Annotated in this window: 54 protein-coding genes and 5 pseudogenes; 32 read left to right on the forward strand and 27 right to left on the reverse strand. The window is 55.2% G+C overall.

The annotated features are described in order from the left end of the window. Complete coding sequence (locus tag C4J92_RS14020; RefSeq protein ID WP_124404271.1) at positions 1-1,116, forward strand: hypothetical protein; 1,116 nt, start codon at positions 1-3, stop codon at positions 1,114-1,116. A gap of 112 nt (positions 1,117-1,228) precedes the next feature. On the opposite strand, the gene C4J92_RS14025 is transcribed toward C4J92_RS14020, so the two are convergent. Together C4J92_RS14025 and C4J92_RS14030 are read right to left on the reverse strand one after the other, a co-directional pair. Continuing rightward, positions 1,229-2,164, reverse strand: coding sequence for a hypothetical protein (locus C4J92_RS14025; RefSeq protein ID WP_124404272.1), 936 nt, complete (start codon positions 2,162-2,164; stop codon positions 1,229-1,231). A 266-nt stretch (positions 2,165-2,430) separates the two neighbouring features. Continuing rightward, the gene (locus C4J92_RS14030) at positions 2,431-3,327 is read right to left on the reverse strand and encodes a LysR family transcriptional regulator (protein ID WP_124404273.1); all 897 of its coding nucleotides are present in this window, start codon (positions 3,325-3,327) and stop codon (positions 2,431-2,433) included. Positions 3,328-3,460: 133 nt separating this feature from the next. On the opposite strand from C4J92_RS14030, the gene C4J92_RS14035 reads away from it, so the two are divergent. From C4J92_RS14035 to C4J92_RS27515, 4 genes are all read left to right on the forward strand, one after another. After that, on the forward strand, positions 3,461-4,576 hold the full coding sequence (locus C4J92_RS14035; RefSeq protein ID WP_124404274.1) for a muconate/chloromuconate family cycloisomerase: 1,116 nt from the start codon (positions 3,461-3,463) through the stop codon (positions 4,574-4,576). Positions 4,577-4,626: 50 nt separating this feature from the next. Continuing rightward, positions 4,627-4,917, forward strand: a complete 291-nt coding sequence (catC, locus tag C4J92_RS14040; RefSeq protein ID WP_124404275.1) for a muconolactone Delta-isomerase — start codon at positions 4,627-4,629, stop codon at positions 4,915-4,917. 48 nt (positions 4,918-4,965) lie between these two features. Then, the gene (gene catA, locus C4J92_RS14045) at positions 4,966-5,895 is read left to right on the forward strand and encodes a catechol 1,2-dioxygenase (protein WP_124404276.1); all 930 of its coding nucleotides are present in this window, start codon (positions 4,966-4,968) and stop codon (positions 5,893-5,895) included. A gap of 248 nt (positions 5,896-6,143) precedes the next feature. Then, positions 6,144-6,308, forward strand: coding sequence for a 2-dehydropantoate 2-reductase N-terminal domain-containing protein (locus C4J92_RS27515; protein ID WP_372238394.1), 165 nt, complete (start codon positions 6,144-6,146; stop codon positions 6,306-6,308). Between the two features lie 224 nt (positions 6,309-6,532). Here C4J92_RS27515 and C4J92_RS14055 read toward each other — a convergent pair whose 3' ends face one another. From C4J92_RS14055 to C4J92_RS14080, 6 genes are all read right to left on the reverse strand, one after another. Next, positions 6,533-7,843, reverse strand: a complete 1,311-nt coding sequence (locus tag C4J92_RS14055) for an alginate export family protein (RefSeq protein ID WP_256657501.1) — start codon at positions 7,841-7,843, stop codon at positions 6,533-6,535. 444 nt (positions 7,844-8,287) lie between these two features. Further along, entirely contained in the window at positions 8,288-8,764 is a 477-nt protein-coding gene (locus C4J92_RS14060; protein WP_124404279.1) for an aromatic-ring-hydroxylating dioxygenase subunit beta, read from the reverse strand. Further along, positions 8,765-10,015, reverse strand: a complete 1,251-nt coding sequence (locus C4J92_RS14065; protein ID WP_372238395.1) for a Rieske 2Fe-2S domain-containing protein — start codon at positions 10,013-10,015, stop codon at positions 8,765-8,767. A gap of 198 nt (positions 10,016-10,213) precedes the next feature. Beyond that, positions 10,214-11,638 carry an APC family permease gene (locus C4J92_RS14070; RefSeq protein ID WP_124404281.1) on the reverse strand — a complete coding sequence of 475 codons (1,425 nt, stop codon included), beginning with the start codon at positions 11,636-11,638 and terminating at the stop codon, positions 10,214-10,216. A gap of 586 nt (positions 11,639-12,224) precedes the next feature. Beyond that, on the reverse strand, positions 12,225-13,325 hold the full coding sequence (locus C4J92_RS14075; RefSeq protein ID WP_124404282.1) for an amidase: 1,101 nt from the start codon (positions 13,323-13,325) through the stop codon (positions 12,225-12,227). Continuing rightward, positions 13,322-13,828: a nuclear transport factor 2 family protein gene (locus C4J92_RS14080; protein WP_124404283.1), complete on the reverse strand. Its 507-nt coding sequence runs from the start codon at positions 13,826-13,828 to the stop codon at positions 13,322-13,324. Before C4J92_RS14080 ends, C4J92_RS14075 begins: the two co-directional genes overlap by 4 nt. Positions 13,829-14,307: 479 nt before the next feature. Between C4J92_RS14080 and C4J92_RS14085 the strand changes: the two genes are divergently transcribed. The 4 genes from C4J92_RS14085 (at position 14,308) to C4J92_RS14100 (ending at position 18,553) form a co-directional block, all read left to right on the forward strand. Further along, complete coding sequence (locus C4J92_RS14085) at positions 14,308-15,447, forward strand: tyramine oxidase subunit B (RefSeq protein WP_124404284.1); 1,140 nt, start codon at positions 14,308-14,310, stop codon at positions 15,445-15,447. 53 nt (positions 15,448-15,500) lie between these two features. Continuing rightward, complete coding sequence (locus C4J92_RS14090; protein ID WP_003232737.1) at positions 15,501-15,941, forward strand: Rid family hydrolase; 441 nt, start codon at positions 15,501-15,503, stop codon at positions 15,939-15,941. Positions 15,942-16,012: 71 nt separating this feature from the next. Next, positions 16,013-17,317 carry an FAD-binding oxidoreductase gene (locus tag C4J92_RS14095; RefSeq protein WP_124404285.1) on the forward strand — a complete coding sequence of 435 codons (1,305 nt, stop codon included), beginning with the start codon at positions 16,013-16,015 and terminating at the stop codon, positions 17,315-17,317. Between the two features lie 237 nt (positions 17,318-17,554). Next, entirely contained in the window at positions 17,555-18,553 is a 999-nt protein-coding gene (locus tag C4J92_RS14100; protein ID WP_256657410.1) for a LysR family transcriptional regulator, read from the forward strand. On the opposite strand, the gene C4J92_RS14105 is transcribed toward C4J92_RS14100, so the two are convergent. Next, complete coding sequence (locus C4J92_RS14105) at positions 18,537-19,169, reverse strand: TetR/AcrR family transcriptional regulator (protein ID WP_015372130.1); 633 nt, start codon at positions 19,167-19,169, stop codon at positions 18,537-18,539. The two genes, C4J92_RS14100 and C4J92_RS14105, sit on opposite strands and share 17 nt — an antisense overlap. Positions 19,170-19,553: 384 nt before the next feature. On the opposite strand from C4J92_RS14105, the gene C4J92_RS14110 reads away from it, so the two are divergent. The 5 genes from C4J92_RS14110 (at position 19,554) to C4J92_RS14130 (ending at position 24,929) form a co-directional block, all read left to right on the forward strand. Further along, complete coding sequence (locus tag C4J92_RS14110; protein ID WP_065876911.1) at positions 19,554-21,074, forward strand: aldehyde dehydrogenase; 1,521 nt, start codon at positions 19,554-19,556, stop codon at positions 21,072-21,074. 66 nt (positions 21,075-21,140) lie between these two features. Further along, complete coding sequence (locus C4J92_RS14115; protein WP_124404286.1) at positions 21,141-22,094, forward strand: PDR/VanB family oxidoreductase; 954 nt, start codon at positions 21,141-21,143, stop codon at positions 22,092-22,094. Positions 22,095-22,353: 259 nt separating this feature from the next. Further along, entirely contained in the window at positions 22,354-23,430 is a 1,077-nt protein-coding gene (locus C4J92_RS14120; protein WP_124404287.1) for a catalase family peroxidase, read from the forward strand. After that, a complete protein-coding gene (locus C4J92_RS14125; protein ID WP_124404288.1) occupies positions 23,430-23,987 on the forward strand; it encodes a cytochrome b in 558 nt (185 codons plus the stop codon). Before C4J92_RS14120 ends, C4J92_RS14125 begins: the two co-directional genes overlap by 1 nt. Continuing rightward, entirely contained in the window at positions 23,988-24,929 is a 942-nt protein-coding gene (locus C4J92_RS14130) for a LysR family transcriptional regulator (protein WP_124404289.1), read from the forward strand. A gap of 56 nt (positions 24,930-24,985) precedes the next feature. Here the strand turns inward: C4J92_RS14130 and C4J92_RS14135 are convergent, their stop codons facing one another. Next, positions 24,986-25,513 (reverse strand): flavin reductase, encoded by a 528-nt coding sequence (locus C4J92_RS14135; RefSeq protein WP_124404290.1) that lies wholly within the window; start codon positions 25,511-25,513, stop codon positions 24,986-24,988. Between the two features lie 259 nt (positions 25,514-25,772). Between C4J92_RS14135 and C4J92_RS14140 the strand changes: the two genes are divergently transcribed. Further along, positions 25,773-26,963 (forward strand): acyl-CoA dehydrogenase family protein, encoded by a 1,191-nt coding sequence (locus tag C4J92_RS14140; RefSeq protein ID WP_124404291.1) that lies wholly within the window; start codon positions 25,773-25,775, stop codon positions 26,961-26,963. A 324-nt stretch (positions 26,964-27,287) separates the two neighbouring features. Then, positions 27,288-28,913: a methyl-accepting chemotaxis protein gene (locus C4J92_RS14145; protein ID WP_124404292.1), complete on the forward strand. Its 1,626-nt coding sequence runs from the start codon at positions 27,288-27,290 to the stop codon at positions 28,911-28,913. A 530-nt stretch (positions 28,914-29,443) separates the two neighbouring features. Here the strand turns inward: C4J92_RS14145 and C4J92_RS14150 are convergent. From C4J92_RS14150 to C4J92_RS14165, 4 genes are all read right to left on the reverse strand, one after another. Further along, positions 29,444-29,725 carry a hypothetical protein gene (locus C4J92_RS14150; RefSeq protein ID WP_124404293.1) on the reverse strand — a complete coding sequence of 94 codons (282 nt, stop codon included), beginning with the start codon at positions 29,723-29,725 and terminating at the stop codon, positions 29,444-29,446. Between the two features lie 62 nt (positions 29,726-29,787). Further along, positions 29,788-30,423 carry a glutathione transferase GstA gene (gene gstA / locus C4J92_RS14155; protein WP_124404294.1) on the reverse strand — a complete coding sequence of 212 codons (636 nt, stop codon included), beginning with the start codon at positions 30,421-30,423 and terminating at the stop codon, positions 29,788-29,790. An 88-nt stretch (positions 30,424-30,511) separates the two neighbouring features. Continuing rightward, on the reverse strand, positions 30,512-31,117 hold the full coding sequence (locus C4J92_RS14160) for a TetR/AcrR family transcriptional regulator (RefSeq protein WP_124404295.1): 606 nt from the start codon (positions 31,115-31,117) through the stop codon (positions 30,512-30,514). Between the two features lie 16 nt (positions 31,118-31,133). Further along, positions 31,134-32,354, reverse strand: a complete 1,221-nt coding sequence (locus C4J92_RS14165) for a multidrug effflux MFS transporter (protein ID WP_124404296.1) — start codon at positions 32,352-32,354, stop codon at positions 31,134-31,136. A 147-nt stretch (positions 32,355-32,501) separates the two neighbouring features. Here C4J92_RS14165 and C4J92_RS14170 point away from each other — a divergent pair, with 147 nt between their 5' ends. From C4J92_RS14170 to C4J92_RS14190, 5 genes are all read left to right on the forward strand, one after another. Beyond that, on the forward strand, positions 32,502-33,044 hold the full coding sequence (locus C4J92_RS14170) for a DUF3732 domain-containing protein (RefSeq protein WP_372238397.1): 543 nt from the start codon (positions 32,502-32,504) through the stop codon (positions 33,042-33,044). 139 nt (positions 33,045-33,183) lie between these two features. After that, positions 33,184-33,645, forward strand: coding sequence for a hypothetical protein (locus tag C4J92_RS14175; RefSeq protein ID WP_124404298.1), 462 nt, complete (start codon positions 33,184-33,186; stop codon positions 33,643-33,645). 91 nt (positions 33,646-33,736) lie between these two features. Then, positions 33,737-34,255 (forward strand): hypothetical protein, encoded by a 519-nt coding sequence (locus C4J92_RS14180; RefSeq protein ID WP_124404299.1) that lies wholly within the window; start codon positions 33,737-33,739, stop codon positions 34,253-34,255. Positions 34,256-34,544: 289 nt separating this feature from the next. Next, complete coding sequence (locus tag C4J92_RS14185) at positions 34,545-36,275, forward strand: ATP-dependent endonuclease (RefSeq protein ID WP_124404300.1); 1,731 nt, start codon at positions 34,545-34,547, stop codon at positions 36,273-36,275. Next, positions 36,265-37,683, forward strand: coding sequence for a UvrD-helicase domain-containing protein (locus C4J92_RS14190; protein ID WP_124404301.1), 1,419 nt, complete (start codon positions 36,265-36,267; stop codon positions 37,681-37,683). Before C4J92_RS14185 ends, C4J92_RS14190 begins: the two co-directional genes overlap by 11 nt. Positions 37,684-37,872: 189 nt before the next feature. Here C4J92_RS14190 and C4J92_RS14195 read toward each other — a convergent pair. Beyond that, a pseudogene (locus tag C4J92_RS14195) lies at positions 37,873-38,061 on the reverse strand (transposase); the annotation flags it as partial. A gap of 337 nt (positions 38,062-38,398) precedes the next feature. Here C4J92_RS14195 and C4J92_RS14200 point away from each other — a divergent pair. From C4J92_RS14200 to C4J92_RS14210, 3 genes are all read left to right on the forward strand, one after another. Further along, the gene (locus C4J92_RS14200) at positions 38,399-38,689 is read left to right on the forward strand and encodes a type II toxin-antitoxin system ParD family antitoxin (protein ID WP_124404302.1); all 291 of its coding nucleotides are present in this window, start codon (positions 38,399-38,401) and stop codon (positions 38,687-38,689) included. 2 nt (positions 38,690-38,691) lie between these two features. After that, the gene (locus C4J92_RS14205; RefSeq protein WP_044421421.1) at positions 38,692-39,048 is read left to right on the forward strand and encodes a type II toxin-antitoxin system RelE/ParE family toxin; all 357 of its coding nucleotides are present in this window, start codon (positions 38,692-38,694) and stop codon (positions 39,046-39,048) included. Positions 39,049-39,792: 744 nt separating this feature from the next. Further along, positions 39,793-39,969 carry a DUF3606 domain-containing protein gene (locus tag C4J92_RS14210; protein WP_124404303.1) on the forward strand — a complete coding sequence of 59 codons (177 nt, stop codon included), beginning with the start codon at positions 39,793-39,795 and terminating at the stop codon, positions 39,967-39,969. A 97-nt stretch (positions 39,970-40,066) separates the two neighbouring features. On the opposite strand, the gene C4J92_RS14215 is transcribed toward C4J92_RS14210, so the two are convergent. Next, the gene (locus tag C4J92_RS14215; RefSeq protein ID WP_124404304.1) at positions 40,067-41,119 is read right to left on the reverse strand and encodes a D-isomer specific 2-hydroxyacid dehydrogenase family protein; all 1,053 of its coding nucleotides are present in this window, start codon (positions 41,117-41,119) and stop codon (positions 40,067-40,069) included. 151 nt (positions 41,120-41,270) lie between these two features. After that, positions 41,271-41,519 (reverse strand): annotated as a pseudogene (locus tag C4J92_RS14220) (winged helix-turn-helix transcriptional regulator); the annotation flags it as partial. A 95-nt stretch (positions 41,520-41,614) separates the two neighbouring features. Here C4J92_RS14220 and C4J92_RS14225 point away from each other — a divergent pair. Then, positions 41,615-41,988, forward strand: a pseudogene (locus C4J92_RS14225) (NmrA family NAD(P)-binding protein); the annotation flags it as partial. Positions 41,989-42,056: 68 nt separating this feature from the next. Here the strand turns inward: C4J92_RS14225 and C4J92_RS14230 are convergent. From C4J92_RS14230 to C4J92_RS14265, 8 genes and pseudogenes are all read right to left on the reverse strand, one after another. Continuing rightward, positions 42,057-42,713: a hypothetical protein gene (locus tag C4J92_RS14230; protein WP_124404305.1), complete on the reverse strand. Its 657-nt coding sequence runs from the start codon at positions 42,711-42,713 to the stop codon at positions 42,057-42,059. 186 nt (positions 42,714-42,899) lie between these two features. Further along, the gene (locus tag C4J92_RS14235) at positions 42,900-43,256 is read right to left on the reverse strand and encodes a hypothetical protein (RefSeq protein ID WP_124404306.1); all 357 of its coding nucleotides are present in this window, start codon (positions 43,254-43,256) and stop codon (positions 42,900-42,902) included. A gap of 317 nt (positions 43,257-43,573) precedes the next feature. Continuing rightward, positions 43,574-43,999, reverse strand: a complete 426-nt coding sequence (locus C4J92_RS14240; protein WP_124404307.1) for a hypothetical protein — start codon at positions 43,997-43,999, stop codon at positions 43,574-43,576. A 468-nt stretch (positions 44,000-44,467) separates the two neighbouring features. Then, positions 44,468-44,935: a hypothetical protein gene (locus C4J92_RS14245; RefSeq protein WP_164487536.1), complete on the reverse strand. Its 468-nt coding sequence runs from the start codon at positions 44,933-44,935 to the stop codon at positions 44,468-44,470. Further along, positions 44,935-45,099 carry a polymorphic toxin type 24 domain-containing protein gene (locus C4J92_RS27520; protein ID WP_124404308.1) on the reverse strand — a complete coding sequence of 55 codons (165 nt, stop codon included), beginning with the start codon at positions 45,097-45,099 and terminating at the stop codon, positions 44,935-44,937. The genes C4J92_RS14245 and C4J92_RS27520 overlap by 1 nt, the downstream gene beginning before the upstream one ends. 16 nt (positions 45,100-45,115) lie before the next feature. Next, positions 45,116-45,313, reverse strand: coding sequence for a hypothetical protein (locus C4J92_RS14255; protein WP_124404309.1), 198 nt, complete (start codon positions 45,311-45,313; stop codon positions 45,116-45,118). A gap of 132 nt (positions 45,314-45,445) precedes the next feature. Beyond that, a pseudogene (locus C4J92_RS14260) lies at positions 45,446-45,754 on the reverse strand (ShlB/FhaC/HecB family hemolysin secretion/activation protein); the annotation flags it as partial. A gap of 146 nt (positions 45,755-45,900) precedes the next feature. Continuing rightward, a complete protein-coding gene (locus tag C4J92_RS14265) occupies positions 45,901-46,359 on the reverse strand; it encodes an Hsp20 family protein (RefSeq protein ID WP_124363001.1) in 459 nt (152 codons plus the stop codon). A gap of 230 nt (positions 46,360-46,589) precedes the next feature. On the opposite strand from C4J92_RS14265, the gene C4J92_RS14270 reads away from it, so the two are divergent. Then, positions 46,590-47,018 carry a hypothetical protein gene (locus C4J92_RS14270; RefSeq protein ID WP_124363002.1) on the forward strand — a complete coding sequence of 143 codons (429 nt, stop codon included), beginning with the start codon at positions 46,590-46,592 and terminating at the stop codon, positions 47,016-47,018. A gap of 59 nt (positions 47,019-47,077) precedes the next feature. Here C4J92_RS14270 and treS read toward each other — a convergent pair whose 3' ends face one another. Then, a complete protein-coding gene (treS, locus tag C4J92_RS14275) occupies positions 47,078-49,141 on the reverse strand; it encodes a maltose alpha-D-glucosyltransferase (protein WP_124404310.1) in 2,064 nt (687 codons plus the stop codon). A 151-nt stretch (positions 49,142-49,292) separates the two neighbouring features. Between treS and C4J92_RS27525 the strand changes: the two are divergent. Beyond that, a pseudogene (locus tag C4J92_RS27525) lies at positions 49,293-49,388 on the forward strand (N-acetyltransferase); the annotation flags it as partial. Positions 49,389-49,447: 59 nt separating this feature from the next. Here the strand turns inward: C4J92_RS27525 and C4J92_RS14280 are convergent. After that, complete coding sequence (locus C4J92_RS14280) at positions 49,448-50,218, reverse strand: AraC family transcriptional regulator (protein ID WP_124405808.1); 771 nt, start codon at positions 50,216-50,218, stop codon at positions 49,448-49,450. Between the two features lie 187 nt (positions 50,219-50,405). Here C4J92_RS14280 and C4J92_RS14285 point away from each other — a divergent pair, with 187 nt between their 5' ends. The 5 genes from C4J92_RS14285 (at position 50,406) to C4J92_RS14305 (ending at position 56,856) form a co-directional block, all read left to right on the forward strand. Further along, positions 50,406-52,031 carry an APC family permease gene (locus tag C4J92_RS14285; protein WP_124404311.1) on the forward strand — a complete coding sequence of 542 codons (1,626 nt, stop codon included), beginning with the start codon at positions 50,406-50,408 and terminating at the stop codon, positions 52,029-52,031. A gap of 11 nt (positions 52,032-52,042) precedes the next feature. After that, a complete protein-coding gene (locus C4J92_RS14290) occupies positions 52,043-52,969 on the forward strand; it encodes a 4-hydroxyproline epimerase (protein WP_124404312.1) in 927 nt (308 codons plus the stop codon). Between the two features lie 37 nt (positions 52,970-53,006). Then, entirely contained in the window at positions 53,007-53,954 is a 948-nt protein-coding gene (locus C4J92_RS14295) for a dihydrodipicolinate synthase family protein (RefSeq protein WP_124404313.1), read from the forward strand. Positions 53,955-54,033: 79 nt separating this feature from the next. After that, positions 54,034-55,605, forward strand: a complete 1,572-nt coding sequence (locus C4J92_RS14300; RefSeq protein ID WP_124404314.1) for an aldehyde dehydrogenase (NADP(+)) — start codon at positions 54,034-54,036, stop codon at positions 55,603-55,605. Between the two features lie 3 nt (positions 55,606-55,608). Further along, positions 55,609-56,856, forward strand: coding sequence for an FAD-binding oxidoreductase (locus tag C4J92_RS14305; protein WP_124404315.1), 1,248 nt, complete (start codon positions 55,609-55,611; stop codon positions 56,854-56,856). Positions 56,857-56,870: the final 14 nt, after the last annotated feature.

Consider the following 56,870-nt stretch of genomic DNA (forward strand, 5'->3'; position numbering starts at 1 on the left):
ATGGAGAACGGCGAACTGCATCTCTGCGAGGCCCGCGAAGGTGCAGTTAAATCATGTCTTCGGTCAGTCCTTACCCGGTTAGACTCGAAGCTCTCGGCCCAGGATAGCCTTGCGGATAAGGCGCAGGTTCTACTGAAAACTATTCTTAACCAACCGCAATTTGTTGCGTACTTATCTGTGTGTCATCCTTATTTTTGCCTCAAAATCTTGTCGATTCCTGAGGTGGTCCGCGAGGAATTTACAGAACTTTTTGTGTCGGCACTCATCGCTGACAGCAACAGCTTGCTGTACAGCGAGTTAAAAAATAATCGAAACTTGAATGGCAGGTACAGGCTTTCCCTGCCGCGCTCGAACCGTATTCTTCACTTCTTGTTTAAAGATATAACCACCGTAGACCACCTAGCCTTGTATCAGCCTATTGGCGAAAATGTTTGTAGATTTATCGATGAAGATCAGAAGCTTATCGAAGCTTATAATCGTTCGTTAGGGTATTACGAACAGACGGGTAAGTACCGGTGCCCCATCTATGCGGGCATCAAACTGTTCGAAATCATGATTCATGAAGGAATACACCAAGGGACACAAGACCACCTCTGGCTATTCTATTTCACGCATTTCACTGACAAGATACTTAAGCAGCTACGAGATCAGCAGCCTGACGACTCAACCCATGAGTGGCCTACACCTTTTCATTTCTTGCTTTATGAGATTGTCAGCATTACCTCAAATTGGATTGATGATTGCTTTGAAGTGGATGTATCTCTCGTAACAGGCCAGATTATTAATGAGCCTGGCTTTGATGGTCAGTATATATCTAAACAGGCCGGTGAGGCGCTGGGGACCATTATCCAATGCATTTTACTCTCAAACAAAATCGATGATCGATTCAAGGGTTATGTTCTTGAAATCAGCTTGGGGAGATTAAAGCGATTTCAGGATCGAAAGGAAGCAGCCTCGGTGAAGCATACGTTCATCGACTCAATAATTTTTGTCAACGGGTATGCTAAAGAAGGTTATCACCAAGAGCTTTATCGAATTTACAAAAGACTTGATCACGTTCTGAGGCACAACGTGAAAAGCTTTGATCAGGCGATAGAAAAACGCATGCAAGAATGACGTTTTTTGAGGTGAGATCACACTTGGCCCTATTCTCATGTCACAGATCATGATGGAGGTGCTCTCCGGAATTGAAAAACTCAGAGAGCGCTGTGAGGGTGATAGGCCAACCTCATCGGTGGAATAAGCCTGTCTCTTTTTCCATGTCGCGGCCACCCGACCTAGTCAACACTATGGCCCGAGGAAGTGATAGGGACTGTGGACGTTTTTTTGTAGTGTCCTGCCCCTCATCTTGGCCCAACTGGAGGCCGTTCAAGAGTTCTTCCGGCAGCGTAGAGTCTGGGTGTTCCCGCTGAAGCGACAATAAAACCTCGTGAAGCCAAGCCCGCATTTGAGCAGCCCCGTGCCCAGATGAACCCGATATGAGGGTTGAGATAGGTGTACCAATGAGGTTTTGCTCCAATGCGTCCCCGAACTGCCGGAGGCAGCACGCTCCTGTTATCTCGCCATGGGTCCCAACGACACGAAGTTGCAGCAGTGGAGTTTCCCACAGAAGGGTTCCAGATCGGCTAGCGTTGTTATTACGCGCAGCGAGACCATCTGCCACCAGATACGCAAAGTCGAAACTTGTGCCTACTGGGTAGAACACACCAAATGTACCTACAGACGGAAGAAGCGCGTCAGAAAGCAAGTTCGACGGGGGGTAAAAAAATCTCGACGCAGAGCTTATATAAGGACGATTAGAAAGCAGGTCCCACTGTTCTAAGTTTGCACGAAAGCTATAAGGCGCCATCTTTGAAAATACCTGATGACACCGCAGAGCGGTGTCAGTAACTTTTGCCTGATTGAAAGTAATTCGAGCGGCACTAGGATCACCAACCGGATAATTTATGATCATTACGTCACATAACTCGCAGCGAGGGAACGTTCGTCCGGCACCGCGACCGTTGCTGAACGTAACTTGATATCGGTTACCATGGTACTCCTTCGCTAGCGCGTCAGTTCCGAGCGCATTAAAGGCACTAATAAATGCTCGAAAAAGATCTACTTCTTTTTTCAAACCCAATGATGTTGTGAGAAAAGCCTGTTGTAATTTTGAGCCAATCATAACTGATTTCTCGCCTCTACCGTCAGTCCTTGAAAAGTACCATGCTGCCATTTTTTCAGTTCTGGGGTAAACCGTCCTGAGGGTATTTACTCCGGATTGGCTCAGCTAGGATGATTATGGGTAGGCAGATAAGCTGCGCCTTGGGAACCTAATTTTATATCGCTGCGGAGACCACAGTTTGAATGGAAGTCGTTCCGACTCCCACGTCGCTCTTACTGGTCCGATGTTTGTTGCGCGACAGCGCTGTGCCTCAACGATGGCTCCTTCTAAACTTCAGCGGCGAGCGACGTCGATGCAGCTAATTTGGTGATCCACGTCAGGCACTGCTGCAGCAACGCCGACTCATCCCCTGCCCGGTAACTGACGATAATCGGCGAAGTCGCCAAAGGGTCCAACAAGGGCGAGTAGCCAATATCGTCGCGGTGCAAACGCTGCACCGAAGCCGGCACTAGGGTAATGCCAATACCCGCCGCAACCAGCCCGATGGCGGTCTGCAGTTCATTGGTGATTTGCGCCACGCGCACCTTCAAGTCATGCCGAGCGAATAGCTGCAGCACATGGTCGGCATAGCTGGGGCGAATATTGCCGGGATAAAGCACAAAGGGTTCGAGGGCCAATTGCTCCATGCTTACCGCCGCGCCCAGCAAGTGGTGCCCGGCGGGCAGCGCCACGACCAGCGGATCCTGATGTATAACTTTTTGCACCACGGCGGCGTCGTCGATGTGGATGCGCCCGAAACCGATATCGATACGCCCGTTTTTCAGGGCTTCGACCTGCTGCAACGTGACCATTTCCGACAGACCCAGCTCGATACCGGCATCGCTGCGCAGGCGTCGGATAAGCTCAGGTAGCACGCCGTACAGCGTCGACGGCGCGAATCCGATCCCCAACCAGCGCCGTTGCCCCTGAGCAATACGCCGAGTGTCATCGCAGACCCGCTCCAGCTGCTCTAGCAATTGCACCGAGTGCTCATAGAAAAACCGGCCCGCGTCCGTTAGGCGCAACGGCCGGCTGCGCTCAAGCAGCGCAACGTCCAGCTCTTCCTCCAACTGTTGGATCTGCCGACTCAACGGCGGCTGGGCCAGGTGCAACTGCTGCGCTGCACGCGTGAAATTGAGGGTCTGCGCGACGGCGCGAAAATAGCGTAAATGACGCAGTTCCACGATACCTCCCAGGTATAAAACCAGACTCTTTCAATATTGGACCCCAAGGCTGTGGCGATGCAATCTCTCAGTACTATAAATACAAACCCAAGGGATATTGGCTTACGCAGCCGCTCCCGATCAGGATCCGCCTATGATCAGCATCATCAGCCTCGATACCTACATCGTTGACTTGCCCACCATCCGCCCTCACAAGCTGGCGATGCACACCATGCAAAACCAGACGCTGATGATTCTGCGTCTGTGCTGCAGCGATGGCATCGAAGGGCACGGTGAGGCCACAACCATTGGCGGCCTGTCCTACGGCACTGAAAGCCCGGAAAGCATCAAAACCAATATTGACAGGCACATTGCACCGCTGCTGATCGGCCAGGATGCCACCAATCTTAACGCGATCATGTTGCGCATCGAGAAAGTGGTACGTGGCAACACCTTTGCCAAATCGGCAGTGGAAACTGCCTTGTTGGACGCGCAAGGCAAACGTCTGGGCTTACCGATTGCCGAATTGCTCGGCGGTCGAGTCCGCGATGGCCTGGAGGTCGCCTGGACCCTGGCCAGCGGTAACACCGAAAAAGACATTGAGGAAGCCGAGCGGATGCTTGATATCCGCCGCCACCGCATTTTCAAACTGAAAATCGGTGCTGGCGAACCGGCAAAGGATATTGCCCATGTGGCCGCTATCAAGCGCGCACTGGGTGACCGGGCCAGCGTGCGGGTCGATCTGAATCAGGCCTGGAGCGAAGCCACGGCAATTCGCGGCTGTCAGATGCTCGGCGATGCCGGCGTTGATCTGATTGAACAACCGATTCCACGCCAGGATCGCGAGGCTCAAGCGCGGGTCAGCGCACGCAGCCCGGTGCCGATCATGGCTGACGAAGCCATTGAAAGCGTCGAAGACAGCTTTGCTTTGGCCAAGGCAGCTGCCGCGCCAGTGTTTGCGCTTAAAATCGCCAAAAATGGCGGGCCGCGTGCGGTGTTGCGCACAGCCGCCATCGCCGAGGCGGCCGGGATCGCACTGTACGGCGGGACCATGCTCGAGGGCGGTATCGGCACTCTGGCATCGGCCCATGCCTTTGCCACACTGGGCTGCATTGAATGGCACACAGAGTTGTTCGGTCCTTTGCTACTGACCCACGACATTCTGGTCGAGCCGCTGATCTATCGAGATTTTCAGTTGATGATTCCTACCGCGCCAGGCCTTGGGATTGCTCTGGATGAAGAGCGCCTGAAACGCTTCCAGCGCGGCTGAACATCTGATAGCCGCACCGGCCCACGGATCAAAAAAGAGAGAGTTGAACCATGCTGTTTCAAGTATGCATGACCGTAAAACTGCCCCATGACATGCCCGCTGATCAGGCGGCCCGACTCAAGGCCGACGAAAAGGAACTGGCTCAACGCCTGCAACGCGAAGGTACTTGGCGGCATCTGTGGCGCATCGCCGGACTGTATGCCAACGTCAGCATCTTCGACGTGGCCGACAACCAGGCGCTGCACGACACCCTGATGCAACTGCCGCTTTACCCGTACATGGACATCGAAGTCACGGCGCTGTGCCGTCACCCGTCTTCGATACATAACGACGACCGCTGAGGCTACGCGGTACAACTGCCATAAAAACAAGATGATGAGGAAACAACCATGAGTGTCCGTATTGCGCAAACTGCCCAGGTGCAGAAGTTCTTTGAACAAGCCAGTGGTATCGATAACAACCAAGGCAACCAGAGGATGAAAGCCGTGGTGCATCGGGTGTTGACCGACTCGATCAAAATCATTGAAGACCTGCAGATCAGCACTGAAGAGTTCTGGAAGGCGGTCAACTACTTCAATGAACTGGGCAGCCGTCAGGAAGCCGGTTTGCTGGTGGCAGGCCTGGGTCTGGAACACTATCTGGACCTGCTGATGGACGCCGAAGATCAGGCAGCGGGCTTGGTCGGCGGCACACCCCGGACCATCGAAGGCCCGCTGTATGTGGCCGGCGCACCGTTGAGCAAGCATGAGGCGCGCCTGGATGATGGTCTGGACAACGGCACGGTGCTGTTCATGCAAGGACGGGTGCTGGACACCGATGGCCAGCCGCTGAGTGGGGCCATTGTCGATGTCTGGCATGCCAATACAGGCGGCACCTATTCGTACTTCGACGCCTCGCAATCTGAGTTCAACCTGCGTCGTCGGATCGAGACTGATGCCGGAGGCCGCTACCGTTTCCGCAGTATCGTGCCGTCAGGCTACGGCTGCCCACCGGACGGTCCGACCCAGCAATTGCTCGATCAACTGGGCCGGCATGGCCAACGTCCCGCGCATGTGCATTTCTTCATCTCTGCGCCTGGCTATCGGCACCTGACGACCCAGATCAACCTCGCGGGGGACAAGTACCTGCACGATGACTTCGCCTACGCAACGCGCGACGAACTGATTGCCGAAATCAATTTCTTCGACGATGAGACCAAGGCCCAAGCGCAGGGTATCAGCAGCCGCTTCGCTGAAATCGAATTCGACTTCACCCTGCAAACCGCCACAGAACCCAAGGCGCAACATCGCCAGGAACGGGTCCGCGCACTGGAAGACTAAGCTGCCCAACGCACTGCATCTGACCCTCCATCACAGCAAACCGCATTCACGCGGGCGCTGCCGAAGGCTGCGAAAAGCGCTGACTGTCCTGCGCTTTCGCAGCCTTCGTATTCTCCATTTTTCGCGTTATGACACTCGCGGGCACGGTCGTTCACATTGCTGCCGGCGGCTGACAGGCGTTGCGCCTGATCAATAGCAGCCATCATCCCCTCGCTTCAGGCTATGAGTTTTGCGCAGAGAGAGGTCTTGTGGGAATCGCCATTGTCGGTACGCGTGCGATGGGATGCCTGTTTTCAGCGCGACTGAATAACGCAGGTTGCAGCGTCACCCTAATCGCTCAGGTGCGTTCCCAGGATGCTGGAGCGGTACACTTTTCCACAACAGCGCCCCCCTGCACAACGATCTGGACCTGATTGCCAGTGCGTTTCAAAAACGGGATTTTCCTGCGATATCGACCCACACGTGCATGTCGCTATCTAGCAAAAAGCAGCCTTTTGCGCCCGGTGCGCATGGGCGAATCGAAATGGCGCTTAAAGGTCAGAAGGGCAGTCGATGCGGTGGCCAATAGCGTACATGGACACCATCTTTCGCGAAGGGTCAGGAACGAAAACGGGTGACATTAGTCACCCGCCGGATATCAAAATGTCGTAGCAAACACCAACTGGGTGTAGATATTTCTATCGTTGTTACCCAACTGCGTCCCGCCCTGTTCTGCGCTCTTGACTGGCTGGTAGAAGCCTACCAACGGCAAAACAGTCAGGTGCTGATTAACGCGCCATTCGGCATACAAGTCGATTTCATGGCCATCGGTGTTACGCACGTTACGGTCGATGGTGTCGTAATTGAAGTACATTGCCCCAATGGTCAGACTTTCCAAAGGGGAGACCTTCAACGTGACGTTCTGGATACGAGAATTATTGTTGAAGGGGCCAGCATAGTTACTTGCCACTTCACCCTGGAACCATGTGCCGTAGCCACGGCCCGTTCCATAAAACAAGGTGTCATAACCTTCTGAAAAGCGGCTGTAGCGATAGCTGGCGTTCGGCTTCCACATAGCATCAGCAAAGGTCCACCCTGCTTCCAGATACCAGGCGTCCTCATTCGCCGCATTCGGTTTGTTTTGCGTGGCGTATTCACCCGACAAAAACAGGTTTTGCACGCCCGCATTACCCGCTGCGCGCACGCTGTAGGTCTTCATGCCGTCACGCTCAAGCTGCAAGGGGGAAGCGTACTGTTTAGCGACATTCTTGGTGTTGACGTATGTCAGACCGACGGTACCCGCTGCCGCCACATGTTCCAGCGTGCCAACGTACATCTCAGTATTGGCCTGAGCGGGGTTATCGGATTTAAGCCACATCAGATCGCTACGCCAGCCCTCCTTACCGCCAATGCGCAACACTACTGTCTTATCGAATGCTTTACGGGCAGCAACGTAGAAAGCGCCCCCGCGGTTGTATTGGCCGTCCGCGAGACCGCGACCCGCACTGAAGGCGTCACCCTGAATAAGGAAGCCGTCGCCCACTGCAATATTTTGTCGACCGAATGAAACGTCGATACCGTCTTTGCCAATGACCTCAAACAAGTTGCCCGAACGCCATCCCAGATAAGCATCCTCGATCTTGGTGGTGCGTTCAGAGCCATCAGTGTAGCCCGCAGCGTCCCCATCCCCCCAGGTTGCCGAACTGACTAGCGAGAAGGCTCCATAGGCAGTGCCTGCGTTTCCTATCCCCTGGTCGGCACTCACGCCATACTTGATGTAACCCTCCCGCCACAAGGACGATCCCTGTTTTAACCGGCCAGAGGCCGGGTAATTTTCACGACTGTGGAAAACGCCAAACACCGCATCCAGGTTAACATTCAGATGGGTGTCGTCTTGGGAAAAAAGCTCGTAAGCATTTACAGGAGTTATCGTATTGAATAGTGCTGCGAGGGTAAAAAAGTGAAGCATGGAATATCGGCGCATGGTTGCATTTCCATTTTTCTTATTGAGTTAAGCGATGCCCTAAATGGGTTATTCATCAACCTACATTTAAATACCGCCAGGATTCTGCAGTCGTTAAGGTAGTCAAGGCGAGCGACTAATTAATAGTTGCGCAGCCTAAAGCTTGGTTCATGTATTGCCTGACTTATTATTATCACCTTCTCGCGATAGTCACTTGAATATCTCATACCCAGCCTGACGGACACATTATTGTATTTACGGCAGTAGCATCGGGCAGACTATGCGAACATCAGTCCGGTAGGGAAAGAACGGATTTTTTGTTATGAACAAACGCCCAATACTCACAAGATACCTTCCGACCCACCCTTTGGCGTGTGTCAGAAGGTACCGCTTTATATTCGCCAGACGCCGCGCCGATACTCCCCATCCGAGGCATCCGCCAATATCAACTCAAAGTATATAACCGATGCATGCAAGCGCGTCGTCAGCGTTGATCAAACGGATCAACTTGCGCTCGATCTTGAACGTGTCACTGATACGCTCAAGTTCGTAGACGATGTCCGCACTGTAATGTTTAAACGAGTCCTTACGGAACTCGCGCAAGTTTTGCGCGCAACGGACCGTCACTTTTTCATCGCTTTCGAATAGCACACGAAAACGTGACAGGGTACGCACGGTACGCGGCTGCGGGCTAGTGGAAATCGAATCACCTCCGGTCAGACGCTGGATTCGTAACTGACGCATGTGATGATCGTCATAGGCGTAGTTGAGGGTGTTTTCGAAGTCTTCTTCTTTGGGATTGATCGGGATAATGTAAGTACCCTTTTCGTTCCACAGGCTCAACCAGGTGTCGAATTCGCCATGGTCGAGCATGTCGCCTTCAGCCCAGATAAAAGCGGTGACTTGATTCAGTAATTGCAGGTTCATTTACTTAGTCTCTGCCGTCATCATCTTTTTCCACTGCTGGTAAGCAGCGCGCATGCCGGTCTCGGCGCTTACATCGCTGACCAGCCCGTCTTCGGTCGGTTTCTCACCCGGCAGGCCACGGTTCAACATGATCCACAGGTCTTCGCCAGCACTGGTGCCTTTCTGCACACGCTCCCAGGCTTCGGAATCGTCCGGAGTACCAAAGCCCATCGGACCCTGGAAATGCTCATGCAAACGCAGGCGGTAGCGGTTGGCTATAGCAGGGCCGCCGTCCATGGTGATTACCGAGTGATGAATTTCTGTCTCTGTCACCGATATCGGTTGCAGCGCGCGGAAAAACGCCATGGAACAGGCAACGTTGGGGAACAGGTTAAGATTGAAACCCGAGCCACCGACAGCACGAACAATACGGCGCACTTGCTGCTCTTCGATACCGTCTTCGCGCAATTGCCCAGCAAGCTCCTCGAAGCGCTCCGGAATCGGTTTGTCGAGATCGGCTTCAAGATCCACCAGGTCGGGGATCATCACCATTACGCTGTGCCCGTTACCAAGGTCTTCGACGTAACCCGGCCCTTCAACGAAGTCGAACAGTTTGAGGGTTTGCTCATCAACCGATGCCAGGAATGACTTGTGCACCAGCGGGAAGTGGTAAGCGTCTGTGGTATTTTCCAACTGGATTTTCCAGTTGCCCGGAAAGCGAAAACGGTGCTCGCCTGGGACCTTGATCGGGTAACCGGCGCCCTGTTTCATGAACAGGTCGATCCATTTCTTGGCAGGCCCAAGGAAGTCGAGCAGTGGTTCGATGTCATCCTTGAGAGTGGCAAACAGCATGCCCGCGTATTCTTCAACACGCAGGCTGACCAGAGGCAGCTCGCCCTTATCCAGGCAATCACCGTAGCTTTCAGGGCTCGGCACACCACGCAGTGAACCATCCAGCGCGTAACTCCAGCCGTGATATGGGCAGACAAAGCTGTTGGTCTTGCCCTTCTTGTGTTCGCATACCGTAGCGCCGCGATGGCGGCAGCGGTTGAGGTGCACATGGACCTGTTTCTTGCGGTCGCGCACCACGATCACCGGTTGCTTGCCGATGTAGGTGCTTTTGTAGCTGCCCGCCTCCGGGATCTCGCTGACGTGCGCGACCCAGACCCAGGTACTGTAGAAAATCTTTTCCAGTTCCATGTCAAACAGCTTGGCGTCGGTGTACAACGAGGTGTGCACGCGGTCGTGCTTGACCAAGCTTGCGGGCTCCATATCAAGCCCGACAACGTTAATTAAATCGTTCACAATTAATTACCTTTCTATCGCAATGTGACGAGAGTTATTTTGAAATAACCTTAAGCCCGCACCCACAGCTCATCAACCGCCGACCGCAAGAGGTTTATTGTTTTAAAGACAACAAGCGTCAGCCCACCTGGTTCAAGCTTAACGGCGGTGTAGGCAAGGCCTATATCATTTGACCCCGGACGAGTCAGCTTTCCTGAAGCGCCCCTTGATTATCCCGTAGAGAAACAAGACAACCAGAAGTAATGGAGTGCCATTGACCCAGGCAGATTCACTGCCCGTTAGCATGCCGTAATTATCGTAGATGAGATAAACGGCAGTACTAAGACCAGCCAGTGCGATGAGTGGGCTGAGTAATGTTTTAAAATACCGTTTATCGTTGGCTTTTTTGAAGTGAACGACGACCCCCAATGTGACAAATGTCTGAAGCCCTATCAATCCAAGCGTCGACAATGCCACTGTTACGGGAAACAAAAATACAAAGGCGTCATAGCCCAGGGAGGAAGAGACGATAATAGTCAGCGCAACGAGCACGGTCACAAGCAGACTTGCATTGGCTGGAGATTTTTTCGTTTCATGAACATGTGAAAGAACATTCGGCAAGTGCCTGTCTTTGGCCAAAACTTGAACGTACCGCGTCGCAGCATTATGCAGTGACAACAAACAGCAAAAGTTGCTGGTGCACAGCATTAGGGAAACAATTGTCGCCATCGTGCTACCCAAACGAGTCGTGAACAAATTAATGACCAACCCGCCCTTCGCTATTGCTGCCTCGTCCTTGATGGAGTCAAACCCAACCTCACCAATGATCAGCCAGATAATGATCAAGTAGGCGACGCCTACCAAAACGACCGCCAAACGAGTGGCATGCGGAATGGTTTTTGCTGGCTTCCTGGCTTCCATCGCATAAAGCGCGGCGGACTCGACACCGAGGAATGATGCCAGCGCCACCATGAGCCCAACCCCCAGCCCCGGCAACATTATTGCGTCTACCGAGATGGCTTGAACCGGGAAGGCGTTAAGACCTTTATCCAAGAATATAGAAATACCCAATAGAAAAAGCACAAGGAACTCTGCAAGCACCAAAGGCACGAGGATCTTTGCGGCAAAATCAATATTCGCCCGACCCAAGTAACAGATCGCCCCCACGTATAAAACGGTCCATGCTGCCCAGCCGATATCAATACCAAACCCTTGCATGGTCATATTCGTGTAATACCCAGACGCCACAGCAATCGCCGTGGTAATCGCCAGATAAGAGGCTAAGGCAACCCATGCCGCCCCCGCTCCTACGCCCCGTCCAAAGATCACCGTGAGGTACTTGTAAAATGCGCCGGCCCCCGGGATCGACCGGATTAATTCGCCATACCCTATCGAGAAAAAAATCATCAGAATTCCTGCCAGCAGGAATGCTCCGGCAAGGCCAGCGCCATTACCGTGCTCAAAAGCAATGGGGGCTGCGGTGAGAACCGCCCCTAACGGTCCTGCAGCTGCAATCACCAATAACGCGATTTTATAAGCACTGAGATTACCTTCTAATTGCTGGCCGCCTGCAGGTACATCTGCAGATAGGGGCTCGGATAGCTCTGTCATCCCAATTCTCCACTCTAATTATTTTATGAATAACGGAAATAAATCGATGCAGCAGCATCCTTGCGGACCAACGCGAGCGCTCCTCAAGCGCAAGCGATACCCGCCCGCTGCCCCTGAAAACCGCAGCCTGGCTATCTTTATATCGCTCTTCACTCGTTGCCAAGTTCACCAAACTGTTATCTTGCCAAAAGGCGGGTACTCAGGAACTCAAACCAGTCACTTGTCTTCGATGACACGATTCATGACGCCTATTCAACGAGGCATCAATGTGCAGTGTATATTCCTGGCCTTGGCAATCGGATTGAATCTGGTTCAAGCGTATCCTTCTAATTGTCGGCGCGATGTAGATTGCGCATCTCATGTAGCCGGCTTCATATGGGTGTACGGCCTACCGGTATCCTTGCAGTACTTCGCCGCGAAAACGATGACACCGTAAGCGACATTCGTTGTACAGATTGCAACGCTGCAACCTTTTGGGTGACATCCCTGATCAGGTCCTTCGTCGCCCGAGAAGGTACTGAGTCACTTTTTGATTGCACCGCCTGACCCGCGCGCTTGCTACGCTCGATGACGAACGCTGATTTATTCAAAGGAACGCACCAGCAATGGCACACAGACGTGCATCCGCTCCCTTTGCTCCGATGAGTTGCAGGCTGGTTTTAATGGAGGAACCCGGATATGGAATTGGCACACTCAATGCCGGGTGCCCGCTCAAGTTGAACGGCCTGAGGAAGCGAGTCAGATCGATCACCGATTCACCCTTGCATACATCAACCAATAGCGGTGGCAGACGAGGCAAACTCGGAAGGACAAGTGTATCGAAGCGTTCCAGCAAATGGTCTACCTGTTCGCTGAATGCCATGCGCACCACATGCGCAGCTTGTACGGCCACGGCATCGGTGTTGGCCGCACGCAGTAACCTCGCCTCAATATCGGCACCCAGTAAAGCCTGGCCGGTGTAATGACCATAAGCAGCCCACGTTTCAGCATTAATGACGGTCAATGCAGCTTCGAATGCCTGATCAAGAAGCGGCAGCGTGACGACTTCCCAGGCCCAGCCGCGGCGAACCATCTCTTCCCGAATGGCTTGCTCAATAGCGGGATCGCAGGCGACATTGACCAAAGCTACCCGGAACTGCCCTAGAGGCTTGTGCGCCGCGAAAGCTGAGTCCATTGAAGTCATCGCAGCGACGATCCCCTCAAGATCACGAGCCATTGGCCCTACAACATCAAGAGAACTGGAAGCCGGATAAACCCCGCGACGGCTCAACCGACCGAACGATGGCTTGAGGCCAAACACCCCACAGCAGGCGGCCGGCATGCGAACAGAACCGCCTGTATCAGTACCCAATGCAACATCCACATTTCCCTGAGCGACGATGACCGCTGAACCGCTGGAAGACCCACCGGGTATCCGATCCGGTGCCTGTGGATTAATTGGCGTTCCAGCCCATTCATTAATACCGGTAACACCGAAAGCCAGCTCATGCAGCACAGTCTTGCCAATAATTTGCCATCCATCATCGAGAAGTGCCTTCACGACGGTTGCATGGTCTTGCGCTGGCGCGGCCTGTTCAAGAGCGCGACTCCCACATCGTGTTGGCCACCCAGCCACATCCAGAGAGTCCTTGATCGCGACTGTCCGGCCCGGCCTGCCGATGCGACATTCAATGACCAGCGGGTTCACAGTGACGCTCCTTGAACATTCTCGAGACGATAGGCGTCAACGCGTTCAGTTGAAAAAGAGGAGATGCGCCAGGCACCTGCGTCCCAGAGAAATTCCACGCTGAGGGCGGCGACAATAGATTCGGATTGGCCAGAGTCGTACCGACTGAGTTGTTGCATTACCCACCGCCCTTTCGCTCGAAAACCATCGACCGTTATCTGTTCACCGGAAAGAAAGTGCATGTTTGACACAAAGTGAGGAGCCGGCGGTAGGTAATTCATGAGCATGGCAACTATCGCTTTGCGCCCTTCTAAACGCCCAAACTTAACGGCATATCGAGATCCGACCCCCTGCCACACTGCGTCCTGGCAGAACAATTGGCCCAATGCGCTATCGCGCGCGGCAGGTCCGGGAACGTCGCACAGGTACATATACCGATTCAGCAAATGGCGAACCGCAGATTCGGCCTCAAGCTCCCGAATACGCTCTTCCAGTAAAGAAATGTCAGAAATAGGGGAAATCATGAGAAGGCTCCTGTCGATTGTGCAAACGAGAGAAGGAAATTAATGACATACACACCGAGCGACAATCACAGGAACGCGGGATCGTGTTGCTTTTTAGGCAATGGCATTGTTGATCCTAGACGGAAATATCGCCTGTGCACCGCTGGATCAAGCGTTGCCATTACCACAACAAGTGTCGCCTCGAATGTTATCGAGTTCGATAAATCGAACTGTAGGATAAGCGTTGTCTGTTACCTCGTTTAACCCAAGCACCAGAACTCATGACCCCAATGCTCCAAAGCGGATGTAGAGCCGTTAAGCGCCGCAAAAAGCGCGGGACCTTTATGGCTCAGCCAATTGTCTGGGGCCCTGAGATTTGGACCGTCCGATTCGATGACAACGGTGTTGAAGGTGAGAGCGCAACCGATCAAATCACGCCCCCGCTGAGAAGGCTTCGCATCAGCGCAAAGAGCAGTATTTCAAAGTGAGCATCAACGACTATGCACAACTCCCCAAATATCGATTTTATATACCTCTCCGAACCGGACATGATTCAGGCAGGCGTTACCAATATGGCCGCCTGCGTGGACACGATGGAAGAGATGTTTTCCCTTATGTACCACGGCGACTACCGCATGGCAGGCCCGAATAACAACTCCCACGGATCGGTTGTCGTATTCCCTGAAAATTCGCCTTTTCCGGACATGCCCAAACCTACCCCCGATCGACGCTTCATGGCGATGCCTGCGTACCTTGGCGGTCAATTTCGGACAGCCGGGATGAAATGGTACGGATCCAATATCGCGAATAGAGAGAAGGGCCTCCCCCGCTCCATCCTTCTGTTCGTACTCAACGATGCCGATACGGGCGCTCCTCTGGCAATCATGTCAGCGAATCTTCTTTCTGCTTATCGAACAGGCGCCGTGCCTGGCGTAGGCGCCCGCCATCTGGCCAAAAAGAATTCGAAGGTGGTTGGCATCCTGGGTCCAGGTGTGATGGCGAAGACCTCACTTTCGGCATTTGTTGCCGAATGTCCTGAGATTGACACAGTTAAAGTCAGGGGACGCGGCCAAAAAAATATCGATGCGTTTACATCGTGGGTTCGTGAGACTTTTCCGCAGATTGTCAACATTCATGTGGTTGACACCAACGAAGCTGTGGTACGCGACTGTGACATCGTCACATTCTGCAATTCCGGAGCAATTGGTGATGCCTCTGCCTATCCTGTGGTGAAGCGTGAATGGGTAAGCCCTGGTACGTTTCTGTCCATGCCCGCCTTGACGAGTATCGATGAAGGCATGCAGTCACCCGACATCCGCAAGGTTCTGGACAATCCTTCTCTCTACCAGGCATGGCATGAAGAAAATCCCAAGCCAGTGCACAACATCGTGCCAGTAGTGGGCATCCAATTCCTGGATCTGATAGACGAAGGAAAAATGTCACCTGACCAGCTCGAGGATCTGGGCAAGATTGTTGTCGGTGAAGCACCAGGCCGCAAAAACGACGATGAAATCATCATCATGTCGGTCGGCGGTATGCCGGTAGAAGACGTTGCGTGGGGCACCGTGATTTATCGCAACGCCTGCGAAAAAGGCATAGGCGTCAAACTTAATCTCTGGGAAACCCCAACGCTAAGTTAAGCCCGCACGGCCACCGCGCCTTCTGAGTTTTCATTGAATATCGGACACTCCACATGAAAGAAGTTATCGACGTTATTAAAGTTAAAACCGGATCCAAGTTTGAGGAGCTGGGTAGCTATTCGCGCCTCATCGCCGTCGGCGATCTGATTTTCGTATCCAATACCGCCGGCCGCAATCCCGCCACAAAGGAAATGCCCGAAGACCCGGCTGAGCAGACCCTTCAAGTCTTGGCCAATATAGAACATGCCCTTTCGGCCGTTGACGCTTCGCTTGGCGATATCGTTGCCGCGCGCGTGTTCATACCGTTTGCGAAGGACATAGATATCGTAATGGCCACCTACGCAGAAAAAATGCGCGGTATTAATCCAACGCTGACGCTGACCAGCCCTCCTCTGGGATCTGAGATATACAAAGTTGAAATTGAAGTCACCGCCTATCGCGGGGTCTCAAAGGCCAATGTCAAAGAAATCACGATTACTCATAACAATACGTGACACTTAGCAGCTTCAGGGCGTAGCGATTCAGTGCACTTTCGATAACGTATACAGTATCAAGGATAAGAAACTTGGCCCCCTCTATCTCTCCCGTTCAGACTTCTGTCGTTCTTCCTGCCGCCACGACAGTGGTGGTGATCGGAGGGGGCATTATCGGACTCACTGCGGCATTGTCGCTGGCAGAACGTGGCATACCCGTCACAGTACTTGAAAAGGGCAGAATTGCTGGCGAACAATCCTCGAGAAATCTGGGGTGGATCAGGAAAATGGGGCGGGCCAAACTGGACCTGCCTCTTTCAATCGCTGCAGAAAAACTATGGGGCACCATGGCGCAACGGCTCAATGCCGATGTTGGCTACAGACAGACCGGTATTTTGTATACCGCCAGCTCAGCCTCAGAAATGGCTTTACATCAAGAATGGTTGAACTCAGTCGCTGATGCCTCGCTCGACTCACGCCTGGTCACGGCGAGAGAAATCGCTGATCTTTCTCCAGGGTGCACCGTCGATTGGGCAGGCGGAATTTATACAGCCTCTGATGGCCGAGCAGAGCCTACTCTTGCCAGCAGTGCCATCGCACGGGCAGCTATTGCAAAAGGCGTTATCATCGTGGAGAACTGCGCGGTGCGAACGCTATCCATGTCGGCAGGCAGAGTAAGCGGTGTTGTAACCGAGCGGGGGGAAGTGCGTTGCGATAACGTAATCCTTTCCGGCGGCATGTGGTCGAGACGCTTCCTGGCTACCTTCGGTGTTCCCCTTTTGACGTTGCCGGTAGTCGCCTCAGTCCTTCGAACGGCTCCTCTGACGATAGAGGGAATGACTGAGGTCGCAGTAGGAACTCCAGATATCTCTTTTCGCAAACATCAGGACGGCGGATACATCATTACGAACCGGGGAGCTTTCATGGTGCCGATCGTACCTGACAGCTTGCTGATCGGGCATCATTACTTTTCCACACTGCGTTCCCAATGGAAAAACATGAATCTTTCCCTGGGACGAGAGTTCATGACAGAACTGGCCCTGTCGCGACGCAGTTCTAACCAAGATATCTCTGCTTTCGAGCAGAGACGGACAATAGACCCGAACGTCAATCACGGACTGAATCGGGCTGCATTACGCAATCTCACTGAAGCTTGGCCCGCTTTTAAAAAAGCCATCATAGAGCTCGAATGGGCTGGCATGATCGATGTAACACCGGACGGCCTCCCAGTGATATCCCCCGTGGATAAAGTTCCGGGCTTGACGCTTGCTTCCGGATTCTCAGGGCATGGTTTTGGCACCTCTCCAGCAGCCGGACAACTGGTCGCTGATCTCGTAACTGGCGACACACCCATAGTTAATCCCGCACCGTATCACCTCAAGCGCCAGCACAGCTGATCACGCTAGAAAATCAGGGGTACCTCAGCAATCAAGAGTCCCATAGAAAGTCAAACGTGCAACCTAGAACCGCAAATTTCGGCGCAGACAGGAATGCCTTCTTAGATCAAAAAGCTATAAAAATATTGTAGGTCACTGACCAAAAAAACTAGCCCGCGGTATTGCTTCCCGGCATTCACTAGCATAGATTCGTCAGCATAATAAAAAACTTGATGATGCGAACCGTGCGAGGCACCCATGATGAATTCCCAAACTGAGCTTCAAGATCAACGCTTCAAGTATCTGTATTTGAGCTCCAGACTGGGAACCATGCGCGCGGCGGCCGAAGAGCTGGAGCTCGCCGTCTCCTCCATCAGTCGCCAGATTGCAAAACTGGAGTCTGATCTCGGTATTCAGCTCATACAAGAAGGTACTCACAGGATCTGCCTGACCGCCGCTGGTCAGGCTGCAGTTGATTATTATGTTGAGCGTATGGGTCATCACAATCTACTTTTGAAAAAACTCGGCCAACTCAAAGAAGGATATTTAAATAGAACAAGCATTGCGGTAGGCGAAGGACTACTTAGTACTCAGGCCATAGGTGAGCTTTATCAATTTTTCAAAGCTAACCGACAATCGCACACTGAGCTTTTGATTGCGCCCTCTCACGAAGTTGAGCGAATGGTCGCTGAAGACGAAGCAGACATAGGATTGGTGTTTTCCCCTACCAAGACCACCAACATCAATAGGCTCCATTCTTTCGATCAACCCATGAGAGCTATTGTCCACCCCGACCATCCGCTGGCGGGCAGATCGATACTCAGTCTTCAAGACCTGGCTGACGAAGATATTGTTCTACCCCCGCCTGAGTACCGGATCAGGGGAATTATTGATCAGTTGCAAAGTGAAAGCAGCGCTCACTTCCAGCCTTACATTACTTCAAACTCACTGAAGATAATGTTGGACCTCACGCGCAATGGCATAGCTTCAACAATACTCAGTGACTTTCCCGTCATTGATGAGTTATGCAACGGCACATTAAAAGCTATTCCTATCGATTATCACGCATTGAATGTAACACAAGTACAAATTATTTCGCGCCAATCCAGGAAGCTGTCCCCTCTTTCGCGTGATTTGGTGCATTACTTGGCAATGGCGATAAACGCACAGATTCGGCGCATTCGTGACTGCACCAGCAGAAATCCCAATAAGATTTTCTTGGTTCGGAAAAATGCCATAGCTACGGCAGTTGACTAGCCTCTTTTTTCTGAGCGATATTTTCCATGATTCTCCATATGATGGATTTAGCGTCTTGAACTATTCGCTCATAATTCTGCGCATCCGGCCAATCCACCATGTAAAGCACCATAATGCCATCGATGTGTAACAGCACCTGGGTTGCGACCCGCTTGATGGTCTCACGCGATGCATCAGGGTAAACCCTGGTAAGGATTGTCGAAAATTTTCGCCTATTGACTCTGTACAGTTTACGCTGAAAAAGGCGCGCCTCTACATCCCGGAGTGCCATCCCCCAGAGCTCGACGAAGATAGCTGTAACATCCAGTCGCATGAGATCGCTAAACAAATAATCCAACACAGCACACATCTGTTGTTCGGGACTATTATAGGACTCCATCATGATGAGTTTATAATTTTTCAGATAGTCATTTACGGTATACCTGACCATCTCCAAAAATAGCTGATCTTTGGTCGGAAAAAAATATTGAAGATGACTCAGCGACATATCGACTTTTTTAGCCACGCTTCTCATACTGAATCCAGCATTTCCCGAGTCGAGAAATACCATCCTTGCCTCGACCAAAATAGCCGTACGTTTCTCTTCAGTCTTTTGATTGTTTTTAGCAACCCTCATTGAGAATTTCCTTTTTACATAAAAAATTGCAGAAATTATACAACACTCTTAACTCGCCTTAAAGACCATACTTGCTTGTATTCCATACAGGCCAGATATACCTGCCCGGTCAGATGCACTACTGTTTTACCCGATATCGTCATCGTCTCAGCTTAGTGCAGTCGTGGTCCACGACCTAGGGCACGATCAGCAAAAACCAATTCGTCCTACACGCAAGTGAGACATTGGACGCACCACCTGGATGATTCGCCTTTGTTGCAGCAAGGGCAACAATAGGTACCTCTGCTGTCATTGTCCAACTCGTGGCGGTGCGGGATATTAATTTCCTTTATATTCCGCTAGTACGATAGCGGCCCCTGAAACAATAACAATGGGCATTCGATCATGACATTGGCAAATAACTACGAACACCTCACCGCTGGGGCTAAATCCAGGATCGGCAAACGTACCCAAATCTTCATTAATGGTGAGTTCAGGGACCCGCATTCAGAAAAATACTTTTCTATCGCCGATCCTAGTAACGGTCTTGAATTAGGTCAAATCGCACAGGCAGACCAGTTTGACGTCGACTTGGCAGTTGCCGCTGCACGCAAGGCATTTGAGGACAGCGCCTGGTCCAGAATGAGACCCTATCAACGTGAAGCTTTGATGCTGCGGCTAGCTGATTTGATTGCGGAAAACGCTCAGGAGCTTTCTGAACTCGAGACGCTCAGCAGTGGCCGCCTTATTCGAAACACTCGCGCATTCGATGCGGACCTGTCGGTTTATACGCTGCGTTATATGGCGGGGTGGTCCACCAAAATCTCTGGAAAAACCTTGGATTTGTCCGTTCCTTACCTTCCGGATCAAAAATTCTTTGGTTTCACAAAACGATCGCCACTGGGTGTCGTAGCAGCAATTACCCCGTGGAACGTGCCGCTTTGCCAAGCGGTCTGGAAATTGGCACCTGTTCTTGCAACGGGGTGCACTGTTGTTCTCAAGCCCGCTGAGCAAACCCCGTTCACTACTTTGCGCCTGGCGGAGCTGTGTAATGAAGCTGGCATTCCACCTGGAGTTGTCAATGTCATTACCGGCCTAGGTCATGAAGTAGGTGCGGCGCTTGTTGAGCACCCTGGCGTGGACAAGATAAGTTTTACAGGCTCGACTGAGACAGGGAAACGAATCGCCGCAATAGCAGCGCCCCTGATGAAAAAATACACGCTTGAACTCGGCGGTAAGTCACCGGTCGTCATCGCCGAAGATGCCGATCTGAACATCGCTATTCCCGGCGCTGCCTGGGCTATTTTCGGCAATCATGGTCAAAACTGCTGCGCAGGTTCTCGGCTGTACGTCCACGAACGCCACTACGCCGAAGTCACTGCGGGAGTCGCTGAAATCGCACGGACCATCAAAATTGGCCCGGGTCTGGATTTAAGTTCGCAGATGGGTCCACTCGTTCATCACGCCCACCGCGACAAGGTGATGAGCATGATCCACCAGGGCCTTGAGTCCGGTGCAGAATTACTGTGTGGGGGCGAAACGATCAACAGCCCTGGCGCTTATATCCAGCCTACCATTTTGACCGACCTTACAAACAACAGCATCACATCCCAAAAGGAGATTTTTGGGCCGGTGCTAACAGCCTTTTCCTTCAAGGACGACCGTGAGGTTATCCAGCGCGCCAATGCGACCTCATTTGGTTTGGGGGCCAGTATCTGGACCAAAAACGTTGATCGGATCACGAGCTTCTTCGGCGGCGTGAAGGCAGGCACTATCTGGATCAATAACCACAATGTGCTGGATCTCAGTCTCCCCTTCGGCGGCATGAAGGATTCAGGCGCAGGTCATGAATTGGGTGAAGAAGGCTTACTCGCCCACACGTCACTCAAGGCCGGTGTTATGCGTGTTTTTGATCAGGCTGAATGAAGATTGGCGAGCTTTTTTAAACCATCAATATGAATTGTCTTCCCGCGTGCGTACAGGTATTACCCGATGAATGAACTCCTAAACGTAGTCGTGCTTAAACGAGTGCTGCAAGGTGATGATGTGGTCGTCATCGAGTTGGCGCGGGCAGACCGCGGCAATTTACCGACCTTTGAGGCCGGTGCCCATATTGATGTGCACCTACTCTCAAATGTGATCCGCCAATATTCGTTGTGCGGCGATCCCGCTGACGCAGGCATTTATCGCCTTGGGGTATTGAGAGATCCTCAATCCAGGGGTGGGTCCATTGCAATCCATCAGGAATTACTTGAAGGCGTAAAGGTAAACATAAGCCTGCCTCGTAACCATTTCCCGCTGGACTTGAATGCCGAACGTTCAATCCTGCTCGGAGGGGGTATTGGCATCACACCGATGCTGGCCATGGCCTATGCGCTTGAAGCCAGGGGCAAGGCGTTTGAAATGCATTATTGCGCACGCTCACGTAGCCGAAGTGCGTTTCTTGAAGAGTTGCAGCTCTCCGGATTTTCCCAAGCTGTCCAGCTGCACTTCGACGATGAACCTGAAAGCAAACTGGACCTCAAACGCGTATTAGGAGGCAGCCAGGACACGGCTCACATCTATACATGTGGACCGGGAGGTTTTATGAAGTGGGTTATCAATAATGCTCTCGAACTCGGCTACCCTGATGCACACATTCACCGCGAATACTTTCAGGCCGACATTGATACCAATGGGTCTGGTTTTGAGGTTGTGGCGGCGCGCAGCGGTAAAACCGTCAATGTCATGACCGGGCAGACCATTTATCAAGCATTGGCTGAAGTAGGTATTGATATCGAAATATCCTGCGAGCAGGGTGTTTGTGGCACATGCCTCTGTGATGTTTTAGAGGGTGAACCAGACCATCGCGATGTGTATCTCACTGCTGATGAAAAAGCGGCGAACGATACGATATTGGTATGCTGTTCACGATCAAAATCTCCACGATTGGTGCTGGACATATAACGTCAAAAGCGGTGCATCGCTGGCGTCATTTGCCTTGGCCGTCCTCAGCAATGTAATGACACACAGGCTATGGCGCAGGGATTGTCATGCGTTGCCGCTCAAGCAAACCCATTGAGCCCACCGGGATTTTTTCCTGCCGTATCGGCGGTTCAAATCCCCCTGTCTTACACATGACTACTGCTTTGCGCCGGTTAGTGTTGGCGCTAGCATTCGGCAGTTTCAATCCAGCGCTGCCTGACAACGTGCAGCTGAGAATTTTATGCTTAAGAATAACCTTCAGGGTTTATGGAAATATCGAGTGCCGTTGTTGGGCATATTCAGTATCGCGACTGCTCTTGTGCTGGCTTTTGCCTGGGCAGGAGGATTCTTAGGCACCGGCGTTACCACAAAAGAGTTTCTGGGTGACTCCCTGGATAATTTTCCACCAGGCTATCGACGGGCGCACGGTAAGGGTATGTGTTTCAGTGGGACTTTTCATGCGAGCGGCGAGGCCGTCCCTCTGTCGATCTCACGTATTTTTCTACCGGCCAACATCCCCGCCGTCGGGCGTTTTTCAATCGGCACCGTGGACCCGCATGCGGCGGACAATTCGACGGCGACCGTCAGCATGGCACTCATGCTGGTAGGCGACGATAAGTCACAGTGGCGAATGAAGCTCAACAACGAACCCTACTTCGCGACTCGGGATGCCGAGGGTTTCCTGGCGCAGGTCGAGGCCTTTGAACCGGTGGCTGCCACTGGACACCCAGCCCCGGACAAGGTGGCCGCGTTTTTTCAAAAATATCCAGAGGCTCGCAAGTCTGTAGAGCGAGAGGCGAACGCGACTTGGCCGGCCAGTTTTGCAGGAACCGAATATAATTCCATCAACGCCTTCGTACTCATTGCAGCGGATGGAAAACGTCAACCTGTGCGCTGGTCCATGCGCCCTCATGCGGCGGTAGAGATGTTGAGCAAAGAGGCTCATGCGCAAGCCAGTCATGACTTCCTGTTTGATGAAATAACTCAGCGTGTGGGTGTAGCACCCTTGTACTGGGATCTGGTATTCCAACTCGCCGAGGCGGGAGATCCGGTGAACGACCCTTCTCAACCATGGCCGAGCAACCGCAAGGAGGTAATCGCTGGAACGTTAGAGGTCAACCAGGTGGTAGAGCAAACTCATGGGGCATGTCGTGACATTAACTTTGACCCGACGCTTGTACCTTCAGGAATAGCGCTTTCAGACGATCCTGTTCTTGCAGCCCGTGCGGGTATTTACTCCCAGTCCTATAACGCCCGATTACGAGAAATCGGTTTTGGTAAAGCCACTGACGCGGTTGGCAAAAAGGAAATCAAATAATGCATACCCAGCAGAAGCACACCGGTGTGCAAAGTTTCAACTTCGCGGCACGGCTTCTCCATTGGCTCATGGCTGTCCTTATCCTGGCTATGCTATTTATAGGTGTAGGCATGATGTCTTCTCTGAGCCTGCGTCCCTGGCTCATTGATCTTCATAGGCCTCTGGGAATCGCCATTCTTCTTTTGGCTATCCTGCGTCTAGGCAATCGGCTTTTAAGCACCATGCCGCCATTGCCTGCCAGCGTACCTTACTGGCAGGCAATGGCGGCGCATGTTTCGCATCTATTGCTCTACTTGCTGATGCTCTGCCTGCCACTGCTCGGTTGGGCGACGCTCTCTGCCGGAAATTGGCCTGTCACCATGTTCGCGGGCTGGAACCTTCCACCCATTGCTCCTGTCAGCTCCGCGCTTTACGCTTGGTTTCGGGCCGCACATGGGTTATTCGCCTGGGTTCTGTTTCTGCTTGTGTTAGGACATCTTTGCGCAGCGCTGATACATGCCTGGATATACCGCGACGGCGTCTTTTCCAGCATCACGCGTAAGGCTCGTGGTAAATAAATGACGCACATCAACATGGCCACGATCGATCTGAATCTTCTCAGGACTTTTGTGGCTATTTGGGAACACCGCAGCCTGACAATCGCGGCGGAACGCCTACACCTCAGCCAGCCCGCCGTCAGTCACGCACTGCGTCGACTACGCGATGTGTTTGACGATCCGCTGTTCGTACGAACAGCAACGTCGATGGAGCCGACTGACGCAGCTATTCGCCTGCACGGACCCATTGAACATGCGCTGATTATTATTCAAAGCGCATTAATGATGTTTTCGAACTTTGAACCGAAAACAGCGGATCGTACTTTTCGCATCTCCATGTCGGATATGTCGCAACTTTATGTGCTACCGACGGTGATGGAAGTGCTAGCGCGCGAGGCGCCGAGAGTACGCCTGGATGTGCGTCAAATGCCTATAGAGCAACTGGCTATGGCATTGCGCAAAGGTGATGTAGATATCGCGATAGGCTATCTGGTAGAACTTGGTGAAGAGTGCATCCACGAAAAATTGCTAGACGACGAATTCATTTGTCTGTTGCGCGACGGCCATCCTTTTCAGGAAAATGAATTGAGCGTTCAGGACATACTCGCCCTGCGCTTTGTTGACGTTTCGAGCAATATTACCGGCCATGGCCTAACCGCCGATGCAGCATTCGGAAAGGCCGGCATTGCGCGCGAAATCGCTCTGAAAGTGCCTAACTTCACGATTGCCCCGAAAATCGTTGCCAACACTGATCTGGCATTGATTCTGCCGCGTGCCATTGCCATGCAGCTAAACCACGACCAGCGCTATCGGCTGTTGAGTCTGCTCATCGAATTGCCAGCCATCTCGGTGGGACTTTATTGCCATAGCCGTTTCCTATCGGATGCCGGGATAACCTGGCTGCGCGGGTTAATTATTAGTCTGTTTGCCTCCGGCAGCCATACTGGAGTTCATATCAAATGAGGCGTGCGAGCATTCTTTATAAACCCTGTAACCCACGAATGGGGAACTGCAATTATTCAGGATGCCGACGTCTGTACGTTGACGGCTGCAGCCCGCCCCAGACGGTGAAAGTTTCTCCCAAAGTAAATCAGACTCTCCCCCTCTTCACGGACCTGAATTTGGTTAATTTCGACAAATAATACCGAATGCGATCCGACTTCCTTGATATCTACTATGTTTCCTTCGAGGCTTGCTAGGGCGTCGTTCAACACCGGTAGGCCCGAGGAGCCTGTCCGCCAATCCTGGCCGACAAAACGTTCAGCAGGCGGCAGGTCGGTCATACCAGCAAACTGTCGCGCAACACCCTCCAGATCACCGGTCAGTATATTTACGCACAACGCCCTATTGCCCAGCAACGCTTCATGAATTGAACTGTTACGGTTGATGCAAACCAATAATGTTGGGGGCGTATCAGTGACCGAACAGACCGCACTCGCAGTTAATCCGAAGCGACCATGGGGGCCATCGGTAGTAATGATATTCACCGCCGCAGACAACAATGACAGCGCTTGCCGAAAATGTTGTTTTGATTGATCGCTAACCATAACCTTCACCTTTTAATTATTGACTTGGTGAATCCATGTTGAGAGGGATTGTTCATTCGGTCAAATTCGCTTTACTCATACGCACTATTGACAGCAGGAATAGCCATCGCCCTTAAACGCCCTCCCCTTTAGAGGCGCATGGCACGACAGTTAATTCCCACGGATTATTTAGCTTATTCATATTCCGAATTTGATTTTTTCTTATCAGCCCACGCATTCTGAACGTGTATGCAATCACCCTAGCCAGAGAACAATAAACATGAACAGCAAAAACAATTTCGATGATCGTGACACACGTAAAGGCGCTCCAATCAGCATCAAGGCGATTTCCCTAGATGATGTGATCTCGGAGATTGCCGAGCGTCGCGGCGAGTTTAATCAACGCTCCCATGTCCCTTTAGACATGATCGAAAAAATGAAAGCAGCCGGTATCTTCCGCGCCAGTACTCCCAAATGTTTCGGTGGCGATGCGCTGGCTCCAGCCGAGTTCCTGCGCATTGTAGAGCGGGTTTCCGAAGCCGACGGTTCGGTCGGCTGGGTGACCGCGTTCGGCTCAGCCAACATCTACCTGGCGGCACTACCCCCGGCAACCCAAGCGTTGATTTATGCCAACGGGCCAGACCAGGTCTATGCTGGCGGCCTGTACCCTCTACAACCCGCCAAAGAGACTGAAAATGGCTGGGAAGTCAGCGGGCACTGGCGGTTTGCTAGTGGGTGCAAAGGTGCGAACTGGATTGGTGTAGGCATCGGTGGCACATCGGCCAACGGTGGAGGACCGACGGCAGGCAAACCGCTGACCGCTGTGTTCCCGGCAAGCGAAGTGCAGATCGTCGACAACTGGAATGTTGTCGGAATGCAAGGGACAGGAAGCCATGACCTCAAATTGCACCAAAAGAACATCCAACGCCAGTGGACTTTCGTGCGTGGCAGTGCCTCCACAATTGACGAGCCCCTCTATCATTACCCGTCCGTTTCCTACCAGGCGCAAGTTCACGCCGCCGTTAACCTTGGGCTGGCACGCGCAGCACTGGACTTGGTGATCGCAATGTCGGGCAGCACCAAGACTGTCACCGGTGCCCCGCGCTTGGGTGATCGCGCTTATTACCGCAGCGAACTGGGTAAGGCAGAGGCGATGCTGCGAAGCGCTCAGGCGTTTTTCTACGAATCCGCCGAAGCTGTATGGGCCTCGCTTTTGGCCGGTAATCCGGTGACCCTGCAGCAGACAAACTTATTGCGCCTCAGCGCCACCCATGCCGCTCATACCGGAGCGGACGTAGTCATGAAGGCTTATCGACTGGCTGGGACTGCAGCCATCTTCAATGACAATCGTCTGCAATGGATCGTACGCGACTCCATGGTAGTAACACAGCATGCTTTCCTCGGCGAAGCGACTTACGACGGCGCTGGCGCGGTGTTCGCGGGCATCGAACCGACCATCCCCTATCCTTGAGCACCACTATGCACAGCAGCTTCTGCCACGCTGCTGCAGCCTCTAGAGCTGATTCTGTAAGAGAAATATGCAACCTTGTTAGCGAGTCTCTACCCACTTAACGAAAATCGCGTCCAGGTCGTCTGGATTGAAGATTGTCGCAATCGGGCTGCATCGGGCCAACATCAGTCGATGTATGCGAGTTGGTGAGTGGGCAATATCAGTTTTAATATGCGGCACACAGCTGTTTTCGCTCAAGTGTGTCATCAAGCGACCGATAAAAACTTATGCGCTGGGCCATCCGCCGCTGCTTGCGGGGAGCACATTCCACGCTCTAGGAAAACCATGACAATAAGAACAATGAACATTGCTCCGCGCGCATTTCTGGGGTTCTCCCTGATAGGCGCGCTCATGCTGATTCTCGGCCTCTTCGCCCTGTCTCAGATGAGCAAGATCCGAGCAGCTGGCGACGACATCGCGATAAATGGCGTCCCTAGCTTTCAGACCCTGAATGCTCTCACGGTGACGGGCGTCCGCATGCGGGTTTTGTCGCATCGGCTGTTGACTGATCGCGAACCGAATATTCAGAACAGGACCATCGAATTACTTGCGGAACAAAACCAACAACTTATCAAGTCGCAGGCAGCATACGCCAAACTGATTTCATCCCCTGTAGAGCAATCCGACTACAACGACTATATGCGACTGATGGATGAATATCGGAAGATTGAAACGCGCCTTGTTACCCTCAGTCGGGCTGGCGATCTGCAGGAGCTAACGCGCGTGCTGAACGCCGAGTCTGCGGCTAACGCTGAGCAGATAAACGTAGCGTTGGGTAAGCTTACTGACTTCAATAACGCCCAGCTGGCTATCATCAATCAATCCGCTGCTGACCAGTACAGCTCTGCGTTCAACTGGGTTGTCGGCCTCCTCATTATTGCCTCGCTGCTGACCATGCTGTTTGCCTGGCTGCTGACCAAGAGCATCACCCAACCGATAGCGTTGGCACTTGAAGCGGCTGAAACCATCGCCGAAGGTAATCTGACCCGACCAATAAAGGTTGATGGCACTGACGAAGCGGGCCGATTGTTGCTAGCCATGCAAAAAATGCAGGAGAAACTGCGCGATACCTTGATCCGTATTTCCGGATCCGCAATACAACTGGCTTCCGCTGCCGAGGAGCTGAACGCAGTTACCGATGAAAGCGCCCGTGGCCTTGCGCAGCAGGACAACGAAATAGAACAAGCCGCGACTGCAGTCAACGAAATGACCAGCGCCGTCGAAGAAGTGGCGCGTAACGCAGTGAGCACTTCAGAGGCGTCAAAAAACGCGACGGCGTCAGCAGGCGATGGCCGGGATCTGGTTCACGAAACCGTCAACGCTATCGAACGCATGAGCGGGGATGTGCAAAGCACCGCTGATCTGATTGGTAATCTTGCGGAAGAGTCCCGCGACATCGGCAAGGTTCTGGACGTGATTCGTGGCTTGGCGGATCAGACCAACCTGCTGGCGCTGAACGCAGCTATCGAAGCGGCCCGGGCCGGTGAAGCCGGTCGCGGCTTTGCGGTTGTCGCCGATGAAGTACGCGCTTTGGCCCATCGCACCCAACAGTCCACCAGCGAAATTGAACGCATGGTTGGCAGCATTCAAGGCGGCACCCAAAAAGCGGTCAGTTCAATGCGTAACAGCACTGACCGTGCTGAATCTACCCTGAACATCGCGAAAGGCGCAGGCTTGGCGCTGGAAACCATCAACACCGCAGTGATCGAGATCAACGAGCGTAACCTGGTCATCGCCGCCGCTGCGGAAGAACAGGCTGCAGTCGCCCGTGAAGTGGACCGCAACTTGGTCAACATTAGGGACCTGTCGACGCAATCTTCCAACGGCGCCGCCCAGACCAGCGCCGCCAGCGGCGAGTTGACCCGCTTGGCGGTTGATCTAAACAGCATGGTTTCGAGGTTTAGTTTGTAAGACGAATAGGTGTCCAGCTGTTGGAGCGAGGCTCGCCCGCGGGAGCGATAACGCGGTTTTCCTGATATATCAAGGTGCGTGGTTAGCAGGCAAGACTCGTTTCTCACAGGGTCCAACTTAAACTCTGTGAGAACGTTAAACTGGACGCCAGTTACGGCTTTATGTCGCATTTCTCTCGGTAGCTACCGATTATTGGTAGCCATTTTAGCTGTGAAACTTGTATGGTCGTAGTGCATGAAGAAGTACGCCATATGGTTGCGCTTCTTCGGTGCTATCACCAGTTAACAGCCCTCGTTGCTCGCCTTTTGTCGCTGCGATTCTGCAGCTATCGCGTCATCAGTGTTCGCGTGCAAAGTAGATCGTCATTCGTGTGGTTCGTATGCATCCGGCCGAGTCATCTATCCACCCCCGCAAAGCCCAGACATGCTGCGCACTTAAATTTAAGTGGGCACCGGAACTAGCCTCTTAAGCGGGTATTTCATGCAGCCAACACGCCGTTCCTACTCCGACGCTTTCAAAGCCAAGGTTATTCAGGAATGTACCCAACCCGGCGATTCGATGGCCGGCATCGCATTCAGCCATAGCCTCTCTTCCACAGACGGATTCTGCTGCAAACGCAGAAAGCACCGCGCTGCAACCTGCATTTCTTCCACTCCCCCATGCCCGCTGACTGAAGCAAACTCGCAAGCGGTGTCGTCGAATATCGGTATTGAAATCCAGCACCCGCGTGGCGAACTCAAAGTGAACTGACCGAAATGCTGCTTGCGCAACCGCTCTTCAAGACTTGCTGCAATGATGCGCATATATTCCATTTGGCTCGCCACGGAGCCAATGGATATGCGCTAGGTACCCGTTGGCAAAGGGCATCAAGACGCTAGTTCAAGTCGAGACCTTCCTCGAGTATGGACTGTTGCACGGCTTCACGGCTCTTCACACGCTCATACCAAGCCTGCAGATGATGAAGACTGTCAAGATGAAGCGGCGTGTCTTCGTAGGACTTCAGCCAGGATGCCTTAGCCCAACCAGTCACAGCAAACAGGTAGGTGTCAGCGACCGTGAATTTGTCACCCATAAGAAACTGTTTGTCTGAGAGATGCTCATTAATCCAAGCGTAGCGTTTCTCCAACTTCGGTCTTGCAATCTCGATGTAATCTCCTGCCGGAGCAGCATAAAAGAGCGGAATAAAGCCCTTATGGATTTCCGTTGAGAGGAAGGCGAGCATTTCCTGAAGCTTATATCTTTCAAACGTTCCGTTGGCTGGAGCAAGGCCTATTTCGGGCTTCTGGTCTGCAAGATATTGGATGATTACAACGCCCTCCAAGAGCATTTCACCATTATCAAGCTCAAGCGCAGGAATGTAGCCGTGCGGGTTGACCTTGTAAAAGTTCTTCCCTTGTTCTGTTACATGATCTTTGAGGTCGACCTTGATGAATTCGACCTTGAGGCCAAGTTCGTTTGCAACAATGTGTGGCGAAAGGGAGCAGGCGCCAGGCTTGTAGTAAAGCTTCATTCTGTGATCTCCATGGACTTGATTGTCGTGCGAGTTCGTATAACGTTTGACTTGCTCGCTACGCTTTTGCACAGTTTGAATGGTTGAGTTATCCCTGTGCCACTTTCTCCACAGCAAGAGAAAGCGAATCACCAAGAATGCGCCACAAAGCGGCAAGACGCCGACGGTAGGTGCCCTCACTACAGTAAATCAACTCGACATGAAGGCTGTCGATGACGCCGATATAAGCATCCTGAAACATCGAAATCTCGTTCGCCGACAGGGCTGGATACCTGTTCTCAAGGCTTGCGCCAAAGTGTTCACGCAGGCGATCAAGATAGGCTTCAAAGCCACTCGTAACCGATGCCTTTAGCTCCGAAGGCGGAAAGAATGCCGTGCGCAGCAGAAAACGCAGAGCAGCAGAAGACTCGTAGCGGTTTGAAAGGCTCTCCGTGTACAGCTTGCCGGGCTCGTCATTATTCGCCGGGACGCTTGCAAACATCTCTTCGATATAGTGCCTCTCCGTCACCATCGCCAGATTCAGCACGGCGTCGAACAGATCATCCTTGCTTTTGAAGTGCGCGTATAACGAAGGCTTGCGCATACCGGCCATGACAGCAATGTCATTGAGCGACGAGGCGTCGTATCCACGCTCAGCGAAATGCACCAGGGCGATGTCACAGATTCTGCCTGCCGAAGGGCTCAGCACTTTCATCAGGATGTCCTTTTAATCATTGGTTCAACGCGGTGAGGTGCTCGGCCCTGCCCTGGCACACACTGACCCAGATCAGCGCGCCCACCAGAACAGCGCAGACGATCAGAAATGCGCACCAGGCAATGGCGCCATGGCTGCTCGCCCAACCGGTCAACGGTGTGGCGAAGGCCGAGATGCCAAGCTGAAAAGCGCCCAGCAGTGCAGCCGTTGAACCCAGCGCAGTGGTTTGCGAGGACATCACCAGGGTCATCAATGTGGTTTCTGCAATCCCCAATCCAAGCAGTGCTATTGCGGCACCGGCGGCCAGCCAGTACAAACTAGAACCAGATACCGCTGCCCCGTAGGCCACGACAGAACCTGCAAAGATGCAAAAAGCCCCCGCCGTTGCCATGCGGGCCAAACCGTACTTGCCCACCAGTTTGGTAGCCACGACGGCCCCGATAAGAATCGCTATGCCGGTTGCGCCAAACAGCGTACCAAACTGGGCAGTAGGCAGTCCGTATTCATTCTGATAAACAAATGTAGCGCCGCCTACATAGGCAAAGAGAAAAAAGAACACGGCTGACAGCGCTAAGGTGGGTCGTAGAAAACGACTGTCTTTTGCGATGCGCACATATGTGCGGATCGCCCGTCTCATATTCAATGGCTCGCGCTTTTGCACGGGTAATGTTTCAGGCAAAACAGCCATCGAGTTCACCGCCACCAGCGCACCGAGAACAGCCAGTACCAGCATGACGGCCCGCCATCCGAAATGCGCATCAATGTAACCACCCAACCCCGGGGCGATGATGGGAGCAACACCTTGAATGGTCAGCAGCAGGCCAAAAAGCTTTGCAGCCTGAACGCCCTGAGTGACGTCACGCACCATGCTTATGATGACTACCAACGTCAAAGCACTGCCTATCCCCTGGGCAAATCGTGCCACGAGTAGCCATTCAAGGGTCGGTGCCGCGCCTGCAGCCAGCGCACTCAAGCTGAACAGCAGCAAGCCTGCCATCAGTGGACGTCGACGGCCCAAGGCGTCGACAACCGGCCCGAACAGCAATTGCCCAAGCCCCATTGCCAACAAAAAGACCGTGAGCGTCAGCTGAATACTGGCAACACTGGTCGAATATTCGACTGCCATTTCGGGCAGGCTTGGCAAATACATATCGACGGCTGCGGGTCCCAGTGCGGCGATGGCGCCCAAGGCAATGGCAAACTTCAGCGAAGGATTGCCGGAATGAATCTTTTCCATAACACACTCGCGATTAGCTTCCTACCGGAAGGTAGGAAGGCGGCGCGAGGTTAACGAGAACCTGGAGGCAAGGTCAAGTCGTTATTTTTCAGTGGTCAGGCAGCACCGGCCAGCGCGCCGCGCAGGGCATGCGATCTGGACGACCGCCTGGCATCGATCATGAACAGCATCTCGGCACAGTTCAATCTGTACAACAAACGCTTCGAATCTGAATTCAGTGCCTACCCTGCCCGGTTCGACCTGAAGAAGCTAACCATCATTTTCGACCGCCCTGAGCGCTCTGTGCCCATGGCTCGGACAGGCGGCGGCGAAAACTACCTGGCCTATCATCTCTCCGCGCTGCTCGCTTTGCATTGGTACTGCGCCAAGAGCAATCGACCCATGCCGCGCTTCTTGTTGATCGATCAGCCGACCCAAGTGTATTTCCCCTCAGAGGAATCCTACAAAGCGGTCGACGGTACGGTATTGAACACCGAGCAATCCGATGCCGATATGGACTCGGTACGCAAGCTGTTCAACCTGCTATACCAGTTCACGGTCGAAGACGTACCAGGCTTCCAGATCATCATCACGGAGCACGCAAATCTACGGGATGACTGGTTCCAGAAGTCTCTGGTGGAGGCACCTTGGAGCAAACCTCCGGCGTTGGTGCCAGAAGGCTGGCCACTCAAGGATGAAGTGACGTTCTAACGAGCTGTTGAATGCGCCGCTCTTCTTGGCGATGGGTACCAAAATGCATCCACTTGAGTTGCATCTAACCTAGGCAAAATTGGAAGCTTGAGTAAGTCCTGCCCCCTCGTGCCAGGACAGCCTTCTACCAGGAGTTGCCATGACCCGTCTCCGATTTATCCCCATTCAACTGATACGCTATCCACACACAAACGAAGCACTGTTCTCCATCGCCCTATGGCCCGTATTGTTCGCGATCGGCTGCTGGCGAACACCACAAATCGTCCAGTTCCTGAACGCTCAGGGGGGTGAGATCAGCACGCTGCAGGTCTTTCTGGCGGGATTTGGCGCCTACCTGTTTCTGCTCGGTAAGCACCGCGTGTTCATCCACCGCTATTTCGAGCATCACGCAGTCGATATTGCCTGGTACCGTCAACTGCACGAGGTCGATCAGAACATGGTTGCAGCAGGCCTGGCTGGCACCGATACGCATAGGGCCGTGACGAACGAGATGGCGCAACTCCGCAAGCAATTGGGCTTCTTGGTCGATGCGGATAACTTCTATCGCAAGCTGAAAGTGTTGATCCGGGTAATGAGCTGGCTGCGCGGTAAGCTCAAGTAACTCAGTCATTTCCCCCTGTAAAGTACAGTCCGGGCTCGCAGCACAGAGCCCGGTATCTTCGGGACACGATAAGGATGTTGGAGTACACGTCATGACCATCAAGCTAAACACCAAAGCCATCAGAGAGCTCACCCGCCTCGCGCTTCCAGCCGACGATGGTTACATCTATCGGCTTGGGGTCACGCTGTACGGCTTTGCTTCTCTCAGCAGCTTCATGGCTGAGCTCGCTCACCATATGGATCCGCTCGTGAACCGCACTGAGCTGCAGGCAAGAACGGGCGGCGAGATCCTCAGCGAATTCCGCAAGTGCGTAAAGAAAGCTAAGGCAACAAAACCGGCGGTCGGGCCTATTGGCCGCGCCGCCGCTGACATGTTCCAAGCACTAAATACACGGCGTTCGGACATCATGCACGCCTACCCGATCACCAACCAAGCCAGACAGCAAATTCTGCACCGTCGGCTGGACAAGAAAAATCGCTACTTCGAGGTTACCAACGAGATACTGGAGGAGTTCATCAGCAAGCTACATGACGTGAGCAGCTTGCTGTATGACATTCGCGCCATCATGAAGCCAGAGCTTGGCGACCGAGCAGCAGTTGCTAAGCAGTGAGTAACCTGGATGCGTGCCCAGAAGCCTTGGACGCGGATAGCTTCAAGCTTGGCTTCCTGGCTAAAGTGGGATGTTACGCAGCAAACCCAGCCGCTAAAGGCCTCCCAGCGCCTGAGCTGCTTGTTATCGCTTCAATTGCCACTTCAACCAAATGGCATGAAAGCAAGCTGGCTACCCCCCAGGAAGGAAATCTGATGTGACGTCTCATCACGTGCACCTGTGCTGACTCGAAATCTAGCTATGATCAAAGCGAAGCGGCATCGGGCAGATCAGCGCAGGGACTTACTGTATGGCAAGGATTCGTCGGCTCCAGATCCAAAACTTCCGCTCTATTCAGAACTTGGACTGGACACCCTCACCCGGCTTCAATTGCTTGATCGGCCCTGGCGATAGCGGAAAGTCCAGTATTCTTGATGCCATCGATCTTTGCCTCGGCGCCCGGCGCAACGTGCCTTTCGGCGACACCGACTTCTACCAGCTGGATGTTGCCCAGCCGATCCTGATCACGGTGACGCTGGGTGGCCTACCTGATGACCTGATCAACCTCGACAGTTATGGCGATTTCCTGCGCGGCTTCGATCATACGAACCGAACGCTAGAAGATGAGCCGCGTTTCGATATCGAAACCGTACTGACCCTGCAACTCAAGGTCGAGAGTGATCTGGAGCCTTCCTGGCGGCTCTATTCTGAGCGGGCGAGTCAGCAGGGCATTGAGCGAAACCTGGCCTGGAAGGATCGAGCACGCATCTCCCCCGCTCGCATCGGAAGCTATGCCAACACCAACCTGTCGTGGAGCCGTAACTCCATCCTCAACCGATTGACCGAAGAGCGGCCTGCGCTCGGTGGTGCCTTGGCAGAGGCCGCACGAGACGCTCGGAACGGTTTCGGTGTGCAAGCAGGAGCTCAGCTTCAGCGGCCTCTGGAGATCGTGACGCAGACCGCCAACTATCTCGGCGTACCCGTTGGTGCAGCCGCCCAAGCATTGCTGGATGCCCATGCAGTCTCGATCGGTGATGGCGCCATTGCCCTGCACAACGACCAGGGCATTCCTCTGCGATCGCTCGGCACCGGATCGTCTCGCTTGCTGGTAGCGGGACTTCAACGCCAGGTCGCACAGGCAGCCTCCATCGCACTGGTGGATGAAGTGGAATTTGGCCTGGAACCCCATCGCCTGATTCGCTTCATGGACTCTCTCGGCGCCAAGGACACCCCAGAGCCCCTTCAGGTGTTCCTGACCACCCACTCCCCAGTTGCCCTGCGTGAACTGTCGGGGCATCAACTCTTCGTGGTTCGTCCACTACAGGGGCATCACGAGGTTCGTCAAGCCGGAACATCCGATGATGTACAGAGCACGCTCCGCGCTGATCCCGAGGCCTTTCTGGCCAAACGCATCGTGGTCTGTGAAGGTGCCAGTGAAGTGGGTCTGATGCGCGGCCTGGATCAGTACTGGGGCACCCTCGGCAGGCCTTCCTTCCTAGCGCTGGGCGGAGCCTATGTAAACGTCAACGGCGGCAGCCCTGACAACTGCTACACGCGTGGCTCCGCTCTGCTGAGCCTCGGGTACGAGGTGCTTGTGATCGTCGATGCGGACAAGCCCGTAAATCCCGCCATCCAAAACGCTTTCCATCTGGCGGGAGGACAGTCTGCCACCTGGGGCCAAGACAGAGCCTTGGAAGATGAGCTGTTTGCATGCGTGCCGGACACGGCCATCGATAGGCTGCTCGAAAAAGCCATTGAGGTGCGTGACCGAGAGTTGGTAGCTGTCCATATACGCGATCGTTCGCAAAACAACCTGACTCTGGAGCAAATCGAGGCATTTCGAGCGCAAGGGGTGCCTTACGCACCAGGTACTCGAAGCTATCTAGGACTTGCTTCACGTATTCGCAAGAATGGCTGGTTCAAGTCGGTGACAACCTACGAGTTCATCGCAAAGCACATCATTGGCCCCAACCTGCAGGCGTCTCATCCCGACCTCCAAACGACCATCAACCGGATCAGAGGCTGGATTCATGCCGCCTGAAATCGCGCTGTTCGATTTTCCAAGAGGGTCGATAACCGCGCCGGCAGGCTGCGGCAAAACGCAGCTGATTACGGACACGTTGATTCAGCACACGGGGTCAAAACCCATTCTGATTCTGACCCACACCAACGCCGGAGTCGCAGCGCTGCGCGCTCGCATGGCCCGTGCAAGAGTGGCACCCGCCTCATTTCGCATTGCAACGCTGGATGGCTTCGCCATGAAGCTAATCGGCAAATTTCCCGCCCGAAGCGGGCACAATCCAGCGATCATGCAGTTAGCCAATCGCGCCGCTGACTATCCTGCAATCCGCGCGGCGGCTATCGCGCTGCTGAGTGGGCAACACTTGGATCAGGTGTTACGGTCAACTTACTCGCACCTATTGGTCGACGAGTACCAGGACTGCAACCAAGCACAACACATCATCGTCACCTGGCTCGCTGCCAGTTTGCCCACCTATGTCCTGGGCGACCCCATGCAGGCCATTTTCGACATCGCACAGAATCGCCTGGTCGACTGGAACACCGATGTCCTTCCACACTTCCCCAGGATTGGCGCCCTGGCCACGCCTTGGCGATGGCGCCTCGCCCATGCGGAGAACCTGGGGCTCTGGCTGCTTCAGATGAGAGAACTGCTGGAAGCCGGTCACCCAGTCGATCTGGCTGCAGCGCCCCGCGAAGTTCAATGGATACAGATCCACCCACCCAATGCCGACGCGCAACGACGAAACGCTGCATTGAGCCCGCTGCAAAACGGAGAGTCGGCGCTGATCATAGGGGATGCCAGAAACACGGCTGGCAGGCAGCGCCTGACAAGCCAGACACCAGGTGCAACAACGGTAGAGGCTGTGGATCTGCCCGACCTCATCACCTTCGCTCAGAGCTTCGAGCTGGCAGGGCCAACGGCGCTGATCGAGATAGCCAACTTCGCCGGGAGCGTGATGACCGGTGTGGGCGTTAATGCTTACCTTACTCGGGTGGAATCCATCCGCAATGGTCGCAACCGCACACCACCAACAGTCGCTGAGTCCGTGGCGGTGAACTATATGGCAGCCCCCAGTTTTGCAGGTGTGATCGACCTCCTGCAGCAGCTCTCCCAGCAGCAGGATTGCCGCGTATACCGCCCGGAAATCCTTCGCTGCTGTATCGCCGCGCTACGAATGGCAGCATCTCACACGCACACCTTCCACGAAGCGGCTATCCAGATCCGCGAGCGCAACCGGATGCAAGGGCGCCCATTGTCGCGTCGAGCAGTAGGCAGCACGTTGCTGCTGAAGGGACTGGAGGCTGATGTTGCGGTGATTTTGGAGCCTGAGCAGATGAACGCCAAGAACCTCTACGTTGCCATGACGCGTGGAGCGAGGAGGCTCATCGTCTGTAGTCAAAACCCTGTCCTGACGCCTCCCAGATAGCGCGATTTCACAAGGTTTGACAGGGAGCGATCGCATCCTATCGATTAGCCCGAAGCGAGATCCATACGGCAAGATCGGATGAAAAATACGCATCGCTCAGAATGGGCGGCGCTGATGTTCGAATACGACCCTGCGCACCAAATATTGCTGGAGGTGTGATCGACGGCGGGAGCGTAGTTTGAGCATCTAGTCGAACGTGCCTTGGTTGCGCCAATCACGAAAGCGTTGATAGACCGTTGACCAAGTGCCAAAACGCTCAGGCATGTCACGCCAGGCCGCACTGGAAGAGAGATCTCGGAGGATGCCATTGAGCATGAGCCGATCTTCGGCTATGGGGCGTCCGCAATGGCGGGGCGCGATAAAAAAGTCGGGGATCAACGCTCAGGATTCGACTGCAATTTCGTAGCGTTTGGCCATCAGGGAAGCTTCCCCAGCCGAGGTGAGAACTCTATCGAATTCAGTCATTTAGGCTTGCCGAAATAGTTTCGCCTAATTTCGTACAGAGCCTAATCAAGCTGCCTAGGACGTCCCCCCTTACGACAGCCTTTTTTGACTTTGTGCGCATGCAGTCCGGGCTAGCACGCGGCTCGGCGCAAAGGATGACCCCGTACGACACAGTTCGTCAGATTCAAATCCCAAACCATGTGCTCGTAGGCAAAATGGCATAATATGCCAATTATCGAAAGAAATTGTTTGCCGAAAGTTGGAGCTTATTATGGCGACGCGAAACGTTGTGCTCACCCCTCATCAAGAACAGGTTATCCATGACCTTCTTCAGTCTGGCCGCTATCAGAATGCCAGCGAAGTGATGCGGGAAGGTTTGCGGCTATTGGAACAGCGCGTCGCCGAAGACACTGCCAAAATTGAGGCCCTGCGTCAGGCTACCTCGATCGGCATCATGGACCTTGAGCGCGGGCGCTTCACTGAGCTCAACGAAGGGAATCTGGCGCACTACCTCGAGGGCTTGAGCCTGGAGGCAACGATCCCGACGAAAGAGAAACACTGAGCATGTCGCAGTATCGGATTTCCAATGCGGCGCGCGCCGACATTGTCGACATCCTCAGGCTCTCCCAGACGCAGTTCGGTGATCAAGCACGGCAACGATATCAAGCGCTGATCCTCGCGGCGCTGCAAGCGATTGCCGGCACGCCTTATCGCATTGGCAGCCACGAGCGCGATGAGCTTGCACCAGGCCTTCGCAGCTATCACCTCGTCTATTCACGCCAGCAAGCTAAACACCCTCATGGGACGGTCAAAAGCCCACGCCACGTCGTATTTTATCGTGTGGCAAATGACGAGGTGATCGAGGTCGTCCGACTCCTTCATGACGCCATGGACGTGCAGTTGCACTTGCCTAATGACTGATTAACGACCTGCCCAACGGCTTAACTCGCCATCAACAGTGAAGTTAAGGCGCCGTCTCCACATTGCAATCTGAGCCCGGCCTACTCGGCCGTCAATTGAAGTGGTGGGTTCTGGGTCTGACCGAACTATCCGCTTGGATATCGACTCATTACCCATTTCCTCTTCCGCACGGCCAAGTATTTCCAGAGACAGGTTGCTCATCCAGTATACCGAGGCGCACCGAGTACCAGCCACTGTCATACTGGAGTCCGTCGGAGATCGCCCTTCGTGCTCACTCGCGTATTCGGTGCGAATGGGGGCAAAAGTGGGGGCACAATTGGTTTTTTTCAGGCTAGAACCACCGTTCTAGAGCCCAGTCAAAATGTTTTTCGGGGATGGCTCGTACGGGTCTTATGTATACCGACAGATTTATTGATAGCACCCACCCAGCATGCGCTGAACCTTACGCACAACACGTCGTTAAAATAGGATATTTTTAGGGATAGCATTCTCAACATTATTGAACATAAATCATATATTTCAATAAGTTATCATTTTGTTCGATTCCGGGTTCGGCACCATAGATATCAAGGGCTTGCCGGGGAAACCTGGGCAGGCCCTTATCTTTTCTGCTGCGCAATTACCCTTCTCCAGCGTTCTGCCGATCGATTGACTCCCACAGAAAATCAACCGAACTACGCACGCATCCCAAGGTTCTATCAGGAGATGCCTGGACATTTCCAGGCCAACCGCATGGAGCTGAACATGTCTGACGATCTGAAAAACCGTGGCCCGCAAGACCGTGCTCGAGTGAACACCTCCGAAGCTTGGGAGTTGAAACATTGGACGAAAGAGTTTGGTGTGACTGAGCAACAGCTCAAGGATGCAGTGAAAGCTGTTGGTCCAATGGTTGAGGACGTGCGTAAAAAGCTCGGCAAGTGAGAGTGGTGACGCCCACCTGCAGCATCAACTGAAGCCGCACCTGTTGCGGCTTCAGTCGTTGGCCTTTGCACGATGTGCCTTCCTTGTGGCCTGTTGGTTAACCCGTGTTTGCAGCACTGAATGCGTGGATCTCCTCGACGATCTGGCGTGATGCCATCCTGATTGCCGTGGTGGTATTGCCGGCGATATGCGGCGTCAGTTGCGCGTTGGGAATACCGATCAAGGGCGAGTCGAACCGGTCTTTTTCCAAGACAAAGGTATCGATGGCGACCGCCTTGATATGCCTGGGAAACTGACTCATGAAGGCCGCCAACTGATGTTCGTCGACGATTCCGCCGCGAGCGGTATTGATGAGGATTGAACCTTGGCGCATCTGCCGGAACTCGGCAGTGCCGAACAAGCCTCGGGTCAACGTGGTGAGCGGTACGTGGATCGAGACGATGTCCGCCTCGGCCAGTAACTGCGCGAGGCCTGCCCGTCGATCAAGCTCAAGACTGCGCGCCACCGCTTCGGTAAATCGCTCGGACCCGGTGGCGATCACCTTGATGCCCAGCGCTGCAGCCTTGCGTGCCACTTGCCGGGCAATGTTGCCGGTGCCCACCAGCCCAAGCGTAAGTTCGGCGTATTCGGGGGTGGGTGCCAAGGTGCCTTTTGCCCAGTGAGCGTTGTGCGTTTCGGCGTTGTAGTAATCCAGCTCGCGAGACAGAAACAGCGTCTGGGCCACGACGTATTCGGCAACGGCGGCCGCGTTGGAGCCCGGCGTGTTGAGTACCGCCACGCCGCACTGCTCGCACTCAAGCCGATCAATGTGATCGACTCCCGTGCCGGCCTGGGCAATGGCGCGCAGCGGTGTGGCCAGCGCAGGCGAGGTGGCGGCGCGGATCAGACTGGCGCCGAAGGGGATGTTCAGGCGCGTCTTGAACACGTTGTAACCCCCGGCCCGACTCACGGCGGCAATAAAGGCAGGCTCGTCATGGCAGTTGATCTCGGCATATTGAATGCGCGTGCTGTAGTGCTGCCGGATACGGTCTTTGTCCGCGAAATAGTGCAGGTTGAGGGTGACAGCCAGGCCCAGCTCAAGAAAGCGATCGACTTCCTCAAACAGTAACGGCGGGCCGGGGGCATCCAATATCAGGGTGGTAAATGCCATACAGTTGATCCTCTCGGAGGGTCGTGCCCTGTTCGGTCAAATCGAATGTCAACCTGAGCATCTCCAAACCACTCATTCAATTACTCAGGCACGTTTGAATCGGCCGGAATCGGCGTGGGGATTTGCCATGAAGGTTTTTTTACCGTCCTGACTTTCGTAAGTGCAGACGATCGCGCTCAAGGGAACGTAGCGTCTTCGTCAACATTCGCTGAGTCACGCCGACCATCTGCCTTTTTATCTCAGCGTGGCGCAACTTACCGTACACACCCAAGGCATGCAGGATGCCCAATGACCAGCGGCTGCCCGCGTAAGCGAGGACTTCCCGCCTGACGCCATCATCCTCTTCTCTAAGCGTCCGGCAGATAGCCTCGGCCTGCCTCAGCGCCTCCTGATCGGTCATTTCTTTCCCTGATATCACACGTGTGCCTTCTTATAAGCGCTGCCAAATCGTGCAAGCATTTGCTCATCGTACAGGCATCAATCTCAGGAGACACCATGACCGAAGTGAACCCGCTACCTCCCCAATCTATTCTCGTTCTAGGCGCCGGTGAACTTGGCCTTCCAGTGTTGAGCAACCTCGCGCGGGTGGCATCGCGCGCGCCTGGTTCCACCGTCAGCGTCCTGCTGAGGAGTCGACCATCAACACTCAGGCGCCGGAGAAAGAGCGGGAAACCGATGAGCTTCGTCGCCTGGGCGTCCAAATGGTCGCTGCGGACCTGGTGAAGGATTCAATCGAGCAGCTTGCTGAAGTGTTCGTACGCTTCGACGCGCTGATAGGCTGCGCAGGCATGGTCGCGGGCCGAGAAACGCCGATGAAACTGGCTAGCGCAGCACTCAAGTCCGGCGTGAAGCGCTACTTCCCCTGGCAATCACCAATGGTCCACCCGTTCCTGTACAAACTGGGTGCTACCTGTGGCCTACCGAAGATGAATGCTGTTTAGTCCAGCAAATTCCTCACCGACGTAGGGGAGCCAATAGAGACAAAGCCCCTTTCACTATCATCGAACTCACCAACCCGTTTAAAAAAAAGCCCCCCAGCTTGAATAAAATAACCGAAGAGACTTAAGTCTTCTGATAATTCTCCAGACCATCCAACGTTAAGAATCCGATGAACGTCAAAGTCCTCAGGCAACGCAATAATATATGAACAGCGCTCATCCAAAAGCGCATCGACTGCGGGTTCCACAGACAATTTTGACAAGCACACAGCTCCAAAAAATTTCAGCCTGCTGTCAGAATCTATAACCACTTCTTGCACACGGCAGCCGTCTGTAATTTCGATTCCCCGGGCTTTTAACGCCCCCCATAGCTTTCGGTGCCGAACAATTCTTATATCTGGCTGCCAAGCGGAATTACCTAAAAATAACCACAGATTATATTTGGGTATTCGCCGCTCGAAAATTTCATAGATAAAATTCAGTACACAGACCAACGAATTGCGTGATGATCCTGAAACTAGAAAACTCGCTGCCGAAATTATTCCATGTGGATGCTCCCGAGCATAACCGAGATTAATTACTTCGTTGCGGACTGAAATATCAGAAGCGCTCAAAACGTTTAGTTTAATATCGCAAAGGATGGTGCTGATTCGCATGCTTGGCTGCTGCCCGGCAGTCGTCATGTGCATTTGTATTCATCTTGGTGGGTGATCCTTTCGAAAACATCAACTTTTTACAGCTGCCGCGCTTCATGCCCACCAACCAATTCAGACCAAAAGTCTGTGAATAGGCGCTTCTATATCCGGCCAATAACTTCCAATAAGCAACGTATCTTTTGACTATCAAAACACCAAAACTGGCGACATACCGAACCTTGTAATCAAGACATAAGACTCGAAGCCATTTGATTCTGGAACTACCTCCAAAGTCCCGAGCCACCCAAAATCAAGCACCAATATCCCCTGTACTGCAAAGGTAGCGCTCACAACTTCATGATTTAAAAAATCAAAAATCAGTAAGCTAGTAGCTGCCTCCTCACCGTGCCCCCATCGTGCAACACCTTTACCAACGCGTTTGAAAGGACACTGAATTAATAGGGTCACTCCGTTTTCAAAAATAAAAATCTGCGAACCTACTCCAATAGTAACACCGGTCAGCACTGCTGACCTTAATTCGGACAAATCCGATTCATTAATCATAGTTTCCTCTTCAACGCTTAGGCGGCAGGGTATTGGGTGGCAGTGGTACATGTGTGTCTACTCGTGTACCGGCTCCACTCGTGGCCGGGATCAAAGGTTCCTTTTTCACGGATATTCAATAACGAAAGTGCTAACTCCCCTTCCGTGAGCGTCATCCTTGAAGGCAGAACTTCAGCTTTTAATTTCTCAATCATTCCAATAGTCTTAATACTCCATTAGTGCACAGATAGGCCCCACGTGATCTTCATGCCCTAGCGCCATCTACCCTTCCAAAACCAAGCACCTTCTTAATCCTTTTGCACTATAAAACTTTTAAGTCAGCCTGATATATGCTCTATCTCCATAAATCGCAGCACCTCTACGGGGTCTCGCTCAATAATGCCAATATAATGCTTATACTCATTCACTAGTAGCGGGTAGCCCATCACACAGCTGATTTTAAACACATCAAAAAGAGACTTGTAGTCAGGGTGCGACTGAGTAATACAAAACTCCCAGCCTGCTGGAACACTAGCATCAACCAAACGAAATAGACTGCTAGGAACCCAAAAAGGTGGTTGCTCAGGAGCCCGCACCAAAAAATCCACTCGGTCAAAAATGAATAGAAGAGCATATACCACGTAACTCTCCCCAACACACAAAGGAGAATAGTCAGTTTCATCCACCTCACCTAAATAGCGCTCCCTGGGTGGAATAGCGCTACCGAGATTAGTTCGGCAAAAGGCAAGCATATGTTTACTCACTTAAATTTGAAGTCATCAATTGCTCCAGCAATGGAGTTTCTTACATAGTGAATTTCGATTCCATTGATGTTTTGCGCCGATTTCACCCAGCCATCAGTTGCCGGCCATCGAGCATCAGTCATCGGAACGGGCAGCGAACGACCTGCAACAGGATTTGAAATAGCCTGCTCATTGCAAGTTTTCATTCAAATTAGCAGACGTGGATCTCCCCGTCGAACCCAAGCCCAACGGTTTGTTCATTACAGGGGGTATTCCAGCGCCTTTTGCATCATTGGCATGTAGGATGTTATCAGCGTCAGTGTTAGCCTCCTCATAGAACCAGGAAAAGGGACAGATTTATTTTTTTAGCTTTTTGAAACCCCAGAACTTAATCAAATAAATCTGTCACTTTTTCCTTGTGCCCCTGCTATTAGTGCCGCTACAGGTTGACCAATAGCTTTACTCGCTTTGATTGCACCTTTTTCACTGTCAAGCCACTTGCCAAAAAGTAACTACCGGTCCGTAATCCTGATCAGAGTTAGAAATATCTACAGTAAATTTTCTTCCAGGAAACTTATCACTCAAAACTAACCTCCACGATAACGCCACCGCCACCGCCAACTGCTCAAAAACTCTATCATCAACATCCTCAGAGCACCCTTCGAAAACATCATATAAATGAGTGTGATTAATCATTTTCTCAGTTGCTTGCAAGTCGCCACCAAATTGCTTGAGCCAACATTCAAAAACATTACCATCATATTTATTTTCTAAAAACACTCCATCTCCAACCACAACAAAATCAGGGAAAAATAGCTTGCACGACAACAGCACGTCCTCAGGATGACACTTACTACTTATATAAGAAAACTCGTCAATCGTGTCTTTTTTCACCCACTCCGACTTCCAGGACTCATAACGAGCCAAGCCGACCAAAGGATTAATTGTGGTTTTCATTATGGAATCTCTTCCGGTTTAGCGGGCCTGGGTGCTAGTTTTGTCGAGGGCGACTGAACTCTTATCGTCCCATCAGGTAATTCATTTCTCCCGTACTCGACCGCATCGGGCGTTGATACATTTGCATGTGCCGCTCCAGTAACGTCGACTCTCTTAACAATCATTTAATCATGACTCTTGTCACTGACTGAATTCGCAATTAAACAAGACACATACACCATTCTCCTTTCCCACTAAGCTTATTGGCTTTTTATTCATCCCACCATCAGTCGAAAGTTCAACCATGAGACTTTGATCCTCAAAAGACTGTAACTCCTCAATTAGCTCGGCAATGGTTTTTCCACGGGTAATCCATTCGGGTGTTTTTTTGTCGTTCATGTCAATCGCTTATACGTTTCATACTCGCGTCAAAAGTCCCAGCCTCGTCTCCTTCGAGCCAAGCGCCTCAACCGCCGGCCTGCTTGAACTTGCATGATTGGCCTCGGCCTGGGAACGGTATTCAGTTTCGGTTAACTGTGGTTTGATCAGACGCGTGCGCTCAGCCTCGGTCAGCGCATCGGCGCCGCCCAGCTCGATGGTTCTGATCGGGAAGCAGCGGGTGTCGACGGGGGTGGCCGGTGCTGCTGTCGCAGCGGACTTGCCCGGCAGGTCTTTGAGTTCGTCGATGCGCCGTTGCTGCTCTTCGAGCAAACGGTCCTGGCGGTCGCGAATCAGGTCGGTGATGCCCGGCGTGTTCTGCGCCGTGGCGGCTTGCACCCACCCGGTGGTGCTCAAGCAAACGATAACGGACAGGCCGCCCAGACGTATCAAACGCCACATGTCTAGATCCTTCTATGTGGCTCAATGCCACTAACGGGCGCGGATCTTAAAGTGGCATTTTGATGGCGTCAATTAAATGTAGAAATTTGTTTCGCTGGTCAAACAAAAAAGGCGCTCCGTAGAGCGCCTTCTTACCGCCGATTGCGTTACTGCAAACTCACTTGACGCAACTCAGGCTTTGCCTCGCTACCAATCGTGATGCGTTTGGGTTTGGCCTCTTCAGGCACCTCGCGCAGCAGGTCGATGCTCAGCAAGCCGTTGTTCAGGGATGCGCCACGCACTTCGATGTGGTCCGCCAGGCGGAACGACAGCCGGAACGCACGTTGGGCGATGCCCTGGTGCAGGTAAGCGACCTTCTCGTCGGTTTCGCGCTTTCCGCCGGAAACCGTCAGAACGCCTCGTTCGACCTGGATATCCAGATCCTCCTCAGTCAGGCCAGCCACTGCGATGACAATCCGGTAGGCGTCATCACCGTGCTTTTCCACGTTATGAGGTGGATAGGAATTCGGAGCCTCGCTGCGCAGCGCCGACTCGAACAGGTCATTGAAGCGGTCAAAGCCCACCGATTGACGGAACAGTGGGGCCAACGAAAGGGTAGTAGCCATTTTAAAATCTCCTGAGTTTCTCCAAGTGATTTAGTACGCGACCCGTCTTCGGCATCGCGTGATCAAAAATTTATGGACGCGCAGAAAGAATTCAAGAGGGCTGAGAAAAAATTTTTATCTGGCGGATAACGCTATCGCGAGAACTGCGACGTTACCGCTTGTGCTCTAATCTTAAGCCCAGGCGTGCTTTAACCCGTGAGCGCCTGAGACAGCCCTTGAGGTACAAAAAAATGAAAATGACTCTCCCTGCCCTCGCATTGGGCATCCTGATTTCCCAAGGCGCCATGGCCGCCGGGGATGGCACAGCCGCCCTGGGCGGTGGTGTCGGCGGTGTGCTGGGCAATGTGGTGGGCCAGCAGCTCGGTGGTTCGACCGGCGCGGCCATCGGCGCCGGTGTAGGTGGCGCAGCCGGCGGTGCGGTGGGCGCGCAGAAAGGCAATCGCACGGAAGCAGCGCTTGGCGGCGGGGTCGGGGCTGCAGGGGGTTCGGTTATCGGTAACCACCTGGGCGGCAGTACCGGTTCGACCATCGGCGCAGGCCTGGGTGGCGCCGCCGGTGGCGCGGTGGGTAACAACTTGGCGGATGACGAGAGCAGCCATCGCTCCGACGGCCGCAAGCACAAGGGCAACAAGCATAAACACAAGAACAAGCACCGTTGATCTGACGCTGGCCGGGCTGAACGACGCTGAGCGCCGTTCAGTCCGGCCGGTCAGCCTTCTTACATCGGCGTACTGCTCACCACGCGCAACGCCAGCCCTTCATACGCATCCAGCGTAATCGTGAACGTCCCCTCTTCCGTCAGGTCCCCTTCCACACGCTCATTGATGATGTCCACCACCGGACCCGGTGCGATGTTGGGCAGGTGCAGGGATTCGGTGATCGGCGTGGCGCCGAAGTTCAGCGCGGTGATCTGCGTGCCCTTGCCTGCCGGCAATTCGTGAACCATGACCAGCAGGCCTGGGTGCTCCACATCCGGGATCAGAATCTGGCGGCTGGCGGCGATGTCGTAAGCGCGGCGCACGCCGAGGATTTTCTGTAGCTGCGAGGCGAATGAGTCCGGGTCCTGCAACTGGCTGTTCAAGCTGCCATACAGGCTTCTGGAGCGCGGCATCTGCCCGGCCGACAGCTCGGCGTCGGGGTTGAGGTCGACCAGGTCGTAGGCGCCACGATGGATCCAGCGCGTGTCACCATCGGCCATCAGATGCGCGACTTCTTCGGCGGCCAACGGCAGCGCGCCCACCAGGTCCCAACCCGATAGCGCAAACACCCCAGGCTGCATGGCGTTGTACATCACCAGCAGCAAATGAATCTGGCGAATCTGCTGGATATCGGCTGCGGTGATGGCCTCCAGGTCACGAATGCCGAGGGCGGCGGTAATGATGCTGGCGGTGGTACAGGACACACCGTTGGTGACGAATTTGAGGTTATACGGCGCGTGTTCACCGGTCAGGCGTTCGTACATCTGCTCGCGGATATGCTCGCGCAGGATGTTGCCGGGAAAGGTCTGGCCCTGGAACATAAAGCTGTCATGGGCATGCAACGTCCAGAAGTGCACCAGCTCCAGGGTCAGTTCATCGTGGTTTTGCAGCGCGTGGATCAGCGAGCCAGGGTCGATGCCGAGGCTGTGCATCTGGCGCAGCATCAGGCGCAGGAATTCAGTGTCGCCCATCAGCAACGCGTGCTGGTAGGCCGGCCGGGTGATGAAGTCATAGGACAGGTCGGCGCCGCCATGGGACATGGACGCAATATCGTCCACGGTGAGGTTGAGTTCCTGGAAACTGAAACCGCCGGCCTTGCGGATCGCCCCACCCAGCAACTGGTTGCCGGTGATCGACAGCGGGTGGCTTTCCGACCAGGCGCTGCCGTCGAGCTTGCGCTCCACGCCGAGGAAGCCGTTGGCGTCGAGGCGCAGGATCTTCGCGCCCATCACGTCGATAGCGTGCAGCGCGTCGCCGATGATCATCTGCTGGGCGGCGAAGGATGGATCGAGCCAGTTCAGCGACGGCTGCCCTTCCTTGAAGTAATGCAGGTACACCCAGCGGCGCGGCTTGCCGTCGACGCCCACCACCACCGGCGTGGCGCTCCAGTCGGTTTCCTTGACGCCGGGCTCGAAGAAAATCACCCGCTGCAATTGGCCGACGATGTAGTGCTTGTCGCGCAGCGCATCCACCTGCGGTGGGCTTAGGTTCTGCGCGTCGCGGCCTTCGGCGACGTCCGGCAGCAACGGCCAGTCTTCTTCGCGGATTTCGACCATGTGATACAGGCCGGGGTAGTCTTCATAGGCCATTTCCGCCAGGCGAAAATCCGCGCCTTTGCCGGTATGCGAGGGGATCACGTCGTCGATGATCACCGCGTTGTGCGCGGCGGCCATGCGTGTCAGCGCCTGCAACTGCGCCTCGGTGCCCAGCTGCGGGTCGATGTCGAAGCTGATGCGGTCGAAGTTGCCGTCGATGGTCGGCGTATGTTCGGTACCGGACAAGCCGCCGGATTTCTTCAACGGCCCGTTGTGAATGCCCTGGATGCCGATCTTCGACAGCACATGCCACAGGGTTTCGTCGCCCAGCGCTTCCAGCACCGTGCCGTCTTCGCGGGTCACGATCGATGCCGGATACGCCGTGAACCACACCGATGACAGGGCTGACGCATCACGCGGCCGGGTTTGCGCAAAGGGCTGCTGCCACATCCGCCCCTGCCCCGAATAGAGTTTGGCCCGCTGGCGCGCCGCGTGCAGCATGGAGCCTTGCACCAGCCAATTCACATGATCGTTGTCCGCCGCCGTCATAAGCCTGATACCTGTAGTCGTGAAAGGTTACTCGTACGCATAGGAGCGACGCGCGGGGCGATTCGTTGCATTGAGATGCAGATTCCACTGTGGGAGGGGGGGGCAAGCCCTAATGCCAGTCAGTTAAGAAATAGCAGGAGCGAGAACTAACTTGTGGCGAGGGAGCTTGCTCCCGCTGGGGCGCGAAGCGGCCCCAAACAATGGGACTGCTGCGCAGTCCAGCGGGAGCAAGCTCCCTCGCCACAGGTTCGGTGTCGCCTTAACTGACTGGCATTAGGGCTTGCCCCCTCCCACAGTGGATAGCAGCTATATCAAGTCTTGCGTCGCTTGCCGATACTGCCTCGGCGTGAACCCCGTCGACGCCTTGAACTGCCGGGTAAACGCGCTGTGGTCGGTGTACCCGCACTGCAACGCCACGTCGGTGATTGGCAGCGCGGTATGCAGCAATCGGTGGGCATGTTCGAGCCGCACCTTCTGGATCATCTGCCGGGGCGTGAGGTGGAACACGCGCTTGCAGTAGCGCTCCAGCTGCGCCACGGAAATGCCCGCAATGCGCGTCAGCTCACCGAGGGTGACACGGCGGTTGAAGTGCGCGCGGATATGCGCGTCCACTGCCGCCAGGCGCTGGTAGGCGGGGTGGGTTTCGCTGGCCGACTGCAGGTCGACCGAGATGCCGGCCAGGCCGATGATCGTGCCGCTATCGCTATACAACGGCCATTTGTGCGTGAGGCACCAGCCGGGTTCGCGGCTGCCGTACAGGTGCAGCTCAAGCTGATCTTGCAGGACGAAACCCTGTTGCAGCACCCGTCGGTCCTGCTCGGTATAGCCCGGCCCCAGTTGCGCGGGGAACACTTCGGCGCTGGTCTTGCCCAGCAGCGGTTGCAGCTGCCGCAGGCCGCAGCGCTGCACCAGGGTGCGGTTGGCGAGCACGTAGCGGGCGTCGATGTCCTTGATGAAAATCGCCGCGTTGGGGATCACGTCCAGTAACGGCAACAGCTGCGCGGCGCCCGTCAGCAGTTGCTCGATGCTGTGGGGGCGGCTGCCCTGCAAGAGACTCGCAAGCATGTTCTGCACCATGACATTCATCGCCCGTTTCTGACCCCGACGCCGAGCAGAGTGCCCCATGCCCGGGACGCTGTCGAGCGCCGGCGATTGTGCTGAATTCGTCATCCATCCCCACAAAAAACATCAATCGCCGTGGGTTTATCGGGCTCACGATAGGGCCCCTGCATGCCTATCCAATAACTCACAAGAAGGCGCCGCTATGTCAGGCCAAGGCAAGTTCAAGAAACAGCTGTCATTGATGGACCTCACCTTTATCGGGTTGGGTGCCATCTTCGGTTCGGGTTGGTTATTCGCCGCCAGTCATGTGTCTGCAATCGCCGGTCCCGCCGGGATTATCTCCTGGCTTATCGGTGGCTTCGCCGTGCTGCTGCTGGGCATTGTGTACTGCGAACTCGGCGCCGCCCTGCCCCGTGCCGGTGGCGTGGTGCGTTACCCGGTGTATTCCCATGGCCCGCTTCTGGGGTACCTGATGGGGTTTATCACGCTGATCGCGTTTTCCAGCCTGGTGGCGATCGAGGTCGTCGCCTCGCGCCAATACGCTGGGGCGTGGTTTCCCGAGCTGACCAAGGCCGGCTCCAGCGACCCCACCACCCTGGGCTGGCTGGTGCAGTTCGCCTTACTGTGCCTGTTCTTCCTCCTCAACTACCGCAGCGTGAAGACCTTCGCCATCGCCAATAACCTGGTGAGCGTGTTCAAGTTCATCGTGCCGCTGCTGGTGATCGGCGTGTTGTTCACCTTTTTCAAGCCGGCGAATTTCCAGGTGCAGGGCTTTGCGCCGTTCGGGCTGTCGGGCATCGAGATGGCGGTGTCGGCCGGCGGGGTGATCTTCGCCTACCTGGGGCTGACGCCGATCATTTCGGTGGCCAGTGAAGTGAAGAACCCGCAACGTACGATTCCGATTGCATTGATCCTTTCGGTACTGCTGTCGACGGCAATCTACGTGCTGCTGCAAACCGCGTTCCTGGGTGGCGTGCCCACCGAGATGCTCGCTAACGGCTGGGCCGGGATCAGCAAGGAATTGGCGCTGCCCTACCGCGACATCGCCCTGGCACTCGGCGTGGGCTGGCTGGCTTACCTGGTGGTGGCCGATGCGGTGATCTCCCCCAGCGGCTGCGGCAATATCTACATGAACGCCACCCCGCGCGTGGTGTATGGCTGGGCGCAGACCGGCACGTTTTTCAAGATTTTCACCCGCATCGATGAAAAATCCGGCATCCCGCGCCCGGCCCTGTGGCTGACCTTTGGCCTGTCGGTGTTCTGGACCCTGCCCTTCCCGTCCTGGGAAGCGCTGATCAACGTGGTCTCCGCCGCGCTGATCCTGAGTTACGCCGTAGCGCCGGTCACCGTTGCCGCGCTGCGCCGCAATGCACCACAGTTGGCGCGCCCGTTCCGGGTCAAGGGCATGGCGCTACTGGGCCCGCTGTCGTTCATCATCGCCGCGCTGATTGTGTACTGGTCGGGCTGGAGCACGGTGTCGTGGTTGCTCGGCCTGCAGATCGTGATGTTCGTGGTGTACCTGCTGTGCGCACGCTGGGTGCCCACCGCGCACCTGGACCTCAAGCAACAGGTGCGCTCGTCGGCCTGGCTGATCGGTTTCTATGCGGTGACTATCCTGCTCTCCAAGCTCGGCAGTTTCGGCGGCATCGGCCTTATCAGCCACCCGTTCGACACCGTCGTCGTGGCGGTCTGCGCCCTGGGCATTTACTACTGGGGCGCTGCCACCGGCGTACCGGCCCACCTGGTGCGCCTGGAAAGCGAAGACGATGAAAGCGAAGCCGTCAGTGACGATCGCTACAGCCCACCCCTCTCTGCCGCCACTCACTGATGGAGCCTTGCATGAAACGCCTGCACGTCATCGACTCCCACACCGGCGGCGAACCTACGCGCCTGATCATGAGCGGCTTCCCGGCGCTGGCGGGTGCCACCGTCGCCGAGCAACTCGACGACCTGCGCAGCCACCACGACCAATGGCGCCGCGCCTGTCTGCTGGAACCGCGCGGCAACGACGTGTTGGTGGGTGCGCTGTATTGCGCGCCGGTCACCCCAGGCGCCACCTGCGGCGTGATCTTTTTCAACAACGCCGGCTACCTCGGCATGTGCGGCCACGGCACCATCGGCCTGGTTGCCTCGCTGCACTACCTGGGGCTGATCGAGCCCGGCGTGCACACCCTCGACACTCCGGTTGGCCCGGTGGCGGCTACGCTGCACGACGACGGCACGGTGACGCTGCGCAACGTGCCCGCCTATCGCTATCGCCAGCACGTCGCGGTGGACGTGCCCGGTCATGGCGTGGTGACGGGTGACATTGCCTGGGGCGGCAACTGGTTCTTCCTGGTGTCCGACCACGGCCAGGCGTTGCAGATGAGCAACGTCGACGCCCTCACCGACTACACCTGGGCCATGCTCAAGGCCCTTGAGGCCCAAGGTATCCATGGCGCAGACGGCGCGCTGATCGACCACATCGAACTGTTCGCCGATGACGCCCATGCCGACAGCCGCAACTTCGTGATGTGCCCCGGCAAGGCCTATGACCGCTCGCCTTGCGGCACCGGCACCAGCGCCAAGCTCGCCTGCCTGGCCGCCGACGGCACACTCAGCCCCGGCGAACCGTGGGTTCAGGCCAGCATCACTGGCAGCCAATTCCAGGCCCACTATGAATGGGACGGCGAACGCATACGCCCGTTCATCACCGGCCGCGCCCACATGACTGCCGACAGCACCTTGCTGATCGACGAGCAAGACCCTTTTGCCTGGGGCATCTGAGCCCCTCTTCCTACTCAAGTACCAAGGAGTCAGCACCATGAGCGACAACATCTTCACCGGCTGCATGCCCGCCCTGATGACGCCCTGCACCCCGGCGCGTACACCCGACTTTGATGCCCTGGTGGCCAAGGGTCGCGAGCTGGTCGATATCGGCATGAGCGCCGTGGTGTATTGCGGCTCCATGGGCGACTGGCCGCTGCTCACCGAAGCCGAGCGCCAGGAAGGCGTGTCGCGCCTGGTGGCCGCCGGCGTACCGACGATCGTCGGCACCGGTGCGGTCAACAGCCGCGAGGCCGTGGCCCACGCCGCGCATGCCGCCAAGGTCGGCGCGCATGGCTTGATGGTGATTCCGCGCGTGCTGTCCCGTGGCGCTTCCGCCACCGCACAAAAGGCCCACTTCGCGGCGATCCTCAACGCAGCGCCGAACCTGCCGGCGGTGATCTACAACAGCCCGTATTACGGTTTCGCCACCCGCGCCGAGCTGTTCTTCGAACTGCGCCGCGAACACCCGAACCTGATCGGTTTCAAGGAATTCGGCGGCGCTGCCGACCTGCGCTACGCAGCGGAAAACATCACCTCCCAGGACGATGACGTGACCCTGATGGTGGGCGTCGATACCCAGGTAGTGCACGGCTTCGTCAATTGCAACGCCACCGGCGCGATCACCGGCATCGGCAACGCATTGCCACGGGAAGTGCTGCAACTGGTGGCGCTGAGCAGAAAAGCCGCCAAGGGCGATGCCAAGGCGCGTCGCCAGGCGCGGGAGCTGGAAGCGGCGCTGGCGGTGCTATCGTCGTTCGATGAAGGCTGCGACCTGGTGCTGTATTACAAGCACTTGATGGTCCTCAACGGTGACCAGGGCTATGCCCTGCACTTCAACGCAACCGACGTGCTCAGCGACGCGCAGCGCCACTATGCCGAGCAGCAGTACGCGCTGTTCCGCCAGTGGTACGCCAACTGGTCGACCGAGCAGAACGTCGATTGATCCTCGTGGCGAGGGAGCTTGCTCCCTCGCCACAAATGTCTCGCGTCTACTTACTCTTTGTGTTTTCCAGGATGATCCCATGACTCTGACGGGCAATATGCTGATCGGCCAGCAATCCCTTTGCGGCACGCGCGACGCGATCCGGGCCATTAACCCCGCCACCGACACGCCCCTGGAGCCCGCCTATGCCGGCGGCGACAGCCAGCATGTCGAACAGGCTTGCGCGCTGGCGTGGTCCGCTGCTGACGCTTACCGCGAAACTTCCCTGGCCGCCCGTGCCACGTTTCTCGAGACCATCGCCAACAACATCGAAGCCCTTGGCGATGCGCTGATCGACCGCGCCATTGCTGAAACCGGCCTGCCCCGTGCCCGAATCCAGGGCGAACGCGGCCGCACCTGCGGGCAGTTGCGCACCTTTGCCCGCACCGTGCGCCTGGGCGAATGGCTGGACGTGCGGGTGGACCCCGCGCAACCCGAGCGCCAGCCCTTGCCCCGCGCAGACCTGCGCCAACGCCACATTCCCCTGGGCCCGGTGGCGGTGTTTGGCGCCAGCAACTTTCCCCTGGCTTTCTCGGTGGCCGGCGGCGATACCGCGTCGGCGCTCGCTGCCGGTTGCCCGGTGATCGTCAAGGCCCACCCGGCCCACCCCGGCACCAGTGAGCTGGTGGGCCGCGCCATTGCCCAGGCGGTGCAACACTGCGGCTTGCCACACGGGGTGTTTTCGTTGCTCTACGACGCCGGGCATGAGGTGGGTACCGCGCTGGTGACCGACCCGCGTATCAAGGCGGTGGGCTTTACCGGTTCGCGCAGCGGCGGCATCGCCTTGTGCCGGGCCGCCCAGGCACGCCCCGAGCCGATCCCGGTGTATGCGGAAATGAGTTCGATCAACCCGGTGTACCTGTTTCCAGCCGCGCTGCAAGCCCGGGGCGCGGCGCTGGCCGAGGCCTTTGTCGCCTCACTGACCCAAGGCGCCGGCCAGTTCTGCACCAACCCAGGCCTGGTGATCGCCGTGCAGGGCGCCGCACTGGAGCGCTTCATCCATAGCGCCAGCGACGCGCTCCAGCGCTGCCCGGCGCAGACCATGCTCACCCCCGGTATCTTCCACGCCTACGAACGCGGCGTAGCCAGTCTGACCCAGCATGCGCGAAGCGCCGCACAGGGCTTAGCGGCGAGCGGACCGAACCAGGGCCAGGCCCAGTTGTTCGTGACCCAGGCCGAGGCCTTCCTGAGCAATCCACACTTGCAAGCCGAAGTCTTCGGCGCGGCCTCGCTGGTGGTGGAATGCCGCGATGCCGAGCAGGTGCGCCAGGTGTCTGAGCGCCTGGAAGGCCAACTCACCGCCACCCTGCATCTGGATGAACCTGACCTGCCACAGGCACAGGCGTTGCTGCCGGTGCTGGAGCGCAAGGCCGGTCGCCTGCTGGTCAACGGCTGGCCGACGGGGGTGGAAGTGTGCGACGCCATGGTGCATGGCGGGCCGTTTCCGGCCACCTCGGATGCGCGCAGCACCTCGGTGGGTACGGCGGCGATCCTGCGGTTCCTGCGCCCAGTGTGCTACCAGGACTTCCCGGACGCGTTGCTGCCCGCCGCACTGCAGCAGGGCAACCCGTTGCGGTTGCGCCGCTTGCTCGACGGCCAGAGAGAGGCGTAGACGATGGCCACGCCCAACTCAGCGGATATCGTCGTGGTCGGCGCCGGCATCATCGGCATCGCCTGTGCCGTGCAATTGGCGCGACAAGGGCGCCAGGTGCGGGTGATCGACGCGCAGGCGCCCGGGCTGGGCGCCTCCTATGGCAATGCCGGGCACCTGGCGACCGAGCAAGTGTTTCCCATCGCCGACCTGTCAATCCTCAAGCGCCTGCCGGCCATGCTGCTGGACCCCATGGGCCCGCTGCGTCTGGACTGGACCTACCTGCCCCGCGCCCTGCCCTGGTTTATCCGCTTGCTGCTGAACCTGCGGCCGGCGCCCTACCGGCGCAGCGTGGCCGGTATTCGTGCATTGAACGAAGCCAGCCTCGGCGCGTGGCAGCGCTTGTTGCAGTCCATCGGGCAACCTCAGTTATTACGCGAAGACGGTTCGCTGCTGGTGTATGAGCGCGCCGAATCCCGCGCAGCGCTGGATGCCTTGCAGCAACGCATGATGGCGCAAGGCGTGCCGGTGGCGTTCTGGTCGGCTGAAGCGGTGCACGCGGCGGCGCCGCAGTTGAGCGAGGCCATACAGGGCGGTCTGTTTTTCCCCGGTACGGGGCATTTTCTCGACCCGTACACGGTGGTTGGCGCCCTGGTGGATGCGGCCAAAGCCCTGGGCGTGGACTTCCTGCAGCAGCGCGTGCTGGACGCCCGCGTGGACGGCAGCGGCGTGTCACTGCTGACCGACCAAGGCCCAGTCACGGCGCGCCAGGTCCTGATCGCCTGCGGCGCCCACTCGGCGGCGCTGACCGCCGCACTCACCGGCAAACGCGTGCCGCTGGACACCGAGCGCGGCTATCACCTGATGCTGCCCCACGAACACGCGCGCCTGCCCTTCGCCGTCACCTCGCTGGAGCGCAAATTCATCATGACCCCCATGCCCGGCGGCCTGCGCCTGGCCGGCACCGTCGAATTCGCCGGCCTGCAACGCCCGGCGAACATGCAGCGGGCGTGGCAGTTGCATCGCTTGGCCAACGGGCTGTTTCGCCAGCCCTTGAACGCCGACGAAGCCACGCCATGGATGGGTTTCCGGCCGTCGCTGCCCGACTCATTGCCGATCATTGATCGGGTGTGCGATGGCAAGGTGTTGCTTGCGTTCGGTCATCAGCATTTGGGGTTGACCCAGGCGGCGGTGACGGCGGAAAGAATCAGTGAACTGGCAAACGGTGAGGCCGTGCCTGGATTACAAGCGTATCGACTGGACCGGTTCTGATAACCCGAGTCGGT

This window comes from Pseudomonas sp. R3-18-08 (assembly GCF_003852065.1).
Taxonomy (GTDB): Bacteria; Pseudomonadota; Gammaproteobacteria; order Pseudomonadales; family Pseudomonadaceae; genus Aquipseudomonas.

What these genes read in the sequence shown, in the direction of transcription:
- C4J92_RS14205 (WP_044421421.1), top strand. Translation starts at nt 38,692, where the DNA reads ATGTCGCAGTATCGGATTTCCAATGCGGCGCGCGCCGACATTGTCGAC.
- C4J92_RS14305 (WP_124404315.1), top strand. Translation starts at nt 55,609, where the DNA reads ATGGCCACGCCCAACTCAGCGGATATCGTCGTGGTCGGCGCCGGCATC.
- C4J92_RS14065 (WP_372238395.1), bottom strand. Translation starts at nt 10,015, where the DNA reads ATGGAGCCCGCAAGCTTGGTCAAGCACGACCGCGTGCACACCTCGTTG.
- C4J92_RS14160 (WP_124404295.1), bottom strand. Translation starts at nt 31,117, where the DNA reads ATGAAAGTGCTGAGCCCTTCGGCAGGCAGAATCTGTGACATCGCCCTG.
- C4J92_RS14200 (WP_124404302.1), top strand. Translation starts at nt 38,399, where the DNA reads ATGGCGACGCGAAACGTTGTGCTCACCCCTCATCAAGAACAGGTTATC.
- C4J92_RS14190 (WP_124404301.1), top strand. Translation starts at nt 36,265, where the DNA reads ATGCCGCCTGAAATCGCGCTGTTCGATTTTCCAAGAGGGTCGATAACC.
- C4J92_RS14235 (WP_124404306.1), bottom strand. Translation starts at nt 43,256, where the DNA reads ATGATTAATGAATCGGATTTGTCCGAATTAAGGTCAGCAGTGCTGACC.
- C4J92_RS14255 (WP_124404309.1), bottom strand. Translation starts at nt 45,313, where the DNA reads ATGAACGACAAAAAAACACCCGAATGGATTACCCGTGGAAAAACCATT.
- C4J92_RS14285 (WP_124404311.1), top strand. Translation starts at nt 50,406, where the DNA reads ATGTCAGGCCAAGGCAAGTTCAAGAAACAGCTGTCATTGATGGACCTC.
- C4J92_RS14245 (WP_164487536.1), bottom strand. Translation starts at nt 44,935, where the DNA reads ATGAAAACCACAATTAATCCTTTGGTCGGCTTGGCTCGTTATGAGTCC.
- C4J92_RS14145 (WP_124404292.1), top strand. Translation starts at nt 27,288, where the DNA reads ATGACAATAAGAACAATGAACATTGCTCCGCGCGCATTTCTGGGGTTC.
- C4J92_RS14280 (WP_124405808.1), bottom strand. Translation starts at nt 50,218, where the DNA reads ATGGTGCAGAACATGCTTGCGAGTCTCTTGCAGGGCAGCCGCCCCCAC.
- catA (WP_124404276.1), top strand. Translation starts at nt 4,966, where the DNA reads ATGAGTGTCCGTATTGCGCAAACTGCCCAGGTGCAGAAGTTCTTTGAA.
- C4J92_RS14185 (WP_124404300.1), top strand. Translation starts at nt 34,545, where the DNA reads ATGGCAAGGATTCGTCGGCTCCAGATCCAAAACTTCCGCTCTATTCAG.
- C4J92_RS14110 (WP_065876911.1), top strand. Translation starts at nt 19,554, where the DNA reads ATGACATTGGCAAATAACTACGAACACCTCACCGCTGGGGCTAAATCC.
- C4J92_RS14115 (WP_124404286.1), top strand. Translation starts at nt 21,141, where the DNA reads ATGAATGAACTCCTAAACGTAGTCGTGCTTAAACGAGTGCTGCAAGGT.
- C4J92_RS27520 (WP_124404308.1), bottom strand. Translation starts at nt 45,099, where the DNA reads ATGATTGTTAAGAGAGTCGACGTTACTGGAGCGGCACATGCAAATGTA.
- C4J92_RS14020 (WP_124404271.1), top strand. Translation starts at nt 1, where the DNA reads ATGGAGAACGGCGAACTGCATCTCTGCGAGGCCCGCGAAGGTGCAGTT.
- C4J92_RS14270 (WP_124363002.1), top strand. Translation starts at nt 46,590, where the DNA reads ATGAAAATGACTCTCCCTGCCCTCGCATTGGGCATCCTGATTTCCCAA.
- C4J92_RS14135 (WP_124404290.1), bottom strand. Translation starts at nt 25,513, where the DNA reads ATGGTTAGCGATCAATCAAAACAACATTTTCGGCAAGCGCTGTCATTG.
- C4J92_RS14125 (WP_124404288.1), top strand. Translation starts at nt 23,430, where the DNA reads ATGCATACCCAGCAGAAGCACACCGGTGTGCAAAGTTTCAACTTCGCG.
- gstA (WP_124404294.1), bottom strand. Translation starts at nt 30,423, where the DNA reads ATGAAGCTTTACTACAAGCCTGGCGCCTGCTCCCTTTCGCCACACATT.
- C4J92_RS14080 (WP_124404283.1), bottom strand. Translation starts at nt 13,828, where the DNA reads ATGATTTCCCCTATTTCTGACATTTCTTTACTGGAAGAGCGTATTCGG.
- C4J92_RS14085 (WP_124404284.1), top strand. Translation starts at nt 14,308, where the DNA reads ATGCACAACTCCCCAAATATCGATTTTATATACCTCTCCGAACCGGAC.
- C4J92_RS14060 (WP_124404279.1), bottom strand. Translation starts at nt 8,764, where the DNA reads ATGAACCTGCAATTACTGAATCAAGTCACCGCTTTTATCTGGGCTGAA.
- catC (WP_124404275.1), top strand. Translation starts at nt 4,627, where the DNA reads ATGCTGTTTCAAGTATGCATGACCGTAAAACTGCCCCATGACATGCCC.
- treS (WP_124404310.1), bottom strand. Translation starts at nt 49,141, where the DNA reads ATGACGGCGGCGGACAACGATCATGTGAATTGGCTGGTGCAAGGCTCC.
- C4J92_RS14265 (WP_124363001.1), bottom strand. Translation starts at nt 46,359, where the DNA reads ATGGCTACTACCCTTTCGTTGGCCCCACTGTTCCGTCAATCGGTGGGC.
- C4J92_RS14230 (WP_124404305.1), bottom strand. Translation starts at nt 42,713, where the DNA reads ATGCGAATCAGCACCATCCTTTGCGATATTAAACTAAACGTTTTGAGC.
- C4J92_RS14300 (WP_124404314.1), top strand. Translation starts at nt 54,034, where the DNA reads ATGACTCTGACGGGCAATATGCTGATCGGCCAGCAATCCCTTTGCGGC.
- C4J92_RS14140 (WP_124404291.1), top strand. Translation starts at nt 25,773, where the DNA reads ATGAACAGCAAAAACAATTTCGATGATCGTGACACACGTAAAGGCGCT.
- C4J92_RS14035 (WP_124404274.1), top strand. Translation starts at nt 3,461, where the DNA reads ATGATCAGCATCATCAGCCTCGATACCTACATCGTTGACTTGCCCACC.
- C4J92_RS14100 (WP_256657410.1), top strand. Translation starts at nt 17,555, where the DNA reads ATGATGAATTCCCAAACTGAGCTTCAAGATCAACGCTTCAAGTATCTG.
- C4J92_RS14150 (WP_124404293.1), bottom strand. Translation starts at nt 29,725, where the DNA reads ATGGAATATATGCGCATCATTGCAGCAAGTCTTGAAGAGCGGTTGCGC.
- C4J92_RS14105 (WP_015372130.1), bottom strand. Translation starts at nt 19,169, where the DNA reads ATGAGGGTTGCTAAAAACAATCAAAAGACTGAAGAGAAACGTACGGCT.
- C4J92_RS14070 (WP_124404281.1), bottom strand. Translation starts at nt 11,638, where the DNA reads ATGACAGAGCTATCCGAGCCCCTATCTGCAGATGTACCTGCAGGCGGC.
- C4J92_RS14055 (WP_256657501.1), bottom strand. Translation starts at nt 7,843, where the DNA reads ATGCTTCACTTTTTTACCCTCGCAGCACTATTCAATACGATAACTCCT.
- C4J92_RS14210 (WP_124404303.1), top strand. Translation starts at nt 39,793, where the DNA reads ATGTCTGACGATCTGAAAAACCGTGGCCCGCAAGACCGTGCTCGAGTG.
- C4J92_RS14120 (WP_124404287.1), top strand. Translation starts at nt 22,354, where the DNA reads ATGCTTAAGAATAACCTTCAGGGTTTATGGAAATATCGAGTGCCGTTG.
- C4J92_RS14180 (WP_124404299.1), top strand. Translation starts at nt 33,737, where the DNA reads ATGACCATCAAGCTAAACACCAAAGCCATCAGAGAGCTCACCCGCCTC.
- C4J92_RS14175 (WP_124404298.1), top strand. Translation starts at nt 33,184, where the DNA reads ATGACCCGTCTCCGATTTATCCCCATTCAACTGATACGCTATCCACAC.
- C4J92_RS14025 (WP_124404272.1), bottom strand. Translation starts at nt 2,164, where the DNA reads ATGATTGGCTCAAAATTACAACAGGCTTTTCTCACAACATCATTGGGT.
- C4J92_RS14215 (WP_124404304.1), bottom strand. Translation starts at nt 41,119, where the DNA reads ATGGCATTTACCACCCTGATATTGGATGCCCCCGGCCCGCCGTTACTG.
- C4J92_RS14130 (WP_124404289.1), top strand. Translation starts at nt 23,988, where the DNA reads ATGACGCACATCAACATGGCCACGATCGATCTGAATCTTCTCAGGACT.
- C4J92_RS14090 (WP_003232737.1), top strand. Translation starts at nt 15,501, where the DNA reads ATGAAAGAAGTTATCGACGTTATTAAAGTTAAAACCGGATCCAAGTTT.
- C4J92_RS14290 (WP_124404312.1), top strand. Translation starts at nt 52,043, where the DNA reads ATGAAACGCCTGCACGTCATCGACTCCCACACCGGCGGCGAACCTACG.
- C4J92_RS14295 (WP_124404313.1), top strand. Translation starts at nt 53,007, where the DNA reads ATGAGCGACAACATCTTCACCGGCTGCATGCCCGCCCTGATGACGCCC.
- C4J92_RS14165 (WP_124404296.1), bottom strand. Translation starts at nt 32,354, where the DNA reads ATGGAAAAGATTCATTCCGGCAATCCTTCGCTGAAGTTTGCCATTGCC.